This is a genomic window from Flavobacterium longum, assembly GCF_965137575.1.
Taxonomy (GTDB): domain Bacteria; phylum Bacteroidota; class Bacteroidia; order Flavobacteriales; family Flavobacteriaceae; genus Flavobacterium; species Flavobacterium longum.
The window spans coordinates 288,358-340,095 of record NZ_CBCRZJ010000004.1 but is presented as its reverse complement, the minus strand read 5'-3'; the positions used below and the strand labels follow the sequence as shown (position 1 = coordinate 340,095).

48 protein-coding genes and 3 tRNA genes (1 of these 51 only partly in view) are annotated in these 51,738 nt (G+C 49.8%); 29 read left to right on the top strand and 22 right to left on the bottom strand.

Features of this window, described 5'->3' with window-relative positions; genetic code table 11:
• Positions 1–189: 189 nt before the first annotated feature.
• From thrS to ACM9J1_RS09560, 11 genes are all read left to right on the top strand, one after another.
• On the top strand, positions 190–2,148 hold the full coding sequence (gene thrS, locus ACM9J1_RS09610; protein ID WP_415581813.1) for a threonine--tRNA ligase: 1,959 nt from the start codon (positions 190–192) through the stop codon (positions 2,146–2,148).
• Positions 2,149–2,210: 62 nt separating this feature from the next.
• Entirely contained in the window at positions 2,211–2,738 is a 528-nt protein-coding gene (gene infC, locus ACM9J1_RS09605) for a translation initiation factor IF-3 (protein WP_415581812.1), read from the top strand.
• A 172-nt stretch (positions 2,739–2,910) separates the two neighbouring features.
• On the top strand, positions 2,911–3,108 hold the full coding sequence (gene rpmI / locus ACM9J1_RS09600) for a 50S ribosomal protein L35 (protein ID WP_014164268.1): 198 nt from the start codon (positions 2,911–2,913) through the stop codon (positions 3,106–3,108).
• A gap of 163 nt (positions 3,109–3,271) precedes the next feature.
• Positions 3,272–3,616: a 50S ribosomal protein L20 gene (gene rplT, locus ACM9J1_RS09595; protein WP_415581811.1), complete on the top strand. Its 345-nt coding sequence runs from the start codon at positions 3,272–3,274 to the stop codon at positions 3,614–3,616.
• A 415-nt stretch (positions 3,617–4,031) separates the two neighbouring features.
• The gene (locus ACM9J1_RS09590; RefSeq protein ID WP_415581810.1) at positions 4,032–5,684 is read left to right on the top strand and encodes a S41 family peptidase; all 1,653 of its coding nucleotides are present in this window, start codon (positions 4,032–4,034) and stop codon (positions 5,682–5,684) included.
• Positions 5,685–5,901: 217 nt separating this feature from the next.
• Positions 5,902–7,416 (top strand): DUF4394 domain-containing protein, encoded by a 1,515-nt coding sequence (locus ACM9J1_RS09585; protein WP_415581809.1) that lies wholly within the window; start codon positions 5,902–5,904, stop codon positions 7,414–7,416.
• A gap of 136 nt (positions 7,417–7,552) precedes the next feature.
• On the top strand, positions 7,553–8,473 hold the full coding sequence (locus ACM9J1_RS09580) for a GlxA family transcriptional regulator (protein WP_415581808.1): 921 nt from the start codon (positions 7,553–7,555) through the stop codon (positions 8,471–8,473).
• A gap of 67 nt (positions 8,474–8,540) precedes the next feature.
• Entirely contained in the window at positions 8,541–9,014 is a 474-nt protein-coding gene (locus tag ACM9J1_RS09575; RefSeq protein WP_415581807.1) for a GNAT family N-acetyltransferase, read from the top strand.
• Positions 9,011–11,539 carry a M1 family aminopeptidase gene (locus ACM9J1_RS09570; RefSeq protein ID WP_415581806.1) on the top strand — a complete coding sequence of 843 codons (2,529 nt, stop codon included), beginning with the start codon at positions 9,011–9,013 and terminating at the stop codon, positions 11,537–11,539. The genes ACM9J1_RS09575 and ACM9J1_RS09570 overlap by 4 nt, the downstream gene beginning before the upstream one ends.
• Positions 11,536–12,060, top strand: a complete 525-nt coding sequence (locus ACM9J1_RS09565; protein ID WP_415581805.1) for a DinB family protein — start codon at positions 11,536–11,538, stop codon at positions 12,058–12,060. Before ACM9J1_RS09570 ends, ACM9J1_RS09565 begins: the two co-directional genes overlap by 4 nt.
• A gap of 5 nt (positions 12,061–12,065) precedes the next feature.
• On the top strand, positions 12,066–12,893 hold the full coding sequence (locus ACM9J1_RS09560; RefSeq protein WP_415581804.1) for a GNAT family N-acetyltransferase: 828 nt from the start codon (positions 12,066–12,068) through the stop codon (positions 12,891–12,893).
• A gap of 15 nt (positions 12,894–12,908) precedes the next feature.
• On the opposite strand, the gene ACM9J1_RS09555 is transcribed toward ACM9J1_RS09560, so the two are convergent.
• The 3 genes from ACM9J1_RS09555 to ACM9J1_RS09545 are packed head-to-tail and all read right to left on the bottom strand — an operon-like array spanning position 12,909 to position 14,814.
• A complete protein-coding gene (locus ACM9J1_RS09555) occupies positions 12,909–13,751 on the bottom strand; it encodes an isoaspartyl peptidase/L-asparaginase (RefSeq protein ID WP_415581803.1) in 843 nt (280 codons plus the stop codon).
• Positions 13,748–14,671 (bottom strand): cyanophycinase, encoded by a 924-nt coding sequence (locus tag ACM9J1_RS09550; RefSeq protein ID WP_415581802.1) that lies wholly within the window; start codon positions 14,669–14,671, stop codon positions 13,748–13,750. Before ACM9J1_RS09550 ends, ACM9J1_RS09555 begins: the two co-directional genes overlap by 4 nt.
• Complete coding sequence (locus tag ACM9J1_RS09545) at positions 14,668–14,814, bottom strand: hypothetical protein (protein WP_415581801.1); 147 nt, start codon at positions 14,812–14,814, stop codon at positions 14,668–14,670. The genes ACM9J1_RS09550 and ACM9J1_RS09545 overlap by 4 nt, the downstream gene beginning before the upstream one ends.
• Before the next feature lie 114 nt (positions 14,815–14,928).
• Between ACM9J1_RS09545 and cphA the strand changes: the two genes are divergently transcribed.
• The gene (gene cphA / locus ACM9J1_RS09540; RefSeq protein ID WP_415581800.1) at positions 14,929–17,553 is read left to right on the top strand and encodes a cyanophycin synthetase; all 2,625 of its coding nucleotides are present in this window, start codon (positions 14,929–14,931) and stop codon (positions 17,551–17,553) included.
• Between the two features lie 141 nt (positions 17,554–17,694).
• Positions 17,695–19,818, top strand: coding sequence for a S9 family peptidase (locus ACM9J1_RS09535; protein WP_415581799.1), 2,124 nt, complete (start codon positions 17,695–17,697; stop codon positions 19,816–19,818).
• Between the two features lie 315 nt (positions 19,819–20,133).
• Here ACM9J1_RS09535 and ACM9J1_RS09530 read toward each other — a convergent pair whose 3' ends face one another.
• The 4 genes from ACM9J1_RS09530 to ACM9J1_RS09515 all read right to left on the bottom strand — a co-directional run bounded on the left by ACM9J1_RS09530 (position 20,134) and on the right by ACM9J1_RS09515 (position 20,855).
• Complete coding sequence (locus ACM9J1_RS09530; RefSeq protein WP_415581798.1) at positions 20,134–20,496, bottom strand: hypothetical protein; 363 nt, start codon at positions 20,494–20,496, stop codon at positions 20,134–20,136.
• 69 nt (positions 20,497–20,565) lie between these two features.
• A tRNA-Leu gene (locus ACM9J1_RS09525) sits at positions 20,566–20,647 on the bottom strand.
• A 30-nt stretch (positions 20,648–20,677) separates the two neighbouring features.
• A tRNA-Lys gene (locus ACM9J1_RS09520) sits at positions 20,678–20,750 on the bottom strand.
• A 32-nt stretch (positions 20,751–20,782) separates the two neighbouring features.
• Positions 20,783–20,855 (bottom strand) — tRNA-Lys (locus ACM9J1_RS09515).
• Positions 20,856–20,981: 126 nt separating this feature from the next.
• On the opposite strand from ACM9J1_RS09515, the gene ACM9J1_RS09510 reads away from it, so the two are divergent.
• Entirely contained in the window at positions 20,982–21,500 is a 519-nt protein-coding gene (locus ACM9J1_RS09510) for a shikimate kinase (protein WP_415581797.1), read from the top strand.
• On the opposite strand, the gene ACM9J1_RS09505 is transcribed toward ACM9J1_RS09510, so the two are convergent.
• From ACM9J1_RS09505 to ACM9J1_RS09495, 3 genes are read right to left on the bottom strand one after another with little or no spacing between them, the layout of a single operon-like run.
• Positions 21,492–21,989 (bottom strand): phosphoribosyltransferase domain-containing protein, encoded by a 498-nt coding sequence (locus ACM9J1_RS09505; RefSeq protein ID WP_415581822.1) that lies wholly within the window; start codon positions 21,987–21,989, stop codon positions 21,492–21,494. The two genes, ACM9J1_RS09510 and ACM9J1_RS09505, sit on opposite strands and share 9 nt — an antisense overlap.
• A gap of 45 nt (positions 21,990–22,034) precedes the next feature.
• Positions 22,035–22,478 carry a hypothetical protein gene (locus ACM9J1_RS09500; RefSeq protein WP_415581796.1) on the bottom strand — a complete coding sequence of 148 codons (444 nt, stop codon included), beginning with the start codon at positions 22,476–22,478 and terminating at the stop codon, positions 22,035–22,037.
• Entirely contained in the window at positions 22,475–23,737 is a 1,263-nt protein-coding gene (locus ACM9J1_RS09495) for an asparagine synthetase B (RefSeq protein ID WP_415581795.1), read from the bottom strand. Before ACM9J1_RS09495 ends, ACM9J1_RS09500 begins: the two co-directional genes overlap by 4 nt.
• Before the next feature lie 143 nt (positions 23,738–23,880).
• Between ACM9J1_RS09495 and ACM9J1_RS09490 the strand changes: the two genes are divergently transcribed.
• The gene (locus ACM9J1_RS09490) at positions 23,881–24,837 is read left to right on the top strand and encodes a YihY/virulence factor BrkB family protein (protein WP_415581794.1); all 957 of its coding nucleotides are present in this window, start codon (positions 23,881–23,883) and stop codon (positions 24,835–24,837) included.
• Between the two features lie 750 nt (positions 24,838–25,587).
• Here ACM9J1_RS09490 and dnaB read toward each other — a convergent pair.
• Both dnaB and ACM9J1_RS09480 read right to left on the bottom strand, forming a co-directional pair.
• Positions 25,588–27,135, bottom strand: a complete 1,548-nt coding sequence (dnaB, locus tag ACM9J1_RS09485; protein ID WP_415581793.1) for a replicative DNA helicase — start codon at positions 27,133–27,135, stop codon at positions 25,588–25,590.
• A 141-nt stretch (positions 27,136–27,276) separates the two neighbouring features.
• Positions 27,277–28,230 (bottom strand): acetyl-CoA carboxylase carboxyltransferase subunit alpha, encoded by a 954-nt coding sequence (locus tag ACM9J1_RS09480; protein WP_415581792.1) that lies wholly within the window; start codon positions 28,228–28,230, stop codon positions 27,277–27,279.
• Positions 28,231–28,516: 286 nt separating this feature from the next.
• Here ACM9J1_RS09480 and ACM9J1_RS09475 point away from each other — a divergent pair, with 286 nt between their 5' ends.
• Both ACM9J1_RS09475 and ACM9J1_RS09470 read left to right on the top strand, forming a co-directional pair.
• Positions 28,517–28,858: a PadR family transcriptional regulator gene (locus ACM9J1_RS09475; RefSeq protein ID WP_415581791.1), complete on the top strand. Its 342-nt coding sequence runs from the start codon at positions 28,517–28,519 to the stop codon at positions 28,856–28,858.
• A gap of 161 nt (positions 28,859–29,019) precedes the next feature.
• Entirely contained in the window at positions 29,020–30,147 is a 1,128-nt protein-coding gene (locus ACM9J1_RS09470; RefSeq protein WP_415581790.1) for a GldL-related protein, read from the top strand.
• Positions 30,148–30,287: 140 nt separating this feature from the next.
• Here the strand turns inward: ACM9J1_RS09470 and ACM9J1_RS09465 are convergent, their stop codons facing one another.
• The 3 genes from ACM9J1_RS09465 to tgt form a co-directional block, all read right to left on the bottom strand.
• Positions 30,288–31,178, bottom strand: coding sequence for a DMT family transporter (locus ACM9J1_RS09465; RefSeq protein ID WP_415581789.1), 891 nt, complete (start codon positions 31,176–31,178; stop codon positions 30,288–30,290).
• Positions 31,165–32,244: an LptF/LptG family permease gene (locus ACM9J1_RS09460; protein ID WP_415581788.1), complete on the bottom strand. Its 1,080-nt coding sequence runs from the start codon at positions 32,242–32,244 to the stop codon at positions 31,165–31,167. The genes ACM9J1_RS09465 and ACM9J1_RS09460 overlap by 14 nt, the downstream gene beginning before the upstream one ends.
• Positions 32,245–32,443: 199 nt before the next feature.
• Positions 32,444–33,574 carry a tRNA guanosine(34) transglycosylase Tgt gene (gene tgt / locus ACM9J1_RS09455; protein WP_415581787.1) on the bottom strand — a complete coding sequence of 377 codons (1,131 nt, stop codon included), beginning with the start codon at positions 33,572–33,574 and terminating at the stop codon, positions 32,444–32,446.
• Between the two features lie 257 nt (positions 33,575–33,831).
• Here tgt and ACM9J1_RS09450 point away from each other — a divergent pair, with 257 nt between their 5' ends.
• The 5 genes from ACM9J1_RS09450 to ACM9J1_RS09430 all read left to right on the top strand — a co-directional run bounded on the left by ACM9J1_RS09450 (position 33,832) and on the right by ACM9J1_RS09430 (position 40,277).
• A complete protein-coding gene (locus tag ACM9J1_RS09450) occupies positions 33,832–34,905 on the top strand; it encodes a helix-turn-helix domain-containing protein (RefSeq protein WP_415581786.1) in 1,074 nt (357 codons plus the stop codon).
• A 114-nt stretch (positions 34,906–35,019) separates the two neighbouring features.
• Entirely contained in the window at positions 35,020–36,579 is a 1,560-nt protein-coding gene (locus ACM9J1_RS09445) for a hypothetical protein (RefSeq protein WP_415581785.1), read from the top strand.
• A gap of 18 nt (positions 36,580–36,597) precedes the next feature.
• Positions 36,598–38,178, top strand: a complete 1,581-nt coding sequence (locus ACM9J1_RS09440; protein ID WP_415581784.1) for a T9SS type A sorting domain-containing protein — start codon at positions 36,598–36,600, stop codon at positions 38,176–38,178.
• 146 nt (positions 38,179–38,324) lie between these two features.
• Positions 38,325–39,176, top strand: coding sequence for a transketolase (locus ACM9J1_RS09435; protein WP_415581783.1), 852 nt, complete (start codon positions 38,325–38,327; stop codon positions 39,174–39,176).
• A 150-nt stretch (positions 39,177–39,326) separates the two neighbouring features.
• Entirely contained in the window at positions 39,327–40,277 is a 951-nt protein-coding gene (locus ACM9J1_RS09430; RefSeq protein WP_415581782.1) for a transketolase family protein, read from the top strand.
• A 70-nt stretch (positions 40,278–40,347) separates the two neighbouring features.
• Here ACM9J1_RS09430 and ACM9J1_RS09425 read toward each other — a convergent pair whose 3' ends face one another.
• Positions 40,348–41,292 (bottom strand): FKBP-type peptidyl-prolyl cis-trans isomerase, encoded by a 945-nt coding sequence (locus tag ACM9J1_RS09425; protein WP_415581781.1) that lies wholly within the window; start codon positions 41,290–41,292, stop codon positions 40,348–40,350.
• Positions 41,293–41,487: 195 nt separating this feature from the next.
• Here ACM9J1_RS09425 and ACM9J1_RS09420 point away from each other — a divergent pair, with 195 nt between their 5' ends.
• The 5 genes from ACM9J1_RS09420 to ACM9J1_RS09400 all read left to right on the top strand — a co-directional run bounded on the left by ACM9J1_RS09420 (position 41,488) and on the right by ACM9J1_RS09400 (position 45,763).
• The gene (locus tag ACM9J1_RS09420; protein WP_415581780.1) at positions 41,488–41,883 is read left to right on the top strand and encodes an RNA-binding S4 domain-containing protein; all 396 of its coding nucleotides are present in this window, start codon (positions 41,488–41,490) and stop codon (positions 41,881–41,883) included.
• Between the two features lie 136 nt (positions 41,884–42,019).
• Positions 42,020–42,916: a MerR family transcriptional regulator gene (locus tag ACM9J1_RS09415; RefSeq protein ID WP_415581779.1), complete on the top strand. Its 897-nt coding sequence runs from the start codon at positions 42,020–42,022 to the stop codon at positions 42,914–42,916.
• A 62-nt stretch (positions 42,917–42,978) separates the two neighbouring features.
• Positions 42,979–44,445, top strand: a complete 1,467-nt coding sequence (locus ACM9J1_RS09410) for a phytoene desaturase family protein (protein ID WP_415581778.1) — start codon at positions 42,979–42,981, stop codon at positions 44,443–44,445.
• The gene (locus tag ACM9J1_RS09405; protein ID WP_415581777.1) at positions 44,442–45,308 is read left to right on the top strand and encodes a phytoene/squalene synthase family protein; all 867 of its coding nucleotides are present in this window, start codon (positions 44,442–44,444) and stop codon (positions 45,306–45,308) included. Before ACM9J1_RS09410 ends, ACM9J1_RS09405 begins: the two co-directional genes overlap by 4 nt.
• A complete protein-coding gene (locus tag ACM9J1_RS09400) occupies positions 45,308–45,763 on the top strand; it encodes a sterol desaturase family protein (RefSeq protein ID WP_415581776.1) in 456 nt (151 codons plus the stop codon). The genes ACM9J1_RS09405 and ACM9J1_RS09400 overlap by 1 nt, the downstream gene beginning before the upstream one ends.
• A 57-nt stretch (positions 45,764–45,820) precedes the next feature.
• Here the strand turns inward: ACM9J1_RS09400 and ACM9J1_RS09395 are convergent, their stop codons facing one another.
• Genes ACM9J1_RS09395 through ACM9J1_RS09375 form a run of 5 tightly spaced genes read right to left on the bottom strand, consistent with a single transcriptional unit; the run spans position 45,821 to position 48,654 of the window.
• The gene (locus ACM9J1_RS09395) at positions 45,821–46,357 is read right to left on the bottom strand and encodes a DUF4252 domain-containing protein (protein WP_415581775.1); all 537 of its coding nucleotides are present in this window, start codon (positions 46,355–46,357) and stop codon (positions 45,821–45,823) included.
• A gap of 8 nt (positions 46,358–46,365) precedes the next feature.
• Positions 46,366–46,902, bottom strand: a complete 537-nt coding sequence (locus ACM9J1_RS09390; protein ID WP_415581774.1) for a DUF4252 domain-containing protein — start codon at positions 46,900–46,902, stop codon at positions 46,366–46,368.
• 27 nt (positions 46,903–46,929) lie between these two features.
• Positions 46,930–47,691 (bottom strand): DUF4252 domain-containing protein, encoded by a 762-nt coding sequence (locus tag ACM9J1_RS09385; RefSeq protein WP_415581773.1) that lies wholly within the window; start codon positions 47,689–47,691, stop codon positions 46,930–46,932.
• Between the two features lie 23 nt (positions 47,692–47,714).
• Positions 47,715–48,158 (bottom strand): hypothetical protein, encoded by a 444-nt coding sequence (locus tag ACM9J1_RS09380; RefSeq protein ID WP_415581772.1) that lies wholly within the window; start codon positions 48,156–48,158, stop codon positions 47,715–47,717.
• Positions 48,139–48,654: an RNA polymerase sigma factor gene (locus ACM9J1_RS09375; RefSeq protein WP_415581771.1), complete on the bottom strand. Its 516-nt coding sequence runs from the start codon at positions 48,652–48,654 to the stop codon at positions 48,139–48,141. The genes ACM9J1_RS09380 and ACM9J1_RS09375 overlap by 20 nt, the downstream gene beginning before the upstream one ends.
• Positions 48,655–48,762: 108 nt before the next feature.
• Here ACM9J1_RS09375 and ACM9J1_RS09370 point away from each other — a divergent pair, with 108 nt between their 5' ends.
• Both ACM9J1_RS09370 and ACM9J1_RS09365 read left to right on the top strand, forming a co-directional pair.
• The gene (locus tag ACM9J1_RS09370; RefSeq protein WP_415581770.1) at positions 48,763–50,199 is read left to right on the top strand and encodes a S41 family peptidase; all 1,437 of its coding nucleotides are present in this window, start codon (positions 48,763–48,765) and stop codon (positions 50,197–50,199) included.
• A gap of 64 nt (positions 50,200–50,263) precedes the next feature.
• The gene (locus ACM9J1_RS09365) at positions 50,264–50,875 is read left to right on the top strand and encodes an N-acetylmuramoyl-L-alanine amidase family protein (RefSeq protein ID WP_415581769.1); all 612 of its coding nucleotides are present in this window, start codon (positions 50,264–50,266) and stop codon (positions 50,873–50,875) included.
• Positions 50,876–50,922: 47 nt separating this feature from the next.
• On the opposite strand, the gene ACM9J1_RS09360 is transcribed toward ACM9J1_RS09365, so the two are convergent.
• On the bottom strand, positions 50,923–51,738 hold the 3' portion of the coding sequence (locus tag ACM9J1_RS09360; RefSeq protein ID WP_415581768.1) for a YncE family protein. Its footprint extends 279 nt past the window's final position; 816 of the gene's 1,095 nt are visible here — the last part of the coding sequence; its start codon lies beyond the right edge, outside the window; its stop codon occupies positions 50,923–50,925.

Here is a 51,738-nt window from a genome sequence, read left to right as displayed (position 1 = left end):
TAGGGATGGAGGCGTTGTCGGAGCTCTTGCCCAAGACCCCAAAGGTTTTGAAAACCTTTGGGGTCTGCAAAGCGACCGCCGAAAGCCCGACGGCATAATGCAATGGCGCCGGAACGCCCAAAAAACTAAAACCGCTCCTATTGTGCAACACGCGCCAATCTCCTATATTTGCGCCTCAATTTAATGACAATGATAAAGATTACGCTGCCAGATGGCTCGGTGAAGGAATTTTCAAGTGGCGCAACACCCATGGATGTTGCCATGAGTATTAGCGAAGGACTTGCACGGAATGTAATTTCGGCATCCTTTAATGACACGGCCATTGAAACGACCACGCCGCTCACGACCGACGGCAAACTCGTACTTTATACCTGGAACGATGCCGCGGGCAAGAAAGCGTTCTGGCATTCTACGTCGCACGTCATGGCGCAGGCGATTCTGGAGAAATATCCGAATGCGAAACTCACCATCGGGCCGGCGATTGAAAACGGCTTCTATTATGACGTGGATTTCGGCGACCAGACGATTGCAGACAAAGACTTCAAGGAAATTGAAGACCGCGTGCTGGAGATTGCGCGCGAAAAACATGAGTTCAAGATGCGTTCATCGAGCAAGGCCGATGCGCTGGCCTTTTACAAAGCAGAAAACAACCCTTATAAAGTAGAACTGATCGAAAACCTGGAAGACGGTACGATTACCTTCTGCGACCACGCCACATTTACCGATCTATGCCGCGGCGGACACATCCCAAATACGGGTTTGATCAAGGCGATGAAAATCATGAGCGTGGCCGGCGCGTACTGGCGTGGCGACGAGAAAAATAAGCAACTTACCCGCGTGTACGGCATTTCGTTCCCGAAACAAAAAGACTTGACCGAATACCTCGAGCTTTTGGAAGAAGCCAAACGCCGCGACCACCGAAAACTCGGGAAAGAGCTGGAATTGTTCACGTTCTCCCAAAAAGTAGGTCAAGGGTTGCCGTTGTGGTTGCCGAAAGGCGCCGCACTGCGCGATCGTTTGGAGCAATTCCTGAAGCGCGCACAGAAAAAAGCCGGCTACGAACAAGTGGTTTCGCCACACATCGGGCAAAAGGAACTGTACGTTACATCTGGGCATTACGCGAAATATGGTGCCGATTCCTTCCAACCAATCCATACGCCGGCCGAGGGCGAAGAGTTTTTGCTCAAGCCGATGAACTGCCCGCACCACTGCGAAATTTACAACAGCAAACCTTGGTCATACAAGGATTTGCCAAAGCGATATGCCGAATTCGGAACCGTTTACCGGTACGAGCAATCGGGCGAATTGCACGGATTGACGCGTGTTCGCGGGTTTACACAGGACGACGCGCACATTTTCTGTACGCCGGACCAGTTGGACGCCGAGTTCAAGAAAGTAATCGATTTGGTGTTGTACGTTTTCGGGTCGCTTGGGTTCGAAAATTTCACCGCGCAGATATCATTGCGCGATCAGGAAAACCGCGATAAATACATCGGCTCCGATGAAAACTGGGAGAAGGCTGAAAACGCCATCATCAATGCGGCCAAAGACAAAGGTTTGAATACCGTCGTGGAATACGGCGAAGCGGCGTTCTATGGGCCAAAACTCGATTTCATGGTGAAAGACGCACTGGGCCGCCAATGGCAATTGGGCACGATTCAGGTCGACTACAATTTACCGGAGCGTTTCGAGCTAAAATACAAAGGATCAGACAACGAACTGCACACGCCGGTGATGATCCACCGCGCGCCGTTTGGTTCCATGGAACGATTCATCGCGATCTTACTGGAACACACCGCAGGAAATTTCCCAATATGGCTGATGCCCGAACAAGCTATCATCCTGTCTCTTAGCGAGAAATATGAAAATTATGCGAAAAAAGTTTTGGAATTGCTCGAAAATCACGAAATTCGCGCCCTAATTGACAATCGCAACGAGACCATCGGCAAGAAAATCCGGGAAGCAGAAACGCAAAAATACCCGTTCATGTTGATTGTCGGTGAGGAAGAAGAAAAGTCCGGAACCGTATCGGTACGCCGCCACGGCCAGGAAGGCAAAGGCAACGTCACGGTTTCGATTGCAGATTTCGCCGCGATGGTAAATGACGAAATCAACAAAACGTTGAAGACATTCGTTGTTGCCGATTAGTTATTGTAATAAGTATAATTTAAAAATTTTTAGTCATAGCAATTAGAAACAACCGAGGACCAATGCGTGTCGAGAAGAAAGACGCGCACCGGATTAACCACCACATCCGCAACACGCCAGAAGTAAGGCTTGTAGGCGATGGCATCGAGCCAGCCGTGTACAAGATTGCCGACGCTTTGCGCATGGCCGACGAACAGGAACTTGACTTGGTCGAGATTTCCCCGAACGCCCAGCCGCCGGTATGCAAAATCATGGACTATAAAAAGTTCGTGTACGAGCAAAAAAAGCGCGACAAGGTTTTGAAGGCCAAATCCACGCAAGTGACCATCAAGGAAATCCGTTTCGGGCCGCAAACCGACGAGCATGACTATGAATTCAAGAAGAAAAATGCCGAGAAATTCCTGAAAGAAGGATCAAAACTCAAGGCGTTTGTCTTCTTTAAAGGCCGTTCCATCATTTACAAGGAACAAGGACAAATACTGTTGCTGCGTTTGGCCACAGACCTTGAAGAACACGGAAAGGTAGAATCGTTGCCTGTGCTTGAAGGAAAGCGGATGATCATGTTCATTGCGCCGAAGAAAAAGAAATAGTTGCTAGTGGCTAGTTATTAGTTGCTAGAAGAAGAAAAAAATAAGTTGATAGTTTTTAGTTTTTAGTCCCTAGAAAAGTCGAAAGTATTCGGCCACAACCAACATCTAGCCACTAGCCACTAACCACTAGCCACTAAAAACAATAAGTAGTAATAAATAAATCTTAGGAAAAATGCCTAAAATGAAAACCAAATCCAGCGCCAAGAAACGCTTCAAAGTGACCGGCTCTGGAAAAATCAAAAGGAAACACGCCTTCAAAAGCCACATCCTGACTAAAAAGTCAAAGAAGCGCAAGCTTGCCTTGACGCACTCGGCGCTGGTTCACCAGTCTGACGTGAAAAGCGTTAAGGAACAATTGAGGATTATCTAAGACAGTTGCTAGTGGTTAGTTGATAGTTGCTAGATAGATTTTCTAACAACTAAAAACTAACAACTATAAACTAAATCCTCCGGTTTAAACATTTAATAACCCTGAAGTACGGCCACTAAGTTCCTCGATTATCAAGGACGCCTGCCTCAAAAAAAAGTAAATTATGCCAAGATCAGTAAATTCAGTTGCCAAAAGGGCACGCAGAAAAAAAATGATGAAACAGGCCAAAGGTTTCTTCGGCCGCCGCAAAAACGTTTGGACAGTAGCCAAGAACGCGGTAGAAAAAGCAATGCTTTATGCCTACCGTGACCGCAAGCAGAACAAGCGTAACTTCCGCGCATTGTGGATTACCCGTATCAACGCGGGTGCCCGTCTGGAAGGCATGTCTTATTCTCAGTTCATGGGGTTGGTGAAAAAAGCAGGTATCGAACTCAACCGTAAGGTTTTGGCCGACCTCGCCATGAACCACCCAGAGGCTTTCAAGGCCATCGTCAAGAAAGTAAAATAACGTTTTTGTCCAACCATTACTACTTATTATAGGAAACCCGTTCGAAAGAGCGGGTTTTTTAGTTTCTCGTTCTTAGTTGCCAGTTGCCAGATGATTTGAATTCCCTGAAGTTGGCACTCCAACTCATCATTTTTTATTTGGGCGTGCCGGCGCGTTAGACAATTGGCTCCGCTTACTATGTTATCGTCGCGCCGTCGGGCTTTCCGCTATAGTCCTCGCTGCGCTGCGGGCTGCCGCTTCAATCCCTCACGCAAACCCATCTTTCCCGGAAATCCATCTTCAAAAGAAGTCAAACTTCATTGCCGGAAGACGGCAACTTCCGAGCATGCTGACTTTCGGGTGTTAAAAATTTACTTACAACCACAGTCATTTCAGCGGTTTGTTTTAACTATGTCATCCATAAAAAACAAAACTCGTGAAAAAAACAACACTCTTGCTTTTCCTCGCATCGCATTTCGCATTCGCTACCGTAGCGCCCATCACCGAAACCGAAAAAAATTTCACCACCATCAAACTCTGGGGTTTCCTTAAGTATTACCATCCGCAGGTGGCGAAAGGCAAATTCGACTGGGACAAGCAATTGTTCGACATCCTCGACAAGACCAAAGCCGCACAAGACAAAGCATCGTTATCCGAAATGTATGGCGATTGGATTGACGGCCTCGGCCCAGTGCCAACTTGTAGCGCATGTGCGAAACCGTCCAAAAATATCCATTTCGACAAGAACTTCGATCTGGGCTGGACCCAAGACCAAAACTTGTTCACCGCCGCGTTGTCGGCCAAACTCAAACAGATTGAGGAAAACCGCCACCAGGGAAAATCCCATTATGCAGGTGCGCACCGGCAAGTCGGCAATGTGGAATTCCGCAACGAAAATGACTACAAAGGGCACGATTGGCAAGACATGAACATACGGTTGCTGGCTTTGGCGCGCTACTGGAACCAAGTGGAATATTTCTCGCCCTACAAATACATGACAGACCAGAAGTGGGACGACGTGCTCATGGAAATGATCCCAAAGTTCATCCATGCCGCGTCTGACCAACAATACCGCCTGGCCATGCTCGAACTGGTCGTAAAACTAGATGACAGCCATGCCAACCTGATCACCATCAAAACCAACGAGTATTTCGGGTATTACTGGATTCCGGCGAAATTCAAAATCATCGACGAAAAAGCGGTCGTCACCGGGTTTTATGACGATTCACTGGCCGCAGCGAACGATCTTAGGATCGGCGACGTCATTGAAAAAGTAAATGGCGAAACGGTAGCCGACATCGTCAAAAGGCAGTGGCATCTCATCAACGGGTCAAATCATCCTACGAAACTGCGCAACACCTATTATTGCATCACCAACGGCCAGACAGACAAGGTTAACCTGAGCATCAACCGCAATGGCACAACTGCCGAAAAAATGGTGAACCGCTATCGGCGGGACAGCTTCAAACCCACCATTGCGGCAAGTAAGAAGCCTTGGAAAATCATGGCCGGCGACATCGGTTATGTGGACATGGGCAATCTGGAATTCGACATTAAGAATGTAGACCGGATGATGGATTCGCTCAAGACCACGAAGACCATTATCTTCGACATCAGGAACTACCCGAAAGGGACGATGTATTTGATTGCCCGTCACCTCAGCAGGCCTGACGCGCCGTTTGTTCACTTTACCGAGCCAGACCTAGACTACCCGGGGAAATTCGTCTGGCGCAAGGAATTCTTCAACGGAATGCGCGCCGAAAAAAACTTATACGCGGGTAAAATCATCTTGCTCGTGGATGAATCCACACAAAGCCACGCCGAGTTTACGGCCATGTTGTTTCAAACCGCCAAAAACGTCACGACCGTCGGGAGCCAGACTGCGGGCGCCGATGGCAATGTGAGCGAGGTGTTGTTCCCTGGCAACCACAAAAGCTACCTTACCGGCCTTGGCGTTTTTTACCCAGACGGCACCGAAACCCAGCGCAGAGGCATCCGGGTAGATCTGGAAGTTAAGCCTACGATTGCCGGCGTCCGGGAAGGCCGCGACGAAGTGCTGGAAAAAGCCCTGAAACTGGCGGCGCAGTAGCCGTCCGAGCAAAATACGTATTTCTCCGTATTGCCGCGACCAACCTGATGTTGCAACTTTACACCAGTAAATATCAAAACAAAATCTGGCCGAAAGGCCAATGGAATCCCGCCACGTGCGGGATTTTTTTTTCACCTATGTCATAATTTTTTCCCAACGCGAAAACCGTCCGCGCCAAACCATCGTAAATGGGGCAATACTAATTAAACCATTAAACATGAAAAAAGCATTCAACATCTTGTTTGGCCTTGGCGCCATGGCTTCGGCATTCGTTTTCACCGGTTGCAGCAGCGACGACGACAATGACCCAATGACCTCCAAGCCCGATTTGGAATTCTACGGACTGACGGCGGCCAATGGGCTGGTGAAGTACAACGCCAACAATGCCGCAACACCCATGGGCAACATGCCTATCACAGGCTTGCAATCGGGCGAAAACCTATTGGCCATAGACTTCCGTCCTGGAACCGGCCAACTCTACGGATTGGGCAATTCCAACCGCCTGTACATCATCAACACCAACACGGGTTCGGCCACGGCAGTGGGAAGCGCACCTTTTACCCCAGCAATTTCGGGCAGCATGGTCGGGTTTGATTTTAACCCGACGGTTGACCGCATCCGTCTGGTGACTTCGAGTGGGCAAAACCTTCGTTTGAATCCTGAGACCGGTACGGTAGCGGCTACGGATGGCAATCTTAATCCAGGCACGCCTAACGTCGGCAGCGCCGCCTACACCAACAATATGGCTGGCGCAAGTTCAACTGAATTGTTCGTCGCTGACTTTTCAACGGGCATGCTCTACAAACAAAATCCGCCGAACGATGGCACTTTGGTAGCCGTCGGCGATTTGGATTTGCCAGCTATGCCAATGGGCGACGTCGGCTTTGACATCGCACCCGAAAGCAACATCGCGCTGGCCAATTTCAAGGACGGCAGCATGGATCATCTGTATCAAATCGATTTGATGACCGGTAAAGCCAAAGACTTGGGTATGCTGGGCACGGCCATCATTGGGCTCGCCATCCCAACGCAAAAAGTGGCTTATGCCGTTGACATGGCCAACAACCTGCACATCTTCAACCCGAACATGCCGGGAACAACAACCGTGAAAGCCATCACGAACCTGCAACCGTCAGAGAACGTTCTCGGGATAGACATGCGTCCGGTAAACGGCCAACTCTTCGCCTTGGGCAGCACCGGCAGGCTTTATGCGCTGAACACGGCCACCGGCGCAGCTACGATGGTTGGTTCGGGCCCATTCGCGACGCTTGATGGCACCGACTTCGGGTTTGACTTCAACCCTACCGTTGACCGCATCCGCATCGTGAGCAACACCGGCCAAAACTTGCGCGTCAACCCGAACGACGGCACGCTTTCGGCTACCGACGGCATGCTCAATCCGGGCACGCCAAACGTTACTGCGGCGGCTTACACCAACAATTTCCCGGGCGCGACAACAACCGTCTTGTTTGACATAGATTCCACAACCGACATGCTCTATACGCAAACCCCGCCAAATAACGGTACACTCGTGGGCGTTGGTGCACTTGGCGTAGACGTTACGGCTTCTAACGGTTTCGATATCGGCGGCACGTCGAACATGGCCTATGCCATCCTGACGGTTGGCGGTAACGCGAAAGTGTACATGATCAACACCACAACCGGTGCGGCCACAGCCATGGGCGACTTCCCGGCCTCGGTGAAAGGTTTCGCACTCGGGTTAGGATTCTAACTGCCCTTAACCCTGATGCAGCCCGGCCTCGTGCCGGGTTTTTTTATGGCCACATTTGTCCATTTATTGACTACATTTATTCGGACATACCAATTAATTTCGCTTAAGACTGTAGTTATAATCCTTTATCTTCAAGATGAAAAAAACAAAGATCATCTTTCTCGTCCTACCAAAAGTACACTTGCTCGATTTGGCCGGTGCTGACCAAGTTTTCTATGAAGCCATAGACTACGGCCTGCCCGTTGACGTGGTGTATTGTTCTTACACGGATGCCTTGGAAACATCGACTCTTCTTGGTTTAGGCGCCCTAGAGCATTTCAGCGAGGTCGATGTAAACGAAGGCGATTACGTTATGATTCCCGGTGCCGAGACATCGCTGATCAACGGCCCGGAAATGGCGGCGCAAAAAGACTTGTTCCAATGGGTGATTGATGCCTGGCACAAAAAAGCAAATCTCTGCTCTATTTGCACCGGCGCTTATTTTCTGGCCATGACCGGACTGCTCGACGGGCGCAAATGCACCACACATTGGAAACACACGGACATCCTGCGCAGGAAATTCCCAAGGGTAAACGTGCTCGATAACATCTTGTTTACCGAAGAAGACCGGCTATTTACAAGCGCGGGCGTCACGTCGGGCATCGACCTCGCGTTGCACATTGTGGCGAAACTCAAGGATGACCATTTGTCTTATAAGATTGCCCGCGAACTCGTGGTGTATAACCGCCGTTCGGGCCAGGACGCACAACAAAGCGTCCATTTGAAATACCGAAACCACATCCACAGCGGCATCCATAAAGTTCAGGACCGGCTACAAGAAAGCATCGACGAGAAATTACTGCTCGACGACCTGGCCGACATCGCCTGCATGAGTACGCGTAATATGACGCGCGTATTCAAGAAGGAAACCGGCATCACCATCAACGACTACATCAATTTACTGCGAAAGGAAAAAATCAGGGAATTGCTCAAGAACCCTGACTTGTCACGCCGCGACATCGCCCGGCATTGTGGGCTGAAAAGCGAACGGCAAATCAGCCGCATCATGAAAGCTTAAACAACCCATTGATAGAAGAAGAAGAACATTCCGGTTCACGCCGGCTGAACCTTTATTGCCCATACTCATGGAATACGACATCCGAAAAGCACGCCCAACAGACATCGATGACCTTATCAACCTGTGCGCAGCGCACGCCGCCCATGAACAAGCCGATTACAGCCCGGACGGAAAGGCCGAAAACCTGTCGCGCGAACTGTTTTCGCCCCATCCGAAACTGCGCTGTCTGGTTGTCGAAACTGCAAACGGCATCGTGGGTTACGCGACATTCACCAAAGATTATTCAACATGGGATGCCGCCGAATTCGCCTACCTAGACTGTCTGTTCCTACAGCCCGAGGCGCGCAACTTCGGGATTGGCGAGGCGCTGATTCGGGAAATCGCAAAAATCATGGTGTCTGAAAACTGTTTGCTCATGCAATGGCACACGCCACCGTTCAACACGCGCGCCATCAAGTTCTACCGCCGTATCGGGGCGACCTCGAAAGAGAAAGTCCGGTTCTACCTTGACGAAAACACCCTTAAACAGTTGGCATCATGATCAAATCCGTCATCACTTTAGCAACACTATTCCTGACTTCGATGGCATCCGCCCAAACCACGCCCGACATCAAACACATCGCACTCGATCTGTCTTTTGATTGGGCGACGAAAACCGCCTCCGGCACGGCCAATATCACGTTGAAGCCAGGGGTTGCCACCGACGTGATAGCACTCGACGCAGGCATGCTCACCATCCAATCTGTGACAGTCAACGGAAAAGCAACGGCCTTTACGTATGACGGCGGCGACAACAACGACGGACTGAAAATCGACCTCGACCGGAAATACCGACCCGACGAAAACCTAACCATTGCCATCGCGTACCACACCAATTACATCAACGACACAGACCCGAACAACATTTGGGGCAGCAACGGCAAAGGCTTGCGGTTCTTTTCACCATCAGATACCGACCCGGGTCGTCACCAACAACTTTGGTCATTCGGCGACCCGGAAGGCAACAAATATTGGTTTCCGTGCAACGAAGCGCCAAATGATTTGTACACGTCCGAAATCAAGGCGACGGTGCCCAATCCGCTGATGGTCATTTCCAACGGCTCTTTGGTTGGCGCGACCCAAAATAAAGATAACACCACAACATTCCATTGGAAAACGGACACGCCGCACACCCTTTCACGCACCTTGATCGTTGCCGGCCAGTACGTCGTCAACAGCCAGTTTTATCAGGACATCCAATTGGATTCTTACGGCTATCCGAATGAAGTTCAGGCCACCGAAGATTCTACCGTGCGGTTGGCCGACATGATGCGATTCTTCTCCGAAAAAACGGGTGTAAAATATCCGTACAACCAATATTCCCAGGTATTCGTGCAGGAACTTCCGGGATTTTTGACAGGCGCGGCCACATCGGTCATCACCGAAAATATGGTGGACGACTACGGCACACATGCAGATTACTTCTATCTCTGGGACTTGACCGAGGCCGAAGCGCTCGCCCGGCAATGGTTCGGTAACACGATTCCTGCGGCTTCGTGGCGCGACGGATGGCTTACCCAATCCTTGGCACACTACCTTTCGGGATTGTACGACGAGCACAGAAACGGACGCGACGAATTTCATTTGTATGTCGTGAATTTCGATCAGAACACCTATCTGAACGACTGGAAATCCGATGTCCGGCGCGCCATTGTCACCGATGAATTCACCGACGCCACGACGCTCTTGGGAGACAACTATGCCACCGCACGCGGCGCTTTGGTCCTGCACATGTTACGGCACGAAATGGGCGATGAAAAATGGTGGCAAGCGGTTTCTGAACTGGCAAAAACATACGTCTGGAAACCAGTTGCCACCGAAGATTTCGAGCGCATCTGTGAGAAAGTGGCGGGCCGACCGATGGATTGGTTTTTCAGACAATGGTTATACAAAGCCGGGCATCCGGTGTTCAACATCGAAAAAAAATACGACCGTAAAAACCAAATACTCACGTTGACGGTCAAGCAGACGCAACAGAAAAGTACGCCTCTGGACCAGGACTATTTCGAGGGCAACATCGCGATTGAAATCGACGGCGATATTCAAACCATCCGCATCGCCGCAACACCTGAAAACACTTTTTCATTCCCGCTGCCATCGGTGCCCAAACTCGTCCATTTCGATTACGGCAACATCTGGATCAAGGAAGTGACATTCGAAAAAACGCTCGCCGAATGGCTATACCAGTTTGACAACAGCACCGACATCATGGCCCGCAACGAGGCGCTTTTTGAATTGGTCACCATAGTCAAAGACCCAAAAACAACGGATTCGGATGCCACAAAAATCCTAAAGTCGCTTCGCGGTGTCATCGCCGGCGACAGCTATTGGCGGTTGCGTTTCATCGCGTTACAACAGCTTCAGGGCATCATGACAGGCAACAACAAACCCGTAAAATTGGATCAGGCCACACTTACGATGCTGCAACTCGTGATGGGCCACGACATGCCCTGGATGAAAACCGCCGCCATCACTTTTCTGGGCCAAACGCGCAATCCTGAATACGATGAAATTTACCTTGCCCAGTTGCACGACGAAAGCGACCGCGTGGTGAATGCCGCCGCCGTTGCGCTCGGACGAAGCAAAAGCCGGAAAGCCTTTGATGCATTGGTGGCATTGAAAAACCGTCCGTCTTGGAAAAGCCAAAGCCTGATTTCGGCGCTCAATGGTTTGCAGCAATTGGGCGATGCGCGCGCTTATGAGTTTGCATTCGATGCCTTCCGGGACAAATCGTTGCCGCACTGGACACTGGCCGTGCCTACTTGGGATTACCGGCTGGCCGCCGCCGATGTGTTGCAATCGCTCGGCAAGACCGACGCAGCGTATGATGTTGTCTTCGAACGATTCCAAAAATCAATTGAAGCACGCAACACCAATGACATCTTTTACAACACACAACTCATGATGCGGCTCGGCAATCCGCGCGGTGCGGCATTTTTCCCAATCCTGAAAGCCCGTTTCGCAAACGACGCCAACGCCATGCAGGCCATTTCACAACTAGAACAATCCTTTAATACGAAACCATGAAAAAATCAGCCATCAACCCCATGCCCGAGTATTTCGACCGTTACATCGATCTGGCCGACGACGTGCCCGTACTGGAAGCGCTCGCCGTCAGTTTGTATGAAATCGACCACCTGAAAATCGCGGATTGGAAGGCCATGGGCGACCAAGTCTATGCGCCCGGAAAATGGACAGCCAAAGACATCATCCAGCACATCATCGACACCGAACGGATTTTCGCTTACCGCGCGCTGTCGTTCGCCCGTCAGGAACCGCAACGCATGTTGTCTTACGACGAAGATTGGTATGGCAACCACACCAACGCCAACCAACGCAGCATTGCGGATTTGGTGGATGAATGGCGCGCCGTGCGGCTTTCTACGATAGCGCTTTTTCGCTCGTTTACGCCCGAAATGATGCTGCACAACGGAAAAGCGTTCTCCGGGACGTATTCGCCGCTGGCCATCGGGTTCATCCTTGCCGGCCACCAACGTTGGCATTTCAGGGTTTTCAAAGAGAAATACTTACCTTTATTGGGCAAGTAAATGCTATGGAAATCAACACGCTCGACGGCGTCACTACCTCCGAAATCGCCGACACGTTCAATGTAGCTTTCTCAGATTACGTCGTGCCATTGACGTTGTCCGAAGCTGACGTGGCCTCGAAAATACTACTGGAAAACATTGCATTGCAATGCTCGGCAGGTGCTTTTTCGGATGGAAAACTCGTGGGTTTCATACTCATCGGCACCAACGGAATCGTCGCTTACAATGCGGGAACCGGCGTGATTCCTGGTTGCCGAGGGCAAAATCTCACGCGAAGGATGTATGATTTCCTATTGCCGCGACTGGCCGAAAAAGGCATTGTGCAACACCGGCTGGAAGTCATCGCAGCCAACGTGAAAGCGATTCGGGTCTATGAGCAGATGGGGTTTAAAACATCCCGGAAAGTCACTTGCTTCAAAGGCAAAGTTGCAACGGCGCGGAACCATGGTGCGACCATCAGGCGAATCGAATTCAGTGACATTAATACTCCGGAAAATTTTTGGGATTTCGTTCCGACCTATCAGAATGCGTCGGATGTGATGTTTCGGATGCCTCTTTTGCACGGGACTTTCGGCGCATTCGACGGCGATCTTCTCGTGGGTTATGTTGCTTTTGCGACCGCCAGCCTCAGGATTAAACAATTCGCCGTGGCTGAAAATTACCGTCGCAAAGGCATCGGCCAACAGTTGTTTGGACACGTACAACAGCTTGATTTGTCAAAAGACGTTTCGGTCATCAACGTTGACGATGCGAGCGGAAGCATCGAATTCCTGAAAAGCATCGGATTGACAGAAACGGTCAGCCAGCTTGATATGCAATTGTTTCGCGCCTAATGTTTCTTGATTTTTCTACTGGAAGACTTCTTCCTTTTCGCCGTCGAAACTCGCAAAGACCATTTTCGGGTGCGAATCCTGGTGGCACATATTCCCGCGGCTGTCAATGGCGATGGCGCCTGCGAAACCGTCATACGGTTTGAGTTCGTCAAAAGTTTTGGCGAAGGCGTCTTGAAGCGGAAAACCGTCGGTGACGCGCGTGACGATTTTGGCCGCCGTCGCATTGCTGACGATGTCTTCGCCCACGCCGGTCAAACTTACGGCGCACAAGGCATTGGCGTAATTGCCGGCCACGGTTGCCGAATCTGAAATGCGCCCTGGAATCTCGAACCCTTTGCCGCCGGTGGAAGTGGCCGCAGCTAGTTTCCCGTTTTTGTCGATGGCGACACAGCCTACCGTTCCCGAACCGTTTGATTTCAGTTTGGCTTCGTATTCGGCGCGGCGTTGCGGGATTTCCGTGGAGAATACTTCGAAGCCGTGTTGGCGTGCGAAGTTCGTTGCGCCTTCACCACCAAGGACGCGGTCGTCGAACGGCATGAGTTTTTGCGCGACTTGTATGGGGTTTTTGACGTCTTCGATGTTGATGACACCTGAAAATTTCTGGGTTTCGCCATCCATGAGAGACGCACTCATCCTGATTTTCCCGTCGCTCTGGATTTGCGACCCGATGCCGGCGTTGAAGAGTTCGTCGTCTTCGAGCAACGAAACTGCGTAAACAACCGTTTCTACGGCCGAATGGGTTTTCAGATAGTCATGTGACGCTCTGGCGATGCGCAACAATGCCTGCTGTTTGGCGACTTTGGTTTCGTGGCTTTGCGAGGACTCGGAAAAAAATCCGCCGTGGATGATGACTTTCATCGTACTGTTCTTTCGGAGGCGATGTCTTCTTTCGTAAAGGTCAAATTCTCGGCGTACTGTGAAGACTTGATCGTCATTTTAAAGGTCTTGAGGTCAAACGTGTCGTAAATACTCATGACGTGCGTGACCAAATGGTTGATGGAAATCGGTTGCCCGAGTTCAATTTGCGTGAGGTTCGTGTCCTTGATTTCGCGCCCATCGACCAAAATCACCAGTCCGGATCCGATGGCCTCCATTTCTGTATTGTGCTTGATCAAAAGCCCCGTGTCTTCGCCCAAACCGATGCCCAGTGTCCGCGGATTGCCCACGACGGCTTGGAACAAACGCCCGATGCGGCCGCGTTGCACGAAATGAGTATCGATGACCACGCCGTCGATCAGTCCGAGACCGGAGGTGATTTTGACTTCGCCTTTCAACAGTGCTTCCGAACTGCTGCCTTGGTAAATCATGTTGTTGGAAGCCGCCGCGGCGCCCGCAGAAGTCCCGGCGTAGATGAAATCTTCGTTGTGGTATTTGTCAAGCAAAATGTCGTGGAAAGCCGTCCCGCCCAGGATTGACGTCAATCGCAACTGGTCGCCACCGGTGAAAATGACCACGTCAGCGGCACGCAAACGCTCTATGATGTCTGGTTGCGAAGCCATTTCGCGTTTGTCGATGTTCATCACATCCACATTCAATGCGCCCAAATAATTGAACGCCTTGACGTACTCCGGCCCGATTTCCTTCGGGATTTTGGATGCCGTCGTGATGACTTCGATTCGTGATTGCTCTTTGTGCTTCGCTTCGAGAAGAATGCGTTTTAAAATGCCGGTCTCGAAGAAGTTGAGGTTGTTGGCGACATTCTTGTCAAGATCGGTCTCGGTGAAACTTCCTTTGTCAACTGCCCCCCCGATAATGATTAACTTGCCTTTGATGTTCATGCGCCAAAAATAACCAAAAAGATAAAAACACCAATTTTACGCGCTTTTTTTTCGATAAAATGTGGCGTTAAAAAAAGTTGGCCGGAAAATCCTTTAAATTTTGTTTGATTGGGTAAAAACCATATTTTAGTGAAATCTATCACAATGTTTTAACGCAATCACTAGAATATTTTCTGCACCCGCGGGATTTCCATTTAAAATTCGAAATACAAACTCCTGAAAACAAGACATTATCCAAATAAAACCATCCGTTATTTATGAAAATATTGAAGATCCAGGTCCTGAAAGGGCCAAATATCTGGAGCATCCAGCGCAAGAAACTCATCCAGATGCGCCTAGACCTCGAAGACATGGAGCAAAAACCCACCGACAAGATCGAGGGTTTCCGCCAGCGCATTGAAGAACTGATGCCTTCACTGATCGATCACCGATGTTCGGAAGGCGTGCGTGGCGGCTTTTTCCACCGCATCGAGCGCGGCACCTGGATGGGCCATGTCATTGAACACATCGCACTCGAGATTCAGACGTTGGCAGGCATGGATACCGGTTTTGGCCGCACGCGCGAAACCAAGACGCCCGGCATTTACAACGTCGTCTTCAGCTACATGGAAGAAAATGTGGGCGTGTATGCCGCCGAGGCCTCGGTGCGCATCGCCGAAGCGCTTATCGCCGGAACGCCTTACGATTTGGATGCCGACATCCAGAAAATGCGTGAAATCCGCGAACGCGTCCGACTCGGCCCGAGTACGGGCAGTATTGTGGAAGAAGCCGTGGCGCGCGACATTCCTTGGATCAGACTCGGAACAAATTCACTGGTACAACTCGGTTACGGCATCAATCAGGTGCGGTTTCAGGCGACCATCACCAACAAGACGAGCCACATCGCCGTTGACATCGCCTGCAACAAGGAAGAAACCAAGCGCATGCTCGAAATGGCATCGATTCCCGTAGCCAGCGGCAGCATTTGCGTGGACGAAGAAGATTTGGAACACACCATCAAGAAAATCGGCTACCCAATTGTGCTCAAACCGCTTGACGGCAACCACGGCAAAGGCGCGTCCATCAATGTGACCAATTGGGAAGACGCTGTAGAAGGTCTGGCGCACGCCAAAAAATACAGCAGGCGTGTCATCGTGGAACGCTTCATTACCGGATTTGACTTCCGGGTGCTGATCATCAACAACAAACTGGTTGCGGCGGCCAAACGCGTTCCGGCGCATGTTGTGGGCAACGGAAAAGACACGATCCAGCAACTCATCGATACCACGAATCTCGATCCGCGACGCGGTTACGGACACGAAAATGTCCTGACCGAAATTACGGTTGACCGCGATACGACCGACTTGCTCGAAAAACTGAATTATACGTTAGAAACCGTCCCAAAAGCGGGCGAAACGGTGTACCTGAAATCGACGGCCAACTTGTCTACGGGCGGCACATCGGTTGACGTTACCGACATGATGCACCCGGAAAACATCTTTTTGTGCGAACGCATTTCGCGCGTCATCGGGCTGGACATTTGCGGGGTCGACATCATGGCCGAAAACCTCACGCAACCGCTCAAGGAAAATGGCGGCGTTATCCTAGAAGTCAATGCCGCACCGGGTTTCCGGATGCACTTGGCGCCATCGGAAGGACTGCCGAGAAACGTGGCTTCGCCCGTGCTTGACATGCTGTATCCGCCGGGCAAACCGAGCCGCATCCCGATTATTGCGGTAACCGGAACCAACGGCAAAACCACGACCACGCGACTGATTGCGCACATCGTCAAGAACAATGGCTACAAAGTCGGGTTTACTACGTCCGACGGTATTTATGTGCAAAACCACATGATGGAAAAAGGCGACACCACCGGGCCGATTTCCGCGGAATACATCCTCAAAGACCCGACGGTTGAATTCGCCGTACTCGAAACGGCACGCGGCGGCATCTTGCGTTCCGGGCTTGGTTTCGGGCGTTGCGACATCGCCGTGATCACCAACATCCAGGAAGATCATTTGGGATTGAGCGACATCCATACGCTGGACGATTTGGCGCGGGTGAAAAGCACCGTCGTGGAAAGCGTAAAGAAAGACGGCTGGGCGATTCTCAATGCCGAAGACGAGCAATGCGTGAAAATCGGGAAAAACCTGCACTGCAACGTGGCGTATTTCAGCATGGATGAAGACAACCCGCTGATCAAGCAAATGTGTAAGGAAGGAAAAATCGTTGCGGTGTATGAAAATGGTTTCATCACGGTAAAGAAAGGCGAATGGAAAATCCGGGTGGAACGCGCGTTGCACGTGCCGCTCACCATGGAAGGCAAGGCGAAATTCATGATCGCGAATGCGTTGGCCGCCACATTGGCTGCCTACCTGCACGGCTTCCAGACCGAAGACATCAGCCTGTCCTTGCGCACGTTCATTCCGGGCGCCGCGCAGACACCGGGCCGCATGAACATCTTTACGTTCAAGAAATTCAAGGTCATGATCGACTTCGCGCACAACCCCGCCGGTTACCGCGGCATTGAGGAATTCCTCAAATCGGTGGATGCGAACAAGAAGATCGGCATCATTGCCGGTGTAGGTGACCGTCGTGACGAAGACATCCGCGAATGCGCAACGATTGCGGCCCGTATGTTCGACCACATCATCATCCGCCAGGAAAAACACTTGCGCGGACGCACCGAGGACGAAATCAATAACCTGATCCTCGATGGCATCGCTGCCGCCGGAAAACCGGTAACGCATGAAGTCATCACCAAGGAAGTGGATGCCATCAAGCATGCCATGAACATTGCTGAAGAAGGCACGTTCATTACAGCTTTGAGCGACGTCGTGGACAATGCGATAGACATCGTCCAGGAATACCTTGACAAGGAGAACGAGCAGGCTTTGCTCTGATGAAATAAAACTGTAACCGATACCGCCCCAACCGGCGGTATCTTTTTTTTGTAAAACCATGACAATTGCCGTAACGAAACCGGCTGCCAACCGACATAGTTCCGGCGCAAGTCATTATATTTACGCACCAATTTTAGATTTATGAAGAAACTGCTTTTGGCCTTGGGCCTTTTCGTATCGCTGGCGGCGTCGGCGCAGAAACAAATATCGCTCGAAGACGCGGTGATGCAACAAAACCGAATGTTCAGGGCCGACAAAATGCTGAACTTCCAATGGATTCCAACCACGAATAAATATGTGTTCTTTGGTGATTCGGGCCGCAAACTCATGACGGCTTCCACGGCCAACGCTGCGGCTTCGGAGCTGGTTTCACTCGCCGATCTCAACAAAGCGCTCGGATCAGATTTCAAGTCGTTCTTCGGCATCGAATGGAAAGACGCCAATACGCTGCTGATGACCGACGGGCTCAAATTCTACGAGTTCAACATCAATACGAAATCGGGTAAAAAAATACTTGAACTGCCCGAAACCGCAGAGAATGCCGAACTCGATAACACCAAACAACACATCGCCTTCACCGAAAAGAACAACCTGTACATTTTGAAAAACGGCCAGCGCGTGGCGGTCACGAGCGAAACCAATGAAGCGATCGTATCAGGGCAATTCTTCGCGCGCAACGAATTCGGGATTTCAAAAGGCACGTTCTGGTCGCCCAAATCAAACTATCTTGCTTTTTACCAGAAAGACCAGACCGATGTGGCCGACTATCCGCTGCTGGACATTACCGCGACGCCGGGCAAATTGGAGAACATCAAATACCCGATGATCGGGCAAAAAAGCGAACGTCCAAAAGTTGGCATCTACAACCTTACGACAGGCAAAAGCGTTTATATTTCGCCACGCGGCAATACCGACGACTATTTGACCAACCTGTCTTGGACACCGGATGAAAAATATGTGTTGATCGCCGAACTGAACCGCGGCCAGAACGACATGCACCTGAATGTGTACGACGCCACTTCCGGCGCGTTTGTGCGCACGATTCTCGAAGAAAAAAGTACGAGATGGGTCGAGCCGGAACACGCGGCTTATTTCCCGTCGGCCAAATCAAACAACTTCATTTGGTTTTCCGAGAAAGACGGCTTCGACAACATGTATTACTATTCCATCGACGGCAAACTCCTCAAGCAACTGACCGCCAATAAGTTCGTCGCCAAGGATATTTTAGGGACAAACCCAGCGGGCACCGAAATCTACTTTACCGCCACTGGCCCGAACCCAACTAACCTTTTGGTGTATAAGGTTGACCTGAAAGGAAAGCAAACACTCCTCACCAAAAACGAAGGCACGCACTCGGTGGCCATCAGCCCAGACGGCAATTACATTTTCGATGAATACACCAACCGCAGCACGCCTTCAAAGTCGTTGCTCATCGACAAATCCGGCAAGGCCACCACGCTACTCGAAAGCAAAAATAAATACGACGGTTATACTCTTGGCACGTCCGAAGTGAAAACCATCAAAGCCGCCGACGGCACAACAGATCTGTACACACGCCTGATCAAACCGAGCAACTTTGACCCCAACAAAAAATACCCGGTCATGGTCTATGTTTACGGCGGACCGCACGCGCAAATGGTAACCAATACCTATCTCGACGGCGCCAACCTCTGGATGTTCTGGATGGCTGAGCAAGGCTATCTTGTATTCACCGTGGACAACCGAGGCTCAGAAAACCGTGGTGTGGCGTTCGAAAGTGTCATCCACCAACGATTGGGCTACCACGAAATGGAAGACCAACTCAAAGGCGTGGAATACCTGAAATCGTTGCCGTATGTGGACGCAAACCGGCTCGCCGTACACGGCTGGAGTTACGGCGGTTTCATGACCACATCGCTCATGTTGCGCAAGGCCGGAACGTTCAACGTAGGCGTGGCCGGCGGCCCGGTGACCGATTGGAAATACTATGAAATCATGTATGGCGAGCGCTATATGGATACGCCTGCCGAAAACCAAAAGGGCTTTGACGAGAATTCCACGCTGGGCTATGTGAAAAACCTCAAGGGCAAATTGTTGCTCATCCACGGCACGAGCGATGATGTCGTGGTCATGCAACACAACCTCGCGCTCATCAAGAACTTTGTAGAAGCCGGCAAGCAAGTGGATTTCTTCGCCTACCCGATGCACAAACACAATGTGTTGGGCAAAGACCGCGTGCACCTCATGCAGAAAGTCCTGGGCTATATCATGGAAAACAACAAGTAATTTTTTTCCCAAAAATAGCTAGTCATCCCGGAGCATTTCGTTCCGGGATTTTTTTTTGGAGCACGGGAACCTGCTGCAGGCAGTCGCTTTTTTCTCCGCTACGCTGCAAAAAAGAGCTCCGACAATGCCAGCATCAGGGCTAGGCCGCGGTGGTTGCCGGGTGTGCGGCGCATGGTGGAAGTTTGGGTTATCGCCGATTGTTTTAATCGTGAAAAAGATGACTTGTTGCGCCGCCGCTGCGCGGCGGCGCCAATCAGCCAAAAGGCAGGCGCATCAAACTCGCTACCGGCTAGGAAACTGTACAAAACGTGACATTCAAATCGGCAGCGCGGCAAACTCACCTGTATTGAAAGCAAAGATGAAGACAGCACTGCGAATGATTGGCTTGTTGCGCCCTCGCTCCGCGAGGGCGCCAAACAGCAACCACAGGCGCGCTAGGTTTTCCCACTGCACAACATGTTTTGGCTTGTTGCGCCCTCGCTCTGCTCGGGCGCCAAGAAAAAGCCTCGAGCAAGCCGGAACACCACGAATGACTGGATTTCGCTTCGCGACATCCAGCAGCGCTCCGCGCTGATAATCAGAAAGGTTCAAAAGAAAAAAGCCTCGAGCAAGCCGGAACACCACGAATGACTGGATTTTGCTTCGCAACATCCAGCAGCGCTCCGCGCTGATAATCAAAAAGGTTCAAAAGAAAAAAGCCTCGAGCAAGCTCGGGCTTTTTTCTTTTGAACCTTTTTGATTCATTCGTGACCATGACTGGATTCGAACCAGCACGCCTTGCGGCACCACCCCCTCAAGATGGCGAGTCTACCAATTTCTCCACATGGCCTGGTGACTCAAAGACTACCGTCTTTTTGTGTGACCCGACTGGGGCTCGAACCCAGGACCCCAACATTAAAAGTGTTGTGCTCTACCAACTGAGCTATCGAGTCAAAGCGTTTTAGAAATGTTCCCTTGGAATTTGTGACCCGACTGGGGCTCGAACCCAGGACCCCAACATTAAAAGTGTTGTGCTCTACCAACTGAGCTATCGAGTCAATGTCATTTCTTCAACGCGGGTGCAAATATACGGTCTTATAATTTATTTTTCAAAGCAATTTTATTTTAAATTTGGCTTTTTTGCAGATTCGCATCCAAACCCTTAAATCATAAGGATTTACTTCATGGGAAAAATTATTTTGTCGGGTTATATGGGCAGCGGCAAGTCATCGGTGGCCAAGCGGTTACAGGAAAAAATGGGGTTGTCGCTACACGACCTTGACCAGACAATCGAAACCAGCACCCAACATTCCATTGCGGAACTTTTTGCGCAAAAAGGCGAGATTTATTTCCGGAAACTGGAGCACGAAATATTAAAGGAATTGCTCCGCCAGCCGCAACCTTTCATCCTGAGCCTTGGCGGCGGCACGCCTTGTTATGCGAACAACCATGAATTGCTACAGGCCAATGGCATCCACTGGGTTTATCTCAAAGCATCGCCCGAAACACTCCTTGACCGAATTGCAAACGATAAAACCGAGCGCCCGTTGCTTTCCGGAAAAAAACATTCAGAATTAAAGGATTTCATCGCACAGCACCTGTTCGAACGCAGTTCTTTCTACAACCTCGCCCCATACAAAGTTTCCACGGACGGCAAAACGCCCGACGAAATCGCAAACGAAATCATTCTATTGTTAGCTTAGATAGGCGTAATCGCCTTTGGCATCGAACACGACGTTTACGTGTTCCTGCAAGGAAGTGCTCAGTGAAATGCCTTTAAAATCCGCTTTCACGGGATATTTTTTGTGGTTCCGATCTACCAAAACCGCTGTCTTGAATTTGGTGAGCGGTACGTCGAGGAAATGACGCACGCCGTAAATCAAAGTGGTTCCGGAATTCAGGACATCGTCCACCAAAACCAAACCTTTTCCGGAATAATCGCTGGCAGGAACAGACGTGGTAATGGCACCTGCCGGGTGCTGCTTGTCGATTTTCACTTCGCACAAGACGGTTTTGATTTTTGATACCGCCTCTAGGTTTTCGGCTAATTTCTGTGCGAATACAAATCCGTTCTTGGAAATCCCCGCAATGACAATCACCTTTTCGTCCACGAAAGTCTCGTAGATCTGGTAAGCGATGCGCTTGATCTTGTGTTCGATCTCGGAATGGTTGAGGATGATGTTCTTGGCCATGGCGTGGGTTTGCCTCAAAGATACAGATTTACCGCTTTTGAAACATCATCTTTGCAAGCATTGGATAAGACCGATAAAATCTACGGCAAGACGCGCAATGATAAGGCCTTTCACCAAGTCGTCCTCGCGCTCTTCCGGCGATTTCATACCCTTGGCAGGTTCGGCTTGGAAACGGTCATACTGGATGGATACAGCGGTGGGCTTGTTCTTCTTCACCCGGAACTTGTACTCGGTGTTCCGCGGCAAAACGGGCGAAGACAAATACAAAAACGCGGTTCCGGCTTTGGCTTCCGGGAATTCAAACTCCAGCTTATCGTTGATGGAAACCGTATCGCGCGAAGTCTTCGTCAGCAAAACGACTTTGGTGTTTCGTACAATGAAATCACGGTCGTGCGACGGCGATTTCAGCGTAATCTTTCCGCGTACCGTAGGCTGCGCAAACAAACCGACGCCCAATAGCAACAGCGCCAATACGTAAAACTTTTTCATGTCTTTTGTTTCTTTTTGCGTGCCGCCGGGAACAAGACGTTGTTCAGGATCAATCTATAACCCGGCGAAGTCGGGTGTAAATCCAAAACCGTTGGTTGGTCGCCCACACGGTGCTGGTAATCTTCAGGATCGTGGCCGCCGTAGAAAGTAAAAAAGCCTTTCCCTTTCTGGCCGTGGATGTATCTGGCCTCGCCGTTGATTTGGTTTTCTCCCAAAATCAACACGTTAGACTTGATGAGCTCGCCGTCAAAGGCGGTGGTCTGCCCCATGAATCCTTTTACGAGTTGTGTATGATTCTGGCAGAGCATGCTCGGGATGACGTCCCATTTGGCCGAAAATTCCATTAGGGTGAAATAATCTTTTTCCATGGGCAACTGGCGCTTTTCGGTCATGTCGATATCCGAAAATTCGTAGCGTTCCGGGCGGCGCTCCAACGTGTAATTCTTGAACGCGAAGGATTGCGCATAATCGATTTTTGATTGGTAATTGGCATCTGAGCCATCGCCGTCGAACATCGGCTCACAAATGTCGACACCTTCCGCCGCGAGTGCAATGTCAAAACTGTCGGTGGCCGAACACATCGCGAACATAAAACCGCCGCCAATCACAAAATCGCGGATTTTTTTGGCTACGGCCAATTTCTCCTGTGAGACTTTTGCGTAACCGAGTTCGGCGGCCAGCGCTTCAGATTCACGTTTTTGCTGTATATACCAAGGCGCATTGCGGTATGCACCGAAAAACTTTCCGTACTGGCCGGTGAAATCCTCGTGGTGCAAATGCAACCAATCGTACAAAAGCAATTGATCGCTTAAGACTTCTTTATCGTAAATGGCGGTAAACGGGATTTCGGCGTAGGTCAAAACCAAGGTCACCGCGTCGTCCCAAGGCTGTTTGCCGGCCGGCGTATATACCGCTATTTTCGGTGCCTTTTCGAGTACGACAGCTTCCATATTTTGCGATGGGCTGGAAATTTCATCCAGGATCTGCTGTTGTTCGGCATCTGAAATGACTTCAAAACTAACCCCGCGGATCTGACATTCTTTACGGATTTCCGGCGCGTCGGGCAACAGGAATGCGCCGCCGCGGTAGTTGAGCAGCCAACTGGCTTTGTACTGCTTCTCGAGCGCCCAATACGTAATCCCGTAGGCTTTCAAGTGGTTGGCCTGCGTGGTTTCGTCCATGGGCAACAAAATAAACGACGCCCGCACCGATGTTACCACCAGCACAAAACAAAACAAAATGAGTTTCCTGAAAGCCATTATCCTGCGGTCATCCCGATGAAGTTGAAGCAAATATAAACGAAAAACCTTAGTGCGGCTGCCAATAAATCTTTCAGTTTTGTTAAAAGATTCAAGGGTTCGGGCGGCCGTTAGTATATTTAAGGAAAACCAAATTCTTACGCATGGCTTTTTTCAACAAACAGACCGCAAAAAAAACCTGGCAAATCGTCAAGGACACTTTCACCGGATTTGCCGATGACAAAGGATTGAAGCTGAGCGCATCGCTATCCTATTACACCATATTCTCGCTCGGGCCGTTGCTGCTGCTATTGATTTCGCTCGTGGGATTTTTCCTGGGCGAAGAAGCCATCAAAGGGCAACTTTTTGCCGAAATAAACGGGCTTGTCGGGAACAAAGCCGCGTTGCAGATCCAGGAAATCATCCAGAATCTGGAATTGTCCGGCAAGACAACATCGGCGGCCATCATTGGCATAATTACGTTGGTTGTGGGCGCGACGACGGTGTTCGCGGAAATACAGGATTCCATCAATATGATTTGGCGCGTGAAGGCAAAACCCAAGCGCGGCTGGCTGAAACTACTGAAAGACCGGTTGCTGTCGTCATCGCTCATCATCGGGCTTGGATTTTTGCTGGTTGTCTCACTGGTAATCAACGGCGCATTACAGGCACTGAACGACATGTTGAAAAATCACTTCCCAGACGTCACGGTCATTGTGTTCAACGCGTTGAACTTCGTGATTTCATTCTTGGTGATTACCACTTTGTTCGGGGTAATTTTCAAGGTGTTGCCGGATGTCAAAATCCACTGGAAGGACGTTCGTGCGGGTGCATTTTTCACGGCCATACTGTTTATGCTGGGCCGATTCCTGATTGGCCTTTACATTGAGCAAACCGGCACCGAATCTACGTACGGCGCGGCCGGGTCGGTCATCGTCATTCTGGTTTGGGTGTATTACACCGCGGCCATCATGTATCTGGGCGCCGAATTCACACGCGTGTACGCCGACCACATCGGGCTCAGGATTGAACCGGCAGACTACGCCGTGTACGTAGAATCTATTGAACGGGAAACCGAACGGAAGACGATTGATACTGGTGAAAAAAAAAGTTCACTTTAGATTGAAAACTGCGTTTTCAGTCTAAGCCTTTTCCGCTGTCCTGATTGTTCACCTGTCGGTGCGACTTACTTTGCACCGCGGCAAAGTAACAAAACGCGGCGGCGCATGAAAATTCGCTAAAAAACTGGCTGCCTTCGCTAAACCGCGGAGAACTCGCTATCGCTCAAACAACCCGCAGTTCTTAACGCTCACTCGCTCAGTTTTTCTTTACGCAATTTTCACGTAAGCCGCACTAAGCGGAATGGGTTGTTGTTTCGGGCTCGCTGACGCAGCGCCCGAAATCAAAACGTTTCCAAAATTGGCTTCCGGTTAGGGAAATTACCATCGTTTCCACAATGGTTTCGGTTTGGTTCTTCGGCCTACGAACCCAAGTCGTGAGAAAACAAGGATAAAGCTGAAGCGGGAAATACCGTAGAGTGACGACGTCAGGAGGAACGGCTAGGTATTGGAGCGAGGCTTTGACGTAGTTTTCAAGACTGGTTCGTCAGCCTTGACTTTTTGGTTCTTTTGCGTCAAGGCAAAAGAACTTCTTTTTGTTTCTTTTTGGAATCAAAAAGAAAAAAAGCATCGGTTTGGACAAAGTAAAAAAGAAAAACAAGCCTGCGGCCAGCACAAACCCCTAGCCCGGATGGAAGCGGCATCCTTTTGCGCAGTGCAACGGAGCAGAAGATACAGCACTAATGAAAACAAAGTGGGTTGAGCTTTGTTTGAAATTATTACGCGAAGCGATGCCGGAATAGCTCCTAAAAATTAAAACGGAACATCGTCATCATCGTTCGCACGACTGGCGAAACCACTGCCGAACGCCTCGTTGGCCGACGGTAAATTCTTGGTCAGGAACGGGTTGTCTTCGTGGTTCATTTTGGATGGTAAGTCATCGTAATTGCCGCCATAATCGTCGAGGTTGTCGAACTTACCGAGGCTGCCCACGAATTTGAGGCGGATGTTTTCGAGCGAGCCGTTACGGTGCTTGGCGATGATGAATTCGGCTTGGCCTTCGGTGGGTGAATGTTCGTCGTCATCCCATTCGTCGATCTTGTAGTATTCCGGACGGTAAATGAACGACACGATGTCGGCGTCCTGCTCGATGGCGCCCGATTCACGAAGGTCGGACAGGAGCGGACGCTTGCTCGAACCGCGCGTTTCCACGGCACGCGAGAGCTGCGAAAGCGCAATGACCGGCACTTCCAATTCCTTGGCGAGCGCCTTGAGGTTTCGGGAAATGGTCGAGATTTCCTGTTCGCGGTTGCCGCCGCCTTTGCCCTGGCCACCGGCGGTCATCAATTGCAGGTAATCCACGATGATGAGCTTGATGCCGTGTTGCGACGAGAGACGACGCGCTTTCGCCCGCAAGTCAAAAATGGACAGCGATGGCGTATCATCAATGTATAACGGTGCTTTTTCGAGGTCTTTTACCTTGATGGAAAGTTGTTCCCATTCGTGTTTCTCGAGTTTGCCGGTACGGAGCTTTTCAGAAGACAAGCCGGTTTCAGACGAAATCAGACGCGTGATGAGCTGTACCGATGACATCTCCAGGGAAAACAACGCGACCGGATGCCCGAAATCGATGGCCACGTTGCGCGCCATGGAAAGGACGAACGCGGTTTTACCCATACCCGGACGTGCCGCGATGATGATCAAATCGGACGGTTGCCAGCCCGAGGTGACTTTGTCGAGCTTCTCGAAACCGGTCGCGATGCCGGAAAGGCCTTCTTTGTTGGCAATTTCCTCGATGCGTTTCTTGGCCTGGATCACGAGGCTTTGTGCGGTTTCGGACGAGCGCTTGATGTTGCCCTGCGTGACTTCATACAGCCGCGATTCGGCCTTGTCGAGCAAATCAAAAACGTCCGTGGTTTCATCGTAGGATTCCTCGATGATTTCAGACGAAATCTTGATCAGGCTGCGCTGGATGTATTTCTGCAAAATAATCCGCGAGTGGAATTCGATGTGCGCCGAAGACGAAATCTTCTGCGTGAGCTGGATCAGGTAAAAATCACCGCCGGCGAGTTCCAGTTTGCCCGCTTTCTTGAGCTGGGCCGAAACCGTTAACAAGTCGATGGGCTGCGAATCTGTGAATAACTGGAAAATCGCCTCGAAAATGTACTTGTGTGCGTCTTTGTAGAAGGCGTCGGGCTGCAGGATGTCAATGACTTCATCAACGCCTTTCTTGTCAATCATCATCGCGCCCAGAACGGCTTCCTCCAAATCGAGCACCTGCGGCGGCAGCTTGCCTTTCTCGAGGTTGATGATCGTCGTCTTTTCGACTTTCAACGGGTTGATATTCCTGAAATTTTCCATGGGGCGAAAATAGCGCTATTTGTAAAAAAACACCGTGCGGAGTTTTAAAGATAACGTGTTTATAACTTTTTAAATTTTGTTGACAAGCACAAAAAAATCCGAAACCATTGGGCTTCGGATTCCTGATGAGTTTGTAAGAATTTACTCTTTGAATTCGCCCATTTTACTGTATTTGTCCATCCTTTGCATGACAAGTTTGTCTGTTGATAAATCTTTCAGCTCGTTCCATGCCTTCAGGATGTACTGCTCCGTGGTTTTGTAGGCCGTTTCGCGGTCGTAATGGGCGCCGCCCAGCGGTTCCGGGACAACGTCGTCCACGAGTTTCTGTTTCTTCATATCTTCAGAGGTCAGCTTCAGCGCTTCTGCCGCTTGCTCTTTGTAATCCCAACTTTTCCAGAGGATCGATGAACAAGATTCCGGCGAAATCACCGAATACCAAGTGTTTTCGAGCATGTACACGCGGTCACCGACACCGATGCCCAATGCGCCGCCCGATGCACCTTCACCCACGATCACGGCAATGATTGGGGTTTTGAGGCGAATCATTTCCAAAATATTCCTTGCGATGGCTTCGCCTTGGCCGCGTTCTTCGGCTTCCATGCCCGGATAGGCGCCCGGGGTGTCAATGAACGATACCACCGGAATGCCAAATTTCTCGGCCATTTTCATCAATCTGAGTGCTTTGCGGTAACCTTCAGGACTGGCCATCCCGAAATTGCGGTATTGGCGCGTCTTGGTATTGTGGCCCTTTTGCTGGCCAATGATCATGAACGATTGCCCGCCGATCTTGCCCAATCCGCCCACCATGGCTTTGTCGTCCTTGAAATTCCGGTCGCCGAACAGCTCCAGGAACGTGTCGCCGCACAACGCCTTGATGTAATCCAGCGTATATGGCCGGTTCGGATGACGTGACAACTGCACGCGTTGCCATGCCGTGAGGTTTTTGTATATTTTCTTCTTGGTTTCTTCGAGCTTCTTTTCGATTTGCTTGCACGTGTTGGTCACGTCCACGTCCGATTCCTGCCCGATAATCTGGCACTTGTCCAGTTGGTCTTCCAGTTCCTTGATAGGCAGTTCAAAATCTAAATATTCCATTAGTTTTTCTTTGGAGTTCGAAGGGCAAAGATAAAGCAATTGAATTAATAATGAATAACGAATAATGAATANTTGGGCGTGCCACCGGCTCCGCTGNCGCTCCGCCGCTGTCGCGCTGTCCGCTATATCTTTTGCTCCGCTGCGCTGCGCAAAAGGATGCCGCTTCCATCGCTAACGCAGGTCAAAACCACTGATTTCTCCCTTTATTCATTATTAATTTTTAATTATTAATTGACATACATAATATTCTTATGTATATTCGCGTTACCTAATAAACTTATGTATCATGATTTATTCATCGGAACTCATCAAAGGCACGCTCAAGACCATCGTGTTGAAACAACTCGAAAAGCAGGGCCGGATGTACGGATATGAAATCACCCAGAAAGTGAAAGAGCGCACCGGCAACAAAATCCAAATCACCGAAGGCGCGCTCTACCCAACGCTGCATGCGCTGGAAGCCGACGATTTGGTTGTCGTGGAAACCGAGCACATCGGGAAACGCATCCGGAAATACTACAGCCTCAGCCCGAAAGGACAGTCCAAGATCGACGAGAAAATCTCGGAACTGACGGATTTTATGGAGACGATGAAGTTTTTATTGGATATCAAGCCAGTTGTTAGTTGATAGTTGCTGGTTGATAGTGGCTAGTTGTTAGTTGATAGTTGTTAGATAAATTGACTGGCCGCAGACTGGTTCCTATTCCTTAAGCTTTAACTGTAAATATTATTGAAACAAATAACTATCGGCCAGGATCGATATCTAGCCACTAACAACTAGCAACTAAAATGTACACCCTCACCGAACAACAAATCTCCTTCATCGCCAACGACATCCGGACGCGGGGAATCGGCATGGTCAGCCTGCAGCACGACCTCTTGGACCACATTTGTTGCATCATTGAGTGCGAGCTCGAGCCCGGCGGTGATTTCGAGCGCTTCTACCCGACCGTGATTTCCCGATTCTATCAACAGGAATTGCGTGAGATAGAAGACGAAACCGTCCATTTATTAACCAACAAACATTTGTACACCATGAAAAAAGCCATGATTTACAGCGGCGGGATTTCCGTCGGATTACTTACTGCAGGCGTCATTTTGAAATTCCTGCACTTGCCCGGCGCGGCCATTCTGCTCGTTCTCGGGATTTTTATATTGAGTTTCATTTTCCTGCCGCTGATGTTTACACTCCGCGTAAAGGAAAAACAGGAAAAAAGCAACCGCATGATTTCGGTCGTCGGCGGCATTTCGGCCATGCTCATCACACTCGGGACTTTGTTCAAAGTGATGCATTGGCCAGGCGCCAACGTCATGTGTATGCTGGCCCTGCTGTTGATGATTTTCGTATTTATCCCGGTGTATTTCTTCGCCGGCATCCGCAACCCGCAAACCAAGGTGAACACCATTGTCTCGAGCGTGATGATGTTTGCCGGATGTGTTTTGATCTTGACATTGATCCGGGCGCCGCACGCCACACGCCGCGAATACGTCCAACAAACCCGGCAGTTTTACATCAATGACCAAACCGTGAAGAACGAGAAACGACTGGCCGATGCCATCACCGAAAAAGACCCGGCGTCGGAGGAAATTTACCAGCTGTGCGAAGCGCTGAAAACCTTCCTGATCCAAAGCGAAACCGGGCAACCTAAAATTGATACTGATTTCGACAAATCGGAAGCACTCATCCAAGACACTTGGGCCAATGAACACCTCAGCCGTGCACCCGAACAGATGAAAAAACTTTCAGAACTGGAAACTAAGATCAAACGTTACAATAACGCCGAAGGCATCGCTTTCCGTAAAGTCGATACGAATGTATTTGATTTGAACAACCGTGTGCAAGCTACGTTGATCGGGTTGAATCAAATTCAGTTGACGGTGTTGCAGAATCGACGGGAATTGGTGGCGATGAAGTAGAAGTTAGTTACTAGTGGCTAGTTGTTAGTTGCTAGATATTGCTCCTTGCCTCGAGCAAATTGTTTCAAAGAATATTTGCGGTTAAAGTTTGAGGAGAAGCAGTCAGTCTGCGGGTAGACAATTTATCTAACAACTAACAACTAGCCACTAACAACTTTCTCAAAATAATGCTTAATCACGCCATTGGCAATCACCGTGGCTAAGATGACGCCCGACCCGATGTAAAACGGCAGGCTCATTTTTTCATCGTCGCCAATGATGAAGTACGCGAGAATGATGCCGTACACCGGCTCCAGGTTCGTGGTGAGCATGACCGTGTATGGCGTCAACCGCCGCATGACGTGGACCGATGCCGTAAACGCATACGCCGTGCACACCGAGGCCAGCAGCACGAGGTACGTCCAGTCTTTCGCGGACAATCTGAAAAAAGAAGCTTGAAACAAATCTTCATAGGCCAGATAAATCGAGATCATGGCAAAACCTGCCGCGAATTCGTAGACCGCAATCGCTGTCGGGTTGTATTCCTGGATGAGTTTACCGTTGAAAATCGTAAACATCACACCCAAAAATACCGACAGCAATGCGTACAGGATTCCGGCCAAAAAATGGATCTCGACCTGCATGATCGTAAACAATCCGGCGATGATGATCAGCCCGAAAAACACTTCGTACCAAAGCATTTTCCGTTTGTAGAAAATGGGTTCCAGGATGGCGGCGAAAAAAGCGCCCATCGAGAACATCGCCAGCGTCACCGACACGTTTGACACTTTTATCGCCTTGAAGAAAAACAGCCAGTGCAGCGCGATGAGAAAACCGACCAACACCAACTTTCCGATGGCTTTCGGCGGCAACGACAGATTCACGCGCGCCACGCCAGCAAACAGCAACAGGAAAACAATGGCCAAACCCATGCGGTACCATACCAGCGGCGCTTCGCCAATCGAAATCAAATCGCCGAGCACGGCCGTAAAGCCCCAAATGAAGACAATCAGGTGAAGATTGAGGTAGCTTTTGAGGTTACCGCTTTGCATTTCTTAGCAGGTAAATTGCGAGTATCCCAAAAACCAGGTTCGGGATCCAAACGGCAATGATTGGCGGGAAAGAAGATTTCTCAGCCAACGTCCCGAAGATTTTGTCGAAGAAAATAAACGTAAAGGCCAGAATGATCCCGATGGCGAGATTCACGCCCATGCCGCCGCGTCGCTTCATGGATGACACAGCCACGGCAATCACCGTCAGGATAAACGCCGATACGGGAATACTGTATTTCTTGTACAAGACCACTTGATACACTTTCACGTTCGCGTTGCCACGCGCCTTTTCCTTGTCGATGAACTTATTGAGTTCGCCCAGAGACAATGTTTCGGCCATGTAATATTCCGGCGTCAAATCGTCCAGGTCGAATTTGAAAACGGTGTCCTTCTTCTCACCCGAAAGCAGCACGTCATTCAGTTCGCCAACCTTTCGTTTGGTGTAATGGTACATCGTGTAATTTTTCTTGGCCGGATTGTACCGCAATCGCTGTACAGTAAGTTTTTCTTTGAGCTTGTCGCCTTCGAATTTCTCCAATGTAAAATTGAAAGCCGTTCGCGAGACTTGGCTCATGTTCGAGACATAGATGTATTCGCTGTCGCTGATCTGGCGGAACAGATTCGAGTTGTCGCGCGTTTGCTTGTTGCGGTTCAGGTAGGCGTAACGGAAATCGTTGAAGCCCTTACTGGCTTTCGGCACGACGAAAAAACCGAGCATCAGCACAGATACAGACACGATGGTCGCGCCAATCAAATACGGCCGCATGAACCGCGTAAAGGAAATCCCCGAACTCAAAATGGCGATGATTTCGGTGTTGTTCGCCAGCTTAGACGTAAACCAGATGACCGATAAGAACAGGAAAATCGGGAAGAGCAAATTCGCGAAGTAAATCGTAAAATTCAAGTAATACAGCGCAATCTCGCCAAACGGCACTTTGTGCTCAATCATCCGGTTCACCTTTTCCGAGACGTCGATGACGATCCCGATCGGGATAAACATCAGCAGCATCACGCTAAAGGTGACGAGGTAACGGCGCAGGATGTATTTGTCGATGATTTTGAGCATAGTTGCTAGTTGTTAGTGGCTAGTGGCTAGATGATCCACCAATCCGAAGCATTATCCTATTTACCGAATTTCTGGTTTATATATTTTCTTATCAAAATCTGAAGTATGCATTTTATGGAACAACTCCCGGTTAGTCAAAACATCTAGCCACTAGCAACTATCCACTAGCTACTAACAACTAGCTACTAACAACTAGCCACTACAATCGATTACCCATCTGCCGCACCATCTTATCCTTCCACTCGCGGAAATCTCCGGCTAAGATATGTTTTCTGGCTTCACGAACCAACCAGAGGTAAAACCCGAGGTTGTGTATTGTGGCAATCTGTTTCCCGAGATATTCGTTGGCCGCGAACAAGTGACGCAGGTACGCCTTGGAATATTCGGTGTCCACAAAGGTGTAGCCGTTCTCATCGAGCGGCGAAAAATCGAATTCCCATTTCTTGTTCTTGATGTTGATCGTACCGTGCGCCGTGAACAACATCCCGTTGCGGGCGTTTCGGGTCGGCATCACGCAGTCGAACATGTCAATGCCCAGTGCGATATTTTCCAGGATATTAATCGGCGTGCCCACGCCCATGAGGTAACGCGGTTTGTCCGCTGGCAGGATTTCGGTCACGACCTCGGTCATCGCATACATTTCCTCGGCCGGTTCGCCCACAGACAATCCGCCGATGGCATTGCCCTGTTGGTTCGTGTTGGCGATGTATTCTGCAGATTGCCTGCGCAAGTCCTTATACGTTGAACCTTGTACGATTGGAAAAAAAACTTGCTCGTAGCCATATTTATAAGGCGTTTTCTCCAAATGTGCGATGCAGCGCTCCAGCCAGCGGTGCGTCATGTGCATCGAGCGCGTCGCATAACGGATGTCGCACGGGTACGGCGTACATTCGTCAAAAGCCATGATGATGTCGGCCCCGATCGTGCGCTGGATTTCCATCACATTCTCCGGCGTAAAAAAGTGGTACGAGCCGTCAATGTGCGACTTGAACTTCACGCCTTCTTCCTTGATTTTCCGGTTCGCCGACAACGAATACACCTGGTAACCGCCCGAATCGGTCAGGATGTTCCGATCCCAATTCATGAACTTGTGCAAACCGCCGGCCTGTTCCAAAACCTCCAATTGCGGACGCAGGTACAAATGGTAGGTATTGCCCAAGATAATGTCCGGGTTGATTTCCTCTTTCAACTCGCGCTGGTGCACGCCTTTCACCGATGCCACCGTGCCTACCGGCATGAAAATCGGGGTTTCAATCGGGCCGTGATCAAGTTGCATAATGCCCGCGCGCGCTTTCGAGTTCGGGTCGTTGGCTAGTAATTCAAAAGTCATGTGCTACGTATCGGCGATGGTTCGCGGCGGCAAAGATAAATCTTTGGGTTTTTGCTCCTTAAGATTTCGGGTTTTATTTAACAATTTGATTTTTGGGCGTGCCGGCATCGTGGCCTCGCCGTCGCGCTGTCCGCAGTACGCGGTACTTTGCTTCCATCGCTCACGCGGTAGCCGCAACCGTACCGCCCGTTTCGGCTTTCGTCAATAATTTAGTATGTTTGTTTTACAACCTTCTGATTTTGAAACAGTAAAACGGCATGACTTTCAACCTATACAACAGCCTCATGCTCGCGGGCATTACCCAAGGCATCGTATTCGCACTCGTGGTGCTGTTGTCCAAAAAATACCGCGTAGCCAGCACGATCTTTCTGGCAGCGTTTATTTTGTCGTTTTCCTTAGATAACCTTCAATACTATCTCGAAGATGTCGGGCTCATCACCGAAAGGCAACTCAATGAAATCTATTTTCTCCCTTTCGCATTCCTCTCCGGCGGCCTGCTGCTGCTCTTTGGCTTGTCTTTCCTGAACGCTGAGTGGCGGTGGCAAAAAAAACACCTTTGGACATTTGCGCCATTCGGTGTGGCGCTGGCCTATTCAACAACCTTCAAAATATTGGCGCTCTCCGGCATTGATGTTTATCGCCTATCGCTCTTCGCCCACATGGAGCGCGACATAGAAGTGGCTTCCATCGCTTGTGACCTGGCCATCTTAATATTTTTGTTCCGGCGCGTCAGGCGAACGGAAAAAAACAGCCAAACGCCTGACGTTATCCGCACCGCATGGCTCAAGAAAGTCATTTTGACCCTGTCGGTGCTTTGGGTAATCTGGCTCTACATCACGTTTCTCGATTATGTTTACGATACAGAATATTGGTACGGTGTCTATCTGGGCATGACGGCCGTGATTTACTGGACCGGTCACGTAGGGATTTACCGCTTCGGCGAACCTGAAAAAAAGAGACCGCGGCCAGAAGCCAAAAAACCAACACTCAAAAACGAACACATCGTCGCGCTCCAGAAATTGTTGGTGGACGACCGTCTGTTCCTCAAACCAACGCTCACCCTAGATGAACTCGCCGAATCATTGCACCTAAGCAAAACACATTTGTCGCGTACCATCAATGCAGAACTGGGTATGGGTTTCCCGGATTACCTCAACATGCTCCGCGTAGAAGAAGCCAAGTCGTACCTCACAAACCCCGACTACGCACATTACACGCTGGTTGCGATTGGGCTGGAAGCCGGCTTCAACTCCAAAACCACGTTCAACACTGCCTTCAAGAAAGTGACCTCGCTCACGCCTTCAGAGTATCGCGCAACGGCCGGAAAATAGTCGGCTTTTTGCCATAACGCAACAATCCGAACGCCGAGATTGTCCATTCTTACTAGTTTCGGAATAAACGCCCCGAACCCGATTTTTCCGCACTAATGCTTCATCTTTCGCATTATGAAGCAGATTTTACTATGGCTACTTTTGGTGGCCGAGATTTCATTCGCCCAAGTTGGCATCAACACGACCACGCCCAGCCCGGCCTCGGTACTCGAGGTAAAAAGCTCGTCGAACAACGTCAATTTTGGCGGAATGTTGCCACCGCGGGTCACGGTTGCCCAGCGCAATACCATTCCCATTACGGCTGCCGATGACGGCATGCTCATCATGCTCGCCGACGGTACCACGCGTTGCCTACAGATTTACAACGGCATCGCCGGCACTTGGGAAAATATTTACTGTCTCAACAACGCGCCGGTGGCTTCATCGGTCTCGTTTTCTGGAACGCAAACCAGCGGACAGACACTCACCGGTTCATTTTTGTATTCCGATACAGAAAGTGATCCGGCTGGCACACACAGCTACATATGGTATCGCGCGGACTCGGCCGCCGGGCTTAATGCCGCACCGATTGCCGGTACTACCGCCTTGACTTACATGTTAACCGATACCGACATCGGAAAATTCATCTGCTTCGAAGCGACACCAGCAGCATTGAGCGGAACATCGCCGGGCATTGCGGTCAGAAGCCCATACAGTGGCGCCATTGCGGCCAAACCAACCATCATTTCTTTTGTTCAGCAGAACCAGAGCAAGAATGAAAATGCTGCCCCGAACACGATCAATTTGACATTCAGTTTCCCGAACGTCTCGACTTCGCCCGTCAGTGTCACCATTGCGTCGAGCGCATATGGCCGCCTGACACAAACCGGACCGCGTACGATTGTAATCCCGGCCGGAACGGCGTCACCCTATACCACAACCGTTTTTAATGTTAACAACAATGTAGCGGACGACAACAACGTCACATTGACTTTCTCCATTACGAATGTTACCGGCGGATCCGGCGCAAATTCCATCGGAACGCCAAATACAGACACGTGTACGATTGTTGACGATGAAATGACGCTCAGTTTCGCGGAAAATTTCTCCACTTTCACCGGAACGGGATTCGATCCGCCGCCAACCGCAGGCAGGCTCGACTCCGACGTTTGGAAAATCCATGGTGATGTGGCCCAGACCAACTGGGGCGGAACGCACACCACCGGAGCACCGGCACGCGGCATCAGTACGGGCAACGTAGCCAACAATACCGCAAACTTCGGTGCGTATTCATTTAACGTGTCGGGCAATCGTATGCTGGGATTAAAAGCGGGCGGTGACACCTATTGGGGTGGCATCAAACTGCGCGTTCATAACACCACAGGCGCTACACTCACCAATTGGACGGTAAGCTATACCATGTACCGGTACAACAATTCGGTGGCCGGAAATTTCAGCATCGGCATGTCTTATAGTACCAATGATACCGCTTATACCGCAATTGCAGCTACGGCAAATGCGGCTACCGGAAACGCAAATGCGTGGACTGCCTATACCTACAATGTCAACGTGACGGCAAGCGTGGCCAACAATGGTTATCTGTATCTATTCCTTGAAGCGGTGAACGATCAGGCATGGCAGTTCGGCGATGAATTCGGAATCGATAATGTCACCGTATCTGGTCGCAATTTCTAAGAACTTAAACTTTCAAATATGAAACACCTTTACGCATTTGCATTTTTTTTAGCGACAGGCGGCGCGATTGCACAAGACCCGGCCATTGCGTGGCAAAAAACCATTGGCGGCTCTCAGGCCGACGTGCTCACTTCCTTCGAACCTACGCCGGACGGCGGCTACATTCTCGCTGGCTACACCGCTTCGGACGCTTCGGGTGAAAAGACTGAAAATTCCAACGGTGCACTCGACATTTGGTTGGTGAAAGTAGACGATACCGGCAACATCCAATGGCAAAACACCATCGGCGGCAGCGGTGATGATTTCGTGAATGTCGTAAAACCTACATCAGACGGCGGCTACATCGTTCTGGCGGGTTCAGACTCCAACATTTCCGGAGATAAAACCGAAAATTCGCGTGGCGGGCTAGACTTTTGGATCCTGAAATTGGATGCTTCGGGCAACATTGTCTGGCAAAAAACCTATGGCGGCAGCAACCCAGACTTTGATACGTATGGCCAGCAAACAGCCGACGGCGGCTACCTCGTGGCGGGCTATTCAGATTCGGGTGCCACCGGCGACAAGACTGAAGCCAGCAACGGCCAGCGCGATTTCTGGATACTCAAGCTCGACACAACCGGAAACATCACCTGGCAAAATGCCATTGGCGGTAGCCTGATAGACCGTGTGCAGGCAGCGGCACAGACGGCCGATAGCGGCTACCTCATCGCCGGATTTTCGTCGTCACCCCTATCGGGAGACAAAACCGAAGCCAACTATGGCGGAACTGATTACTGGGTCGTAAAATTAGATGCAACCGGCAGCATTGTTTGGCAGAACACGATTGGCGGGAATGCTTCGGATGCTTTGCGAGATATGATCTTGACCGCGGACGGCGGCTATTTGATTGGCGGCTATTCGCTTTCAGGCATTTCAGGTGAGAAAACAGAAAATTCAAATGGCGATTACGATTATTGGCTGGTCAAACTCAATGCGGCGGGTACAATCCAGTGGCAAAATACCATCGGTGGTTCGGGAACCGATTATTTGCGAGACATCAAGCAACTGGCCGACAACAGTTATGTCGTGGCCGGCTATTCCAATTCAAACGCATCCGGCGACAAGACCGAGGCGTCCAACGGCGGCTATGATTTTTGGCTGGTTCGGATCGATGCCGGTGGGAATGTGACCAGCCAGAATTCTATCGGCGGTGACGCAGACGAATCCGGGCCATACATCCTGCCGCTCCCCGGCGGTGACTTTATGATGGCGTGCGCTTCGGCCTCAGGCATTTCAGATGACAAGACCGAAACCACACGCGGGCTGGAAGATTACTGGCTCTTCCGGACATCCGGTGCGATTTTGTCTATGCCTGCAAACAGGTTGACCGACATCAGGTTGTTTCCAAATCCCATGAAAACAGATTTTACGATTTCCCTCGATCGGCCTTATGACAATATCCAACTCAAGGTTACCAACCTATCCGGGCAAATCATCCATCGCGCGCGATACGAAGGCATGTCAGAATTAACCGTAGCGCTCACCGCGCCATCAGGGATTTACATGATCAGCGTAGATGCCGACGGCGGCAGTGCGCACTTCAAATTAGTCAAGGAGTAATAGTTTTTTTGGTTAGAGAATGCCCCGCTTCGGCGGGATTTTCTTTTAGTAGCGCGGCCAAAGTAATCCACAACTCTTGATAACTTTCGTTTGCCAACCGCCGAAATAAAAACTACTTTTGCGGCAGTTTAACTTAATCGTTTCAGATGACATCTAACCCTCAACAACTCAACAACATGGTCATCCAGGTGCGCCGCGACATTTTGCGGATGGTGCACGCCGTAAACTCCGGGCATCCGGGCGGTTCTCTGGGCTGTACCGAATTTCTGGTGGCGCTCTACCAAGTCATTATGGACCGCAAAGATGCGTTCGATATGGACGGTGTTGGAGAAGACATCTTCTTCCTTTCGAACGGCCACATTTCGCCAGTATTCTATAGCGTTCTGGCGCGTAGCGGGTATTTTCCCGTCAGCGAACTGGCCACTTTCCGGCACATCAATTCCAGGCTGCAAGGCCACCCGACCACACATGAAGGCTTGCCGGGCGTACGCGTGGCGTCGGGTTCACTGGGGCAAGGCATGAGCGTGGCCATCGGTGCAGCATTGGCAAAAAAACTCAACAAAGACAACCATATCGTGTACAGTTTACACGGTGACGGTGAACTGCAGGAAGGACAGAACTGGGAAGCCATGATGTATGCGGCCGCCTATAAAGTGGACAATTACATCGCGACGATTGACCTCAACGGCAAACAAATAGACGGTGCTACGGATGAAGTCCTGCACATGGGCAGCATCCGCGCGAAGTTTGAAGCGTTCGGCTGGGATGTGGTCGAAATCGCAAAAGGCAACGACATGGACGCCATCATTGAAGGCATGACCGATGCAAAATCGAGAACCGGAAATGGGAAACCGGTTTGCGTATTGTTGCACACAGAAATGGGCCACGGCGTAGACTTCATGATGCATACGCACGCTTGGCACGGCAAGGCGCCTAATGACGCACAGCTGGAAACTGCGCTGTTGCAGAATTATTGCGAAGGAGAAGCGGATTATTGATTTGAGACTCGTATCTGGGCACTGTCAGCTAAACATTTGAGTCGCCTGATGAATGGTTTCAAATAAAAATAGTCAAATTACAATAACAGTGGATGTATTGATGGTCAAATAAAACATCTGGCAACTAACCACTAACAACTATCAACTAAAATGAAATACGAAAATACAGGAAGTAAAGACACCCGTTCAGGCTTTGGCGCCGGCTTAACCGAACTCGGGCAAACCAATGAGAACGTCGTAGCACTTTGTGCAGACTTGATCGGATCGCTCAAGATGGACGATTTCAAGAAAAACCATCCGGAGCGCTTTTTCCAGGTCGGGATTGCCGAAGCCAACATGATCGGCATTGCGGCCGGCTTGACCATCGGCGGGAAAATTCCTTTCACAGGAACGTTCGCAAACTTCTCTACAGGCCGCGTGTATGACCAAATCCGCCAGTCGGTGGCCTATTCCGATAAAAATGTAAAGATTTGCGCCTCGCATGCCGGACTTACTTTGGGTGAAGACGGTGCCACACACCAAATCCTGGAAGACATCGGCCTGATGAAAATGTTGCCTGGCATGACGGTCATCAACACTTGTGATTACAACCAGACCAAAGCCGCAACCATTGCCATCGCCGAACACCACGGCCCGGTTTACCTGCGTTTTGGCCGTCCGGTCGTACCTAACTTCACGCCTGCCGACCAAAAATTCGAAATCGGGAAAGCGGTATTGCTCAATGAAGGCGGCGATGTCACAATTGTGGCTACCGGCCATTTAGTTTGGGAAGCTTTGGTGGCTGCCGAAGCGTTGGAAGCGCAGGGCATTTCCGCCGACGTCATCAACATCCACACGATCAAGCCGCTCGACGAGGAAGCCATCTTGACATCATTGCGCAAAACACGTTGCGTGGTTACTGCCGAAGAGCACAACATCTTGGGCGGATTGGGCGAAAGCGTGTCGCGCGTGTTGGCGCTGCATGAACCGGCGCCGCAAGAATTCGTGGCCGTGAACGACTCTTTCGGGGAATCGGGAACGCCGGAACAACTTATGGACAAATACAGGCTCAATAGTGCGGCCATCGTGGAAGCCGTACATCGGGTGATGAAAAGGAAATAATCAGGAAACGTCCGAAAATAAAAATCCCGCTCCTATCTGGAACGGGATTTTTTTATAGGTAACACTTTTTTTAATTGCAAGTCTGACCGTTGCTGTCTGCGTCGAGATAATTCGGGATGCCGTCGTTGTCGCAATCCTCGAAGATAATGTTTCCAGCGTCATCCTTGTGGATTTCATGCTTGGTTTTGATGCCATCGCCATCGTCGTCCACATCAAGCAAGTTAATTGTGCCATCGCTGTCGGTGTCGACCTTTAAAATGTCATCGCCGTCTGGAACTTGCTCCGGGTCATTATACAAATCTGTTTCATCTTTTGACAAAATACCATCGCGGTCGTGATCGATGTAACTCAATTCCAAAAGCTTAAACGAGAATATCAACGGCGAATAACTTGGCAGGTTTGTTCTGGTTTGTGAATAATAGCCAAGTCCTGAAGGCAAAAAGATGACACCTGCGCCAAAGTCGGCAAAGGTTACCGGATCTGGCCCGCCGCCCGAAGTGTAAATGCCTGTTTTGAACATTGGCATGGCTTCTTGCCAACCCCGAATGGTGGCGTATAATGGCAACCACGCCGGGTTGTCGGCCTGATCAAACACGTCGTTGTTGATGCGAACGCCTTTGTACGACGCATAGACCGAATCAACCTTACTTGGGCGTAGGTTATTTCCTTCTCGGAAATTGATGTAATACATCTTGTAACCGTTGGGTTGCCCGGGCGTGGTGATGTCTTGGTCTTCCACCTCAATATATTTGAATTCCAACGCGTAATCGGTTTGGTTGCGGATCGACGTTCCCGGATTCTGCGCAGTGATTTTCGTGAAAGTAACATCAAAATCTGCAGATACGGTCATCGAATAATTGTCGATGAAATAGTCGATGGTATCAATATCCTTTTCATATTGCTCTTGGTAATCACGGAGCGAAACGCTGCTGCCACCGTCGTCTTTCGAACATGACGTCGCAATAGCAATGAGTACCAAAACAAGGATGGACAAGGTTTTAGAAAAATATTTCATAGCGTATTTTTAAACGTGCGCAAGATACAATATTGGTTTATTTTTGTCACAGTTTTAACGCCGAATTTGGAAATGAAATGTGCTCAAATTTTTCGGCAGTAGAAAATCGAAGTTTTTCCAAGAAAATCGGCAAGTACGTTCGGGCCGACAATCTCGTTTGTCATAAGACCGACTGTCATCCACAATAAAAATACTATGCGAATCGATAAATACCTTTGGTGCGTACGCTATTATAAAACACGGAATATGGTGACTGAAGCCTGCAAGAAAAACCATATCACGGTGAACGCGCAAGTGGCCAAACCGTCCAAAGAGGTTTTCCCGGGCGATACGATTACGTTCCGAAAAGACCAAATCACGCGCATCTTGGTCGTGCTGGACATTCCAGCCAACCGCGTAGGCCCGAAATTGGTAGACATTTACCGAAAAGATGAAACGCCCGCCGAAGCGTTCGCCCATTTGGAAATGCTCAAGTTGTCCAAAGAACATTACCGCAAGACAGGCGACGGCCGCCCGACCAAAAAAGACCGACGCGATCTCGACGATTTTGCCGACGCCGATGGTGATGCGGCATGGCCGGACGAAGAATAAACCCATTCTGTTAAGCAAGAAACCCCGGCACCGCTTCAAAACCTTGTTGTTCAAGGTTTTTTTATGCACTGAAATGAAGTTTTTGGGTGAACAATACTTTTTTTGTTTATTTTTGTTTAATCTTTTTGTCAAAAACATGAACAACGTAAAAAGTATCTTCAGTATCAAAGATCTTGAAAACCTCTCCGGAATCAAGGCGCACACGATCAGGATTTGGGAAAAACGATACAATGTCCTGGAGCCGATGCGCACCGACACCAACATCCGGTATTACAACACCGAAGCGTTGCAAAAGCTGCTGAACATTACCATGCTACACAACCATGGTTACAAGATCTCGAAGATTTCTAAACTGGACGATGCGAAAATCAACGGCATGGTCGGCGAAATCATCTCGAAGAAAAGCGTGGGCATCCATGCCGTTAACGCATTCAAGATGGCGATGATGCACTTTGACCAGACGCTTTTCATAGACACCTATGACAGGCTGTTGTCCGAAAAAAGCTTCCCTGAAGTGTTTTATGAAGTCATCATTCCGCTCATGGAAGAAATCGGCCTGCTGTGGCAAACCAACACAATCACACCTGCGCAAGAACATTTCATCAGCGCATTGGTACGGCAAAAAATCCTGACCAATACGGAGAAATTGCAATCGATTCCGCCACGGCGCGATGACCGGTTGTTCGTGTTGTATCTTCCAGAGGGCGAAATCCACGAAATCGGCCTGATGTATTTGCACCACGAAATCCTGCGGCATGGTTTCAAAGCCGTTTATTTGGGTGCGAATGTTCCGCTGAGTTGTCTGGCCGACATTCGGAAATACTTTGACAATGTCACTTTTGTTTCGTATTTTACCGTCAAACCGTTAACGGAAGACATCGATGCCTACCTGTCGAAAATGCTTGGCGAAATCATTGCGCCCGATGCCGAAGTCTGGCTTTTGGGACGCAACACGATGGCTTTGGAAAAAGAAAAGCTGCCGCCACGCGTATCGGTTTTTGGATCGATTGACCATTTGGTGAAAGAACTTTAACCAAAACTTTCATAAAAGTTTTTCATTTTGTTTAACTTTTATATAAATTTGTTAAACAACATATGAAAACGAAAATCAATATCATCGGTTCGGGCTTTTCGTCATTGGCTGCCGCTTGTTATTTGGCCCAGGACGGACATGAGGTCACGATCTTCGAGAAAAACAGTACCATTGGCGGCCGTGCGCGACAATTGAAACGCGACGGTTTCACGTTTGACATCGGCCCCACTTGGTATTGGATGCCGGACATCTTCGAACGGTTTTTCGCAGATTTCGACCGCAAACCTTCTGATTTTTACACCCTAGAAAAATTGTCGCCCGCGTATCGGGTTTATTTCGGGCAGAATGATGCCATAGACATTGCTGACAATTTGCCCGCGATAGAAAACGCATTTGATCGGATTGAGAAAGGCAGCGGTGCCAAATTGAAGAAGTTCATTGATAAAGCCAAGCGCAATTACGAAATCGCGATTACGGATTTGGTTTATCGTCCCGGATTGTCGCCGCTGGAACTCATCACGACGGACACGATCATGAACATCGGGCAATTTGCGGGAACGGTAAGCGGCGACGTTCGGAAATTGTTCAAGGACAAGCGCCTCATCCAAACCGTTGAATTCCCGGTGTTGTTTCTCGGAGCGAAACCATCTAACACGCCATCGTTCTACAATTTCATGAATTATGCAGACTTCGGTCTGGGTACGTGGTATCCGGAACACGGCATGTACAGCGTCGTCAGCGCGATGGGAAATCTCGCCGAATCGTTGGGCGTGAGGATCATTACCGACGCCAATGTCTCAGAAATTAAGGTCGAGGACGGACGCGCAACTGGCATCGTCGCCAACGGAAAATATTATCCGTCGCCGATTGTCTTGAGCGGTGCCGATTATCACCACACGGAAACACTGCTCGCCGAAAACCTCCGGTCGTACAGCGAGAAATACTGGGAGAAGAAGACATTTGCGCCGTCTGCTTTACTGTTTTACGTAGGCTTCGACCGAAAACTCGACAACATCGAACACCACACGCTGTTCTTCGATGCCGATTTCGATGAACATGCCAAAGCGATTTACGACACGCCGGCGTGGCCAGAGAAGCCCTTGTTCTATGCCAGTTTTCCGTCGGTAACCGACAAACAGGCAGCGCCCCACGGGAAAGAAGCAGGCATTTTCCTGATTCCTTTGGCGCCGGGCATTGAAGATACGCCAACGTTAAGAAACCGTTATTTCGAAGTCATCGTAAACAGATTTGAAACGGTCACGGGCCAAAGCATCAGAAATAACGTTATATTTAGCGAGTCGTTCTGTGTCAATGATTTCGTCTCGGAATACAACTCATACAAAGGAAACGCTTACGGGTTGGCCAATACGCTGTTCCAAACGGCATTCCTTCGTCCGAAAATCAAAAGCCGAAAGGTTAAAAACCTTTTCTTCACCGGGCAGCTCACCGTTCCCGGACCTGGCGTGCCACCTGCCCTGATTTCGGGTAAACTGGCCGCCGCATTAATCAAAAAACAACTGAAACCATGAGTACAAAGAACCACAGCAACACCAACAAAGCACTATTCGACACAGTGTCTGACCAGTGCTGCCGAAACGTGACCAAAGCGTACAGCACGTCGTTTTCGGCTGCGGTAAGGATGCTTGCGCCAACCATCAGGCAAGACATTTACAATATTTACGGCTTTGTACGACTGGCCGATGAAATCGTCGATACGTTCCACGAATACCGGAAAACCGAACTCTTTGAGATGTTCAGCAACGATTTACAATTGGCGATGGACCATCGCATCAGCTTGAATCCGGTGCTCAATGCGTTCCAACATACGGTCTATAAATACAACATTCCGAGTGATTTGATCGATGCGTTCATGAACAGTATGGCGCTCGACCTCACCAAACAAGTGTATCGCACGCATCAGGAATACGCCGATTACATCTACGGTTCGGCCGACGTGGTTGGCCTCATGTGCCTGAAAGTGTTCGTGCGCGGCGACGATAAAAAATACGAAGAGCTCAAAGACGCTGCGATGCATTTGGGTTCGGCGTTCCAGAAAGTGAATTTCCTGCGCGATTTGAAGACTGACCATGACGAACTCAGCCGCAGTTATTTCCCACAGGCCGATCTCGACAAGCTCGACGAAGCCTCCAAAAAAGCCATCATCGATGAAATAGAGGATGATTTCCGCAAAGGCTACGAAGGGATTTTACACTTGCCGCTCGAAGCCAAATTCGGGGTGTACACCGCATACCGGTATTACCGCAGGCTTTTGTCCAAGCTCAAGAACACGCCGTCCACCGAAATCAAGAACCGCCGCATCCGCGTGCCGGATTACGAAAAATTCGGGGTATTCGCCAAGAGTTATTTTTCCTATAAACTAAATATGTTGTAATGGATTGGTTTATCTACATCGCGGTTTTCCTGTTGACGTTCTGCGTCATGGAATTCATGGCGTGGTTCAGCCACAAATACATCATGCACGGTTTCTTGTGGTACTTGCATGCCGATCATCATAAGAAAGACCACGATTCATGGTTTGAGCGAAACGATGCCTTTTTCATCTTCTACGCTGTGATCAGCATCGGGTTTTTCCTTTTGTGGCAGTATGACATTCTCAAGATCGGGTTGTCGATCGGTTTGGGGATTTTCGCCTACGGGCTGGCCTACTTCATGGTGCACGACATTTTCATCCACCAGCGTTTCAAGATGTTCCGAAACGCCAACGGCCGTTACGCACGGGGCGTCCGTCGCGCGCACAAAATGCACCACAAACACATCGGCAAGGAAGATGGCGAATGTTTCGGCATGCTTTGGGTGCCGATGAAATACCTGAAAGACAAAAAATAAAAAAGCATCCTACTACGGATGCTTTTTTCTTGATTGATGATTGGTATTTTCGGAAGGCTATTGCTTTTTACCGAGCATGTCCTGAAGCGGTTTCAATTGGCCTTGATCCAGATTGGCCTGAGGAAGAAGCGACATCAGCGTCATCACGCCGGTCGGGTTCATGTCTTTCCCCAAAATCCTGACCACCGCGAAACCGGTTTCCTTTTGTGCCATGAACAGGATGAATTCATCGATGTGTTCAGCGTCGCCGACGAAACTCAGCGAACCACTGGCGCCAGCCGAGCCGAATTTCATCAACTCCTGGTATTTTTCGTCCTTGAGCAAGGCTTTTACCTTGGAGCGTTCGGCGTTATACAACGTTGAATCTTCGGCGGCCTTGAACGCGAGGATGTTCATCTTCTCGAAAGATTGCAGGGCAGCCTTTTGTTCCGCATTCAACGTCGCCGGATCGAGGTTCAGGATCGATGGCGAAACATCTACCGCCACGAAATTCTTGTCTTCGGTCTTCTCCACAAAATACTTCTGCAGCGTCGGCTCCGAACCACAGCTTGCCAACACCAATGCCGCAAGCAAAAAAAGATACATCCGTTTCATGTCTGTGATTATTTAGGACCTTTCGGGCCTTTTGCGCCTTTACCGGCTTTCTTGAGTTCGTTGCCGCCGGGAAGGTTCATTTTCTCGGTCAGCATGGAAATGTCGTTCAAATCGAATTCACCGATGAGCGACATCAAAACGGTTTCGCCGCCTTTTCCTGAATCCTGGATGAACATCAAAAGCTCTTTTACTTTGGTTTCGCTACTGCCGGTCTTGACCATGATCCTGATGTTCTGGCCTTTGTCATTCACGCGCATCAATTCTTCCAGCCCAGCACTTTTGATGTGTTTTTCGGCAGTGGCTTTCATTTCGGCGGCCGTCTTCGTGTTCTGGGTCGTGAATACGCGCAGGTTTTCCAACTTCTTGATCATGTTCAGGTATTGCTGCGACTCTTTGTTCTTTACATTGCCCATCATTTCGAACATTTTCTTGGTGACGACCACCGTGGTGACGTCTTCCCTATCTTCGAATTTTGAGAATGCGGGTTGCGCAAACATCAAAACGGGCATCAGGGCGATTATGGCTGTTACGATTAACTTTTTCATGTGGTATGATTTAATAATTAGGGATTGTTATTTAATGACGATGTGTTGCGTTTGCCGGCGGCCTTCGGTGGTGATTTCTACCACGTAACTGCCCGGTGCGATGCCGGACGTGGAAACACCTTCGGCGGAATACTGCTGGGTTTTCACCAAACGACCTGAACCGTCGTAGAGTTTCACTTCTGCAGGCGCAGTGGTATTGATATAGAAAACATCTGTGGCAGGATTTGGCGAAACCTTCAAGACCAGTGCATCTTTCACGTCAGACAATTTCGCGTCGAGTTTGGCATCGGTGGCTTTCGGCAGGACTTTGTCGGTGAGGTCGGTGAGTTCATCCATGTCGAACAACCCTTTGACGATGATCGTCGCCGCGCCCGATTCTTTGTTTGTTTCCTGCGCGAAAATCAGGATTTCGGTGATTTGGCTTTCCTTGACGCCCGACTTGACCATGATCTTGAACTCGGCGCCTTTCTCCTTGACCCGCATCAATTCTTCCAATCTGGCCGATTTGATGTAGCTTTCCGTAGCCGATTTCAATCCGGCGACTGCCGCTTGCTTTTCGGTGGCAATTACCTTGAACATTTCTATCTGCTTGACCATTTCCTTGGCCTGTTGCGCTTCCTTCGCGCTGGATTCCGTCTCAATTTGGGCCAGCATGCCGAACGCTTTTTTGTTGACGGTCAATGTGGTGAAATTTTCGTCTTGTTCAAACTTGTCGAATGAAGTCTGTGCAGACAGTGCCGGTGCAAATGCGATGAGCGCGGCGGCAACGAGTTTCAGTGTGGTTTTCATGATTCTTGATTTTTGATTAATGATTATTTTGACGGGAATACGCTGGTTTTCACGTCTTCGTATTCCTGGACGTACTGCATGCCTTGGATGCCTTTGTTGACGTTGCCCGAAAGCAAATCAAGCGCTTTCTGGGTTTCGCGGAAGGCGACTTCTGGGTCATCGAAAGTGCCCAAATCCTGAGACTGTGGCCGGTTGAAGAACATCAGCCCGACACCGAGTAATACCACCGCCGAAGCAGCGATAGACAACCATGCAACGCGGTTGGTTTTCATGGCGGGCAATTCAAATGTTTTGTGGGCAGTTTCGGCCTTCGCTTGTTTGAAGTAAGCGAACATTGGCCGGTATGGCTCCATTTCGGGCGCCACGCCTGCAGAAGAAAAATAATCCTTCAATTGGTTTTCTTCGGCAACCGAGGTTTCGCCTTCAAAGTATTTCTCGAGCAATGATTCAATTTTGTGCAATTCCATAGCGGTGTGCTTTTATCATGGTTTCTCTTATCGTTTTTCTGGCCCTGGAAAGTGCCACACGCACAGCGGTTTCATTCATTTCCAGTATTTTGGCGATTTCTTCGTAGTCGTACTGCTCAATGTCGCGCATCTGTACGATCAGTTTCTGTTGTTCGGGTAATGTCCCGATGATTTTCTCTACCCAGTTCCACGTGTCGGAGTCCTCGATCTGTTTCTGGAGCGGTGCTTCGCGGTCGGTGAAGTTGTTGTGCACGATCTTCAGGTTCGACGCGCGTTTGGATTTGAGTTGGTCGAGGCAATAATTCTTGGTCATTGTCATGGCCAACGCTTCGACACTGTTGTACTGATCCAAACTGTCGTTTTTGTTCCAGAGTTTCACGAGGACTTCCTGCGTGGCGTCTTCGGCTTCTTCGGTACTCACGAGCAGCCGTTTGGCCATCCTGAATACTTTGTCCTTGAACGGATTGATTAAATGTATGAACTCCGATTGGTTCATTTGATTGATGATTTAAAGCCCAGACGAAGCTTAATTTTTTTTGTTACAAAAAAATTTTAATCGAGAACTAATTCAAGTAAATTTACGTTTATTTCCAAAAGATTAGCGATGAAAAAGATTTCTCTGTTGTGGGTGGTTTTCCTGTCATTCTTTATGATTATCGGGTGCGATGACCAGACCGATAACGACGTTCCGGAAAACTTAGAAGTATATGATTTCGTCTGGAAAGGCATGAACCTGTATTACTTGTGGCAGGAAGATGTCGCCAACCTCGCCGATGACCGTTTCGCCAACCAGGGCGAATTGAATAATTTCCTTTCGGGCTATAGCGATCCTGCGGTTTTGTTCAACAGTTTGCGCACCGACGCTGCCATCGACCGGTTCAGTGTGATTTACAGCGATTACACGGTTTTGGAAGGCGTACTTTCTGGAACGACCAAAAACAACGGCGTAGATTTCGAGTTGCGCTACAAACCCGGCAGCACCACCGACATCTTCGGTTGGGTGCGTTACATTTTGCCCAATTCGGACGCTTCAGACCAAAATATACAGCGCGGCGATTTGTTCTATGCCGTGAACGGAACGCAGCTTACCGTAGACAATTATCGTACGCTGCTCGGCGCCGATACCTATACGCTCAACCTCGCCACGTATGACGGCGGCAACATCACGCCCAACGGCGAGTCTGTTACCTTAACAAAAGCGGTTTATTCGGAAAATCCTGTTTACATGACATCGGTCATCGAGGACGGCACACATAAGATCGGCTATTTGGTTTACAACGGGTTTTATGCGAATTACGAAAGCCAGCTCAACAACGCCATCGGGCAATTGCAATCGCAAGGCATCACCGATCTGGTGCTCGACTTACGCTACAATTCGGGTGGTTCGGTAGCTACGGCAACGCGTTTGGCCAGCATGATCACCGGGCAATTCAACGGCCAGTTGTTCGCCAAGGAACAATGGAACGCCAAAGCGCAGGCGTACTATGAATCGCAAAATCCAGGCGCATTGGTCAACAATTTCACGAATAACATCGGAAACGGCGCTGCCCTCAACAGCCTTAACCTCAGTAAAGTTTATGTCCTAACGACCAAAAGTACCGCATCCGCGAGCGAACTCGTCATCAATGGTTTAGCGCCGTATATCGACGTGGTGCAGATCGGCGACAATACCGTCGGGAAAAATGTTGGCTCGGTAACGCTGTACGATTCCGAGGACTTCGGACGCGAAGGCCGCAACCCGGATCACCGATATGCCATGCAGCCCATCGTGCTGAAAATCGTCAACAAAAACGGCTTCGGCGATTACCAGGAAAACGGCTTGACGCCAGATTATCCGCTGCTGGAAAATCTCGGGAATCTCGGCGTATTGGGCGATGCCAATGAACCTTACCTCAGCACCGCCATCGGTTTGATCACCGCCGACGGACGCAAGGTCAGGCAAAATCCGGAGCGTCAGCCGCAACGGTTCAAGGATGCCAAATCCATCGACGGGCTGCGCGACCAAATGTATGTTGATAAACCTTTGAAAACCCGTTTATAAGCGAATTCCGACATAATATCCGAAAGGTTATATTCGTTATCAATACAAACCTAACCTTTCTGTTATGGCATTACGCAAAATCTTCCTGTTGCTGTCGGCTACGGCCTTAATGGCATTTCATCCCGGAGACGGAAAAAAAATTACGGTAGTGATCGACGCAGGCCATGGCGGCAACGACTACGGTGCCATGCACGAAATGCTTACCGAAAAAGAAATCACGGCGCAAATCTGCGACAAAATCAAAGCGCTAAAAAGAAATGAAAACATCGACTTGGTGTTTACGCGCACCGATGACCAGTCGATGACGTTGGCCGAACGCGCCGATTTCATCAACCAAATCAAACCGGATGTTGTGGTGTCGATTCACGTCAATTACAACAAGAACGTGACAACTTCAGGCTTTGAGATATACACGCCAAAGGCCCACAACGCAAACCGCGAAAAATCTGTAGCGCTGGCCACACAACTGGCTGGGAAACTCAGCGAAAACCTGAACGTAAAAAACCGTGGCATCAAAGAAGCGCCGTTTTTCATCCTAAACAAATCCGAGGCGCCGGCCATGGTCGTGGAATTGGGTTTCCTTTCCAATCCGTCAGACCGCGAATACCTTACGGGCGACACCGGACAAGAAAAAATCGCACAATCGGTCCTCGATTTCATTCAAGGATTGCAATAAAAAAAGGCTTCCGAAAACGGAAGCCTTTTCTTTTAAAATACGTTTTCTTATTCGTTGAAATAAAAACTGTTTGGCCCGAGCCCAACGGTTTTCGTATCGATGGCGCTGCCGCCTGATGTCGAATAGATGTAAACTTTTCCGTTCGAAGTGAAATCTTCCGTCGCCTCGGCAATGTAAATCCGGCCGTTGTTCACCGCAAAACCATAGCCGATGTAATCTGAAGTAGATCCGGTGTTGATGATGGGCGTATCATTTACGGCTACAGCGTTGAGCGCCGCGCGATAAATCTTTGCCCCAACGGTAAAGTAAAATCGAGTGCCGTCGATATCCATATTCTGCGCATTGACAAGCGCGCCGTCAAAAATCACTTCGCTTTCAATCGTGTCTTCTTCGTCTTCGCCTTCGCCCGTTGTGTCCGGATCATCAACGGTAGCGATACGCACCAATTTAGAATCGCCGGTCATCGCACCACAAAGCACGTAAACCGTATCGTCCTTGACGCCGATGGCATTCGGTGATTGGCCCATGTCAAGTGTCGTCAGGATGGTTTTCGTTGCGGCGTCGATTACGGTGACATGGCTTCCCATACCGAACGAGCCATTGGCCACATACAATTTCCCGTTGTGCGCCACGAGTTTATCGGCGTAATCGTTCACGGCAATCGGGGCTTCCGGGGTCAGCGTGGAAAGGTTGATTACCGCTACATAATCGTCGGTATTGGTATCGAACGTGTTCAGGTTGGTCACATACGCCTTGCCATCGAGCGCCACACCGTAACGCGGATTAGCCAAACCAGAAGAAATGGTGCCTTCATACGCAAATGTGTATCGGTTGACAATCGTGATTTTATTCGACCAGCCCGA

Coding starts and splice junctions, on each gene's coding strand:
- thrS (WP_415581813.1), top strand. CDS start 190: ATGATAAAGATTACGCTGCCAGATGGCTCGGTGAAGGAATTTTCAAGT.
- infC (WP_415581812.1), top strand. CDS start 2,211: ATGCGTGTCGAGAAGAAAGACGCGCACCGGATTAACCACCACATCCGC.
- rpmI (WP_014164268.1), top strand. CDS start 2,911: ATGCCTAAAATGAAAACCAAATCCAGCGCCAAGAAACGCTTCAAAGTG.
- rplT (WP_415581811.1), top strand. CDS start 3,272: ATGCCAAGATCAGTAAATTCAGTTGCCAAAAGGGCACGCAGAAAAAAA.
- ACM9J1_RS09585 (WP_415581809.1), top strand. CDS start 5,902: ATGAAAAAAGCATTCAACATCTTGTTTGGCCTTGGCGCCATGGCTTCG.
- ACM9J1_RS09580 (WP_415581808.1), top strand. CDS start 7,553: ATGAAAAAAACAAAGATCATCTTTCTCGTCCTACCAAAAGTACACTTG.
- ACM9J1_RS09575 (WP_415581807.1), top strand. CDS start 8,541: ATGGAATACGACATCCGAAAAGCACGCCCAACAGACATCGATGACCTT.
- ACM9J1_RS09570 (WP_415581806.1), top strand. CDS start 9,011: ATGATCAAATCCGTCATCACTTTAGCAACACTATTCCTGACTTCGATG.
- ACM9J1_RS09565 (WP_415581805.1), top strand. CDS start 11,536: ATGAAAAAATCAGCCATCAACCCCATGCCCGAGTATTTCGACCGTTAC.
- ACM9J1_RS09560 (WP_415581804.1), top strand. CDS start 12,066: ATGGAAATCAACACGCTCGACGGCGTCACTACCTCCGAAATCGCCGAC.
- ACM9J1_RS09555 (WP_415581803.1), bottom strand. CDS start 13,751: ATGAAAGTCATCATCCACGGCGGATTTTTTTCCGAGTCCTCGCAAAGC.
- ACM9J1_RS09550 (WP_415581802.1), bottom strand. CDS start 14,671: ATGAACATCAAAGGCAAGTTAATCATTATCGGGGGGGCAGTTGACAAA.
- cphA (WP_415581800.1), top strand. CDS start 14,929: ATGAAAATATTGAAGATCCAGGTCCTGAAAGGGCCAAATATCTGGAGC.
- ACM9J1_RS09535 (WP_415581799.1), top strand. CDS start 17,695: ATGAAGAAACTGCTTTTGGCCTTGGGCCTTTTCGTATCGCTGGCGGCG.
- ACM9J1_RS09510 (WP_415581797.1), top strand. CDS start 20,982: ATGGGAAAAATTATTTTGTCGGGTTATATGGGCAGCGGCAAGTCATCG.
- ACM9J1_RS09505 (WP_415581822.1), bottom strand. CDS start 21,989: ATGGCCAAGAACATCATCCTCAACCATTCCGAGATCGAACACAAGATC.
- ACM9J1_RS09500 (WP_415581796.1), bottom strand. CDS start 22,478: ATGAAAAAGTTTTACGTATTGGCGCTGTTGCTATTGGGCGTCGGTTTG.
- ACM9J1_RS09495 (WP_415581795.1), bottom strand. CDS start 23,737: ATGGCTTTCAGGAAACTCATTTTGTTTTGTTTTGTGCTGGTGGTAACA.
- ACM9J1_RS09490 (WP_415581794.1), top strand. CDS start 23,881: ATGGCTTTTTTCAACAAACAGACCGCAAAAAAAACCTGGCAAATCGTC.
- dnaB (WP_415581793.1), bottom strand. CDS start 27,135: ATGGAAAATTTCAGGAATATCAACCCGTTGAAAGTCGAAAAGACGACG.
- ACM9J1_RS09480 (WP_415581792.1), bottom strand. CDS start 28,230: ATGGAATATTTAGATTTTGAACTGCCTATCAAGGAACTGGAAGACCAA.
- ACM9J1_RS09475 (WP_415581791.1), top strand. CDS start 28,517: ATGATTTATTCATCGGAACTCATCAAAGGCACGCTCAAGACCATCGTG.
- ACM9J1_RS09470 (WP_415581790.1), top strand. CDS start 29,020: ATGTACACCCTCACCGAACAACAAATCTCCTTCATCGCCAACGACATC.
- ACM9J1_RS09465 (WP_415581789.1), bottom strand. CDS start 31,178: ATGCAAAGCGGTAACCTCAAAAGCTACCTCAATCTTCACCTGATTGTC.
- ACM9J1_RS09460 (WP_415581788.1), bottom strand. CDS start 32,244: ATGCTCAAAATCATCGACAAATACATCCTGCGCCGTTACCTCGTCACC.
- tgt (WP_415581787.1), bottom strand. CDS start 33,574: ATGACTTTTGAATTACTAGCCAACGACCCGAACTCGAAAGCGCGCGCG.
- ACM9J1_RS09450 (WP_415581786.1), top strand. CDS start 33,832: ATGACTTTCAACCTATACAACAGCCTCATGCTCGCGGGCATTACCCAA.
- ACM9J1_RS09445 (WP_415581785.1), top strand. CDS start 35,020: ATGAAGCAGATTTTACTATGGCTACTTTTGGTGGCCGAGATTTCATTC.
- ACM9J1_RS09440 (WP_415581784.1), top strand. CDS start 36,598: ATGAAACACCTTTACGCATTTGCATTTTTTTTAGCGACAGGCGGCGCG.
- ACM9J1_RS09435 (WP_415581783.1), top strand. CDS start 38,325: ATGACATCTAACCCTCAACAACTCAACAACATGGTCATCCAGGTGCGC.
- ACM9J1_RS09430 (WP_415581782.1), top strand. CDS start 39,327: ATGAAATACGAAAATACAGGAAGTAAAGACACCCGTTCAGGCTTTGGC.
- ACM9J1_RS09425 (WP_415581781.1), bottom strand. CDS start 41,292: ATGAAATATTTTTCTAAAACCTTGTCCATCCTTGTTTTGGTACTCATT.
- ACM9J1_RS09420 (WP_415581780.1), top strand. CDS start 41,488: ATGCGAATCGATAAATACCTTTGGTGCGTACGCTATTATAAAACACGG.
- ACM9J1_RS09415 (WP_415581779.1), top strand. CDS start 42,020: ATGAACAACGTAAAAAGTATCTTCAGTATCAAAGATCTTGAAAACCTC.
- ACM9J1_RS09410 (WP_415581778.1), top strand. CDS start 42,979: ATGAAAACGAAAATCAATATCATCGGTTCGGGCTTTTCGTCATTGGCT.
- ACM9J1_RS09405 (WP_415581777.1), top strand. CDS start 44,442: ATGAGTACAAAGAACCACAGCAACACCAACAAAGCACTATTCGACACA.
- ACM9J1_RS09400 (WP_415581776.1), top strand. CDS start 45,308: ATGGATTGGTTTATCTACATCGCGGTTTTCCTGTTGACGTTCTGCGTC.
- ACM9J1_RS09395 (WP_415581775.1), bottom strand. CDS start 46,357: ATGAAACGGATGTATCTTTTTTTGCTTGCGGCATTGGTGTTGGCAAGC.
- ACM9J1_RS09390 (WP_415581774.1), bottom strand. CDS start 46,902: ATGAAAAAGTTAATCGTAACAGCCATAATCGCCCTGATGCCCGTTTTG.
- ACM9J1_RS09385 (WP_415581773.1), bottom strand. CDS start 47,691: ATGAAAACCACACTGAAACTCGTTGCCGCCGCGCTCATCGCATTTGCA.
- ACM9J1_RS09380 (WP_415581772.1), bottom strand. CDS start 48,158: ATGGAATTGCACAAAATTGAATCATTGCTCGAGAAATACTTTGAAGGC.
- ACM9J1_RS09375 (WP_415581771.1), bottom strand. CDS start 48,654: ATGAACCAATCGGAGTTCATACATTTAATCAATCCGTTCAAGGACAAA.
- ACM9J1_RS09370 (WP_415581770.1), top strand. CDS start 48,763: ATGAAAAAGATTTCTCTGTTGTGGGTGGTTTTCCTGTCATTCTTTATG.
- ACM9J1_RS09365 (WP_415581769.1), top strand. CDS start 50,264: ATGGCATTACGCAAAATCTTCCTGTTGCTGTCGGCTACGGCCTTAATG.